Raw genomic sequence first — 57671 nt, 5'->3', positions numbered from 1 at the left:
ACAGGCATTCGCCGTATCGAGGAATACTTCCCCGTAAAAGACGAGAACGCGGAACACGACCCGATGCTGCAACGTATGTACCACGGACTCAACCAACAGATATTTGACGTGAACATCAAGCCTCAACCCATCATTTACATCGAAGACTTAGAGGCTTACAACGAACAGGAAGGGCTGGCTCTTTCACGCGAGGAGATGGACTACCTGTTGAAAGTAGAGAAAGACTTGGGACGCAAGCTGACCGACTCGGAAGTGTTCGGCTTCGCTCAAATCAATTCGGAACATTGCCGCCATAAAATCTTCGGAGGGACTTTCATCATCGACGGGAAGGAAATGGAATCGTCCTTGTTCCAGATGATTAAGAAGACTACACAGGAAAACCCGAACAAGATTATCTCGGCTTATAAAGACAATGTGGCTTTTGCCGAAGGTCCCGTAGTAGAGCAATTCGCTCCTGCTGACCATTCTACATCCGATTACTTCATTATTAAAGACATAAAGACCGTTATCTCCCTGAAGGCGGAAACCCATAACTTCCCTACCACGGTAGAGCCGTTCAACGGTGCGTCTACAGGTACAGGAGGTGAAATCCGCGACCGTATGGGCGGAGGTAAAGGTTCGTGGCCGATAGCAGGTACAGCTGTCTATATGACTTCTTATCCACGTACCGATGAAGGACGTGAATGGGAAGACATCCTGCCCGTGCGCAAATGGTTGTATCAGACTCCCGAACAGATTCTTATCAAAGCATCAAACGGTGCTTCTGACTTCGGAAACAAGTTCGGCCAACCATTGATTTGCGGTTCGGTATTGACGTTCGAACACCAAGAGAACAACGAGAAATATGCCTACGATAAGGTAATTATGCTTGCCGGAGGTGTGGGCTACGGAACAAAACGCGACTGCTTGAAAGGTACTCCCGAAGCCGGTGATGAAATCGTAGTAGTAGGAGGCGATAATTACCGCATCGGACTAGGAGGCGGCTCTGTATCTTCGGTAGAGACCGGACGTTATTCATCGGGTATCGAGCTGAACGCCGTACAACGTGCCAATGCAGAAATGCAGAAACGTGCTTATAATGTGGTACGTGCCTTGTGCGAAGAAGATACCAACCCCATTGTTTCCATCCACGACCACGGTTCGGCAGGTCACGTAAACTGCTTATCGGAATTGGTGGAAGAATGTGGCGGTCTGATTCACATGGACAAACTTCCTATCGGAGACGAAACGCTTTCCGCAAAGGAAATCATTGCCAATGAATCGCAAGAGCGTATGGGATTGCTGATTGAAGAAGAATCTATCGAACACGTAAAGAAGATTGCCGAACGCGAACGCGCTCCGATGTACGTAGTAGGAGAAACTACAGGAGACCATCGTTTCGCATTCGAACAAGCCGACGGTGTACGTCCGTTCGATCTTGCCGTAGACCAGATGTTCGGTTCTTCTCCTAAGACTTATATGGTAGACAAGACCGTAGAGCGTCATTATGAAAACGTGACCTATGATGTCGCTAAATTAAACGAATATGTGCGCCGTGTGCTCCAACTGGAAGCCGTAGCCTGCAAAGACTGGCTGACCAATAAGGTAGACCGTTCGGTTACAGGTAAAATCGCACGCCAACAATGTCAAGGCGAACTCCAGTTGCCTTTGAGCGATTGCGGTGTGGTAGCACTTGATTATCGCGGTGAAAAAGGTATCGCCACAGCTCTCGGACATGCTCCGCAAGCTGGTCTTGCCAATCCGGCATACGGCTCTGTACTGTCTGTAGCCGAAGCCTTGACCAACATTGTATGGGCACCTTTGGCTGACGGCATGGACAGCCTCTCGCTTTCTGCCAACTGGATGTGGCCCTGCCGTTCGCAAGAAGGCGAAGACGCACGTCTTTATACAGCGGTGAAAGCCTTGTCGGACTTCTGTTGCGCTTTGCAAATCAACGTTCCTACAGGCAAGGATTCGCTTTCGATGACCCAGAAATATCCGAACGGCGAAAAGATTATCAGCCCGGGAACCGTTATCGTATCTGCAGGAGGCGAAGTATCGGATATCAAGAAAGTAGTTTCTCCGGTCATGGTGAACGACCCGAAGACAACTTTCTATCACATCGATTTCAGCTTCGACCAGCTTCGCTTGGGAGGCTCGGCTTTTGCCCAATCTTTGAATAAGATAGGCGATGATGTACCTACCGTACAGAATCCCGAATACTTCCGCGACGCATTCCTCGCCGTTCAGGAACTGGTAAATAAAGGATTGGTTTTGGCAGGACACGACATCTCAGCCGGAGGTCTCATTACCACTTTGCTTGAAATGTGCTTCGCCAATACAGAAGGCGGTATGGAAATCAGCCTCAACAAGTTCAAGCATGAAGACATCGTGAAGATTCTTTTCGCCGAAAATCCGGGTGTGGTTATCCAAGTAGCCGACAAGCACAAGCACGAAGTGAAGAAGATATTGGAAGAAGCAGGTGTAGGTTTCGTGAAATTAGGAACGCCCACCGAAGAACGCCACATCCTCGTTACGTTAGACGATGCTACCTATCAGTTCGGTATTGATTATCTGCGTGACGTATGGTATTCTACTTCTTACCTGCTCGACCGCAAACAGAGCATGAACGGATGCGCCAAGAAACGTTTCGAAAATTACAAGAAGCAACCACTTGAAATCGTATTCGACAAGTCATTTACCGGAAAACTTTCCCAATTTGATCTTGACCCTAACCGCCGTACACCAAGCGGCATCAAGGCTGCTATCATCCGTGAGAAAGGAACCAATGGAGAACGTGAAATGGCATACATGCTTTACTTGGCAGGTTTCGATGTGAAAGACGTGACAATGACCGACTTGGTAAGCGGACGCGAGACCTTGGAGGACATCAACATGATTGTGTTCTGCGGAGGATTCTCTAATTCAGACGTATTAGGCTCTGCTAAAGGATGGGCAGGCACCTTCCTGTTCAATCCGAAAGCCAAAACGGCACTCGATAACTTCTACGCACGTAAAGACACGCTTTCATTGGGCGTATGCAACGGATGCCAGCTGATGATGGAATTGGGCTTGATTACTCCCGAAGACAAGAAACAAGGCAAGATGCTCCACAACGATTCACATAAGTTCGAATCGGCATTCTTGGGCGTGACCGTTCCGATGAACCGGAGCGTAATGTTCGGTTCACTGAGCGGTTCGAAGTTGGGTATCTGGGTGGCTCACGGCGAAGGCAAGTTCTCTCTGCCTTATCCCGAAGACCATTACAACGTAGTGTTGAAGTATTCGTATGATGAATATCCGGGCAACCCGAACGGGTCGGATTACAGCGTAGCAGGTATTGCCAGCCAAGACGGACGCCATTTAGCAATGATGCCCCATTTGGAACGTGCTTGCTTCCCGTGGGAAAACGCTTACTATCCGGCTAACCGCATTTATGAAGACCAAATCACTCCGTGGATGGAAGCCTTCGTCAATGCACGCAAATGGGTAGAAGCGCATAAATAATTCATCAAAAAACAAACACAGAGACACGAAGACACAGAGTTTTTATGAAAATTAATTTCTTTGTGTCTTTGTGCCTCTGTGTTCAATCTAAAATTAAATATTCACCGTTATGCTACACAAGTTCTTTATCCTAATGGGGCTGATATTAGCATCCTTACTCCCTGCAAAAGCCCAGATATTCGAATACATCGACATGGATAACGGACTTAGCAGCAGACGGGTACTTTCTATCGGACAAGGAAAACAATACTACATCTGGGTACTTACCCATAAGGGCGTGGACCGCTATGACGGGAAACGGTTCACTCATTATAACCTCTGTCACAAAGGGAAAGCCCTCAATTTCTATCCCAACCTAAACATCCTCCATACAGACCACAATGGGAAAGTATATGAAATAGGGAAAGACGGTTTCCTTTTTCATTACGATGAGCGAAAAGACTCGTTCCAACTTGCGTTCGACCTAAAGCAGCGTTATCCCGAATTAAAAAAACGTCCTATATCTGCCGTTTATATGGACGATGCCGACCGCGTGTGGTTTTGTGTAGACCAACATATCATTTTATATGATATAAAAGGAAAACAGGTTTACAAGTCAACGAATCCTCTTCAAGGGAAAATCACTTGTATCACACAAGCCAATGACACGGAGTTCTATCTTGCCACCGAAAGGCAAGTCTGCCGAATCCAACTCAAAGAAGGCAAGATTACAAATGCCCGTCCGATTGTCCTGCCTTCCCTTCAATTGATAGACTATATCTATTATCACCGCCCTACAAAAAAGTTGGTTATCAACAGCCTGCTTGATAAACTCTTTATCTACAACCCACAAGAAGGTAAACTCATCTCGATGGGCGAATCAATGAAAGACATTGGCATCAACAAGATTATCCCTGACCGTCAACGTCCCGATACACTTTACATCGCCACCGACGGAAAAGGCATTTATCGGTTAGAGGTAAGCCGTGGATATCTCGCGCCTTTCTTACGTGAAGACCCGCATACCCCCAACAAGATGAACGGAAACATCATCAAAGACATTTACCAAGACCTGTCTGGAAGACTTTGGAGCGTGGTCTACCCCACCGGCATTACCATTTACTCGGAACATTATCCCAGCTATAAGTGGGTTAAGCATTCGCCCAATAATCCTCACTCACTTGCCAACAATTGTGTGAACGCCATCTTAGAAGACGCGGAAGGCGACATTTGGTATGCCACCAGCAACGGAATAAGCTGCTATCAAAAAGACAAAGACCAATGGATAAACTTCCTCACCGATGAATCCGGAACGAATAACGAAAGCGAAAACCGCATTTTCGCCTCGCTTTGTGAAGTAAAACCCGGACTCATCCTTGCCGGAGGCTACATGTCAGGCGTTTACATGATAAACAAGCATACACGGAAAACCACGTTTTATCAACAACATAGCATCACTCCCGATGAAGGTCCAGACAAATACATCCGATGCATCTACCGCGATACGGACGGATTAGTATGGACCGGTGGTTTTTATCGCCTAAAGTCGCATAATCCACAAACAAACCTTACCAATGAATACAACATTGGATATCCTGTTACAACAATCCAACAAAGAGACGCACATTCTTTATGGATTGGAACCATTAATGGTATTTATATCTTCGACAAGACAACTCAAGAATTCCGTCCTTTAGAAAATGAACAAATGGGATGTATCAACGTAATTTACACAGATTCGGTACAGAATACCTACATTGGCACATACGGAAACGGATTATTTGTTTTGCCTAACGGCAAGACTGAATTCATCCATTACCATACTGAAAATAGCGGCATAGGAAGCGACAATATCTATTGCATTATTTCAGACCGAAACAGAAACCTTTACATAGGTACCGAAAATGGCTTGTCTTTCTTTGATTGCGCAGAAAAGTCTTTTACCAATTGGACTAAAGAACAAGGCCTTCTTGCTGCTAGCTTCAATCCGAATGCCGCCCTCCATACCCGCGACGGCGTCCTGATATTTGGAAGCAACGAAGGTGCTATTGTCCTTCCTGATGATATCAAATTGCCTAGCGAATTCTATAATCATATCGTATTTACCGACCTAAAAATCATGTATCGTACGGTTCACCCCGATGGGCAAGACTCACCACTTTCCCAACCTATTGACCAAACTGAGCAAATCAAACTAAGATACGACCAAAACACGTTCTCGCTTAATGTTTCATCCATTAATTTTGATAATCCATCTAATATTGCCTACACATGGAAATTAGAAGGATTTTACGACCAATGGTCTTCCCTTACAACCGATGGACTTATCCAATATACCAATCTATCGCCGGGCAATTATACCCTCCGCGTACGAGCGGTACTGACCAATAGTCACCAACCTATAGAAGAACGAAGTATCCGCATCTTGATAGGACGTCCGGTATGGCTCACTTTTTGGGCATTTTTAGGTTATGCATTTATCATTATCGGCATCACGTGGCTCATCGTGCGCATTAAAATCATCCGCCATGAAAAACAAGTATCACAAGAAAAAATCAACTTCTTTGTTCATACTGCACACGATATTCGTACCCCACTTACCCTCATTAAGGCTCCTTTAGGTGAGATACTAAAAGACGAACAGTTAAGTGACAAAGGGGTGAGAAATCTAAACCTCGCTCTGCAAAACACAGAAAATCTGTCTGAACTAGCAAATAATCTTATCAATTTCCAAAAAGAAAGTTATTATAGTTCACAAGCCACGGTATCACGGTACGAATTGAACCAATACCTACAAACCTACCTGACACAATTTAAGGCGTATGCAGAACAAAAAAACATTGCTTTGCATTACAAAAGTGCACCTGAAAAATTCGAAGTATGGATAGACCGTAATAAAATGGATTCTATCCTGCGTAACCTTATCAGTAATGCCTTAAAATATACACCAAGCGGAGGAGAAGTACGAATAGAAGCCGGACGCGCCAAAAACCGTTGGACACTGAACATTGAAGATACGGGCATAGGTATCTCTAAGGAAGACCAAAAGAAACTGTTCCGTTTCCTTTTCCGCGGACGAAACGCCACAAACCAACTCATCACAGGTTCTGGTATCGGAATGTTGCTTACCTATCGCCTAATACGTAATCACGAAGGACGGATAAGCTATACTAGTACAGAAGGCATAGGAACTACCTTTACTTTGAGTTTCCCCATACAGAGCGAACGCTATCTGTACCAAGCTGAAAACATCCCTGAAAACGTCTTGTCTGAAGAAGAAAAACAAGAAGAAGTGTTCACGAATGTTCCCCGACTTGCGAACACACAGCAAACCCCTCCCAATGCCCCCCATATCCTAATAGTGGAGGACAACACGAGCCTACGCAGTTTTTTAGCAGAAAGTCTGGCGGATACTTATTACACAGAAGAAGCTGGCAACGGGCAAGAAGCACTTGACAAAATACATATCACACCGCCCGACTTGGTCATTTCAGATGTGATGATGCCTGTAATGAATGGCGAAGAGATGTGCGGAATCTTGAAAAGTGATATCGAAACCAGCCATATACCCGTCATCCTGCTCACTGCCCTCGGTACCCGTGAAGATATTTTACGAGGCTTGCAAACTAAGGCAGATATGCACATCGTAAAACCATTCGACCTCACCGTATTGAAAGCCAACATCAGCAACCTATTAGAAAACCGCGAATTTATCCGCAAGAGACTGAAACAAGCTTCAATGGAACCGGATCCGTCTGCTGAAGAAATTCACCTTCCATCAGGATTGGACGAAAAATTCATACAACATGTCACTGCATTCATTAAAGAAAACCTAAGTGGCGATCTGACTGTAGACACCCTCTGCGCAGAGATGAACATGAGCCGCACTGGATTTTATAACAAAATGAAGGCACTCACCGGTATCCCACCCAATGAATTCATTCGCAACATCCGTATGCAGGAAGCTGCTGCCTTACTGAAAAGCCGGCAATATACCGTAGCGGAAGTTTCCGACCGCATGGGATTCGCCGACCCAAAATACTTTGCAGATACATTCAAAAAATTTTATGGCGTACCGCCCAGCGTATATAAGAAAAACGAATAAACTCAAACGATATGAACTTTTACATCAAATCATTTCTCATCTTCACTCGCATTGGGATGTTCACCATCGGCGGAGGATATGCCATGGTTCCTCTGATTGAAGATGAACTGGTCGACAAACGGAAATGGATTACTCGCGAAGACTTCCTCGACTTAATGGCACTAGCGCAAACTGTTCCTGGCATCTTTGCAGTCAATATTGCCATCTTCATAGGCTACAAGCTACGCCGTTTTTGGGGAGCTTTCTGGATGGCATTAGGCACTATCTTACCTTCGTTTCTCGTCATCCTTGCTATCGCCCTTTTCTTCCAGCAGTTCAAGCACTATCCAGCGGTGGAAAGCATATTCAAGGGCATCCGTCCTGCCGTAGTCGCATTGATAGCTGCTCCAACATTTAAAATGGCAAAGTCTGCCCGTATCAATCGTTATAATGCATGGATACCAATAGTCTCCGCACTTCTTATTTGGCTCTTAGGTTTCTCGCCTATCTATGTCATTATCCTGAGCGGATTGGGTGGATACATTTATGGGAAATTGAGAATTAAAAATTGAAAATTAAAAGTTTACGTATACTGTTACTAAGTATCAAATATTCATTATTAACTATCCATTATTAACTAAAACAAAAAATGCTTTTCTTACAACTTTTCTACGCATTCTTCAAAATCGGCCTCTTTGGATTTGGAGGAGGCTATGCCATGATTTCCATGATACAAGGTGAAGTAGTGACACGCCACGAATGGCTTACTTCAACCGAATTTACCGATATTATCGCTATCAGTCAAATGACTCCGGGTCCTATTGGAATCAATTCAGCCACCTACGTAGGCTATTCTGCGGTAGTGGGTGCAGGCTATTCGCACGCCTTAGGCATCTTAGGTTCTATCATCACCACCGGAGCAGTAGTGCTACCTTCATTCATTCTTATGGTACTTATCAGCCGCTTCTTCCTCAAATACCAAAAACACCCAGCTGTAGCTGCAGTGTTCAGTGGATTACGTCCCGGTGTAGTAGGCTTGCTAGCAGCAGCAGCTTTGGTACTGATAAACAGTGAAAATTTTGGAACTGATAGCTTACAAATTATCATCAGTACCGTATTGTTCCTCATTACTTTCATAGCCTCCTATTGCTTCAAAACTAATCCTATATTACTTATCGTACTAAGCGGTATCGCTGGCTATGTTATTTATGGAATGAACTGCGTTGGCGAATTATAACATAAATAATAACCGGTACTCCCAACACAGGAGTAACGGCATTAAGAGGAATAACCCCACGTTCACCAGGAAGTAAACATAGCAAATTGCAAAGCAAAGCTACAACACATCCTGTCAGTAAAGTCACCGGAAGCAAAAAACGATGGTTTGCTGTGCCTAACAACATACGCGCCACATGGGGAACTGCAAGTCCAATAAAAGCAATAGGTCCACAAAATGCAGTAGTTACTGCAGTAAGGAAACCAACTATTACTAATAACCACGACCTCACATGACGCACACGAATACCTAAATTCTCAGCATAACGAGGTCCCAACAAAAGAGTGTTAAGAGGTTTTACCATAAACAAGGCAGCTAGCAACCCCAAAAACATAATTACCGAAAAAGCTGGAAGTTGAACAGATGATACACCTCCAAAACTACCCAATCCCCAAATAACAAACGAATGAACCCCCTCATCTGTAGCAAAAAAATTGAGTAAAGATATAACGGAAGAAGTCAAATATCCTATCATAATACCCGCAATAAGTAACATTACACTATTACGAATCAGAACAGAAAGAAAAAGTACAGCGAGCATTACTATCATCGCTCCGACAAATGCCCCTACCACCATCGAAAGGAAACCAGAAAGCACAAATTGCCCCGTCACAATACTTCCTCCACCTGCCAACACGACTAATGCCACGCCTAAACTAGCACCAGAACTAATACCTAAAATAGAAGAATCCGCAAGCGGATTACTAAAAACTGTCTGCAAAATCAATCCAGATACAGCCAATGCTGCCCCACAAAGCAAAGCCGTAATACATTGAGGAACACGAGATTCCCATACGATAAAGTTCCAGCCTGAATCAGAAGAATCACTCCCCAAAAGAATAGCGGTCACTTCATCCGCAGGAATTGATACAGCTCCCCAGTAAAGATTTGCTGCTACAAGTGCCAACACTGCCATTACTAGCATTGTTATACAAATATGGTTCTTATTTGCTTTCATATATTTATTCAGACAATGGCGTGAAATAACGCATCTCATAATTAGGGAACAAATTAGGATGAAATACCGCAATTAAGTCCTTTAGCAACCGTTCGGGATGAAAAGGAGTTTCCTCATAATAAAGAACTTTCGCAGTGTTACATCCATATATCCTCCGCTTTCGAAATGCATCAAATCCAGCGTAAGGACGATAATCCCGCTCTAATTCAGCATAAGTCTTGTCATGCATCTGATTATATTTAATCAACCAATAATCAGCATGACGGGCACGGTCAAATACGGTTTCGAAGGACAAGGGAACGGAGCCATTTTCAGCAATAGTCCCGAAAGCATAACACGCACCGGCATCAGCATACATCTGCCCCGTAACACTCTTTCCGCCAGGCACATACCACGCTGAACCTTGCTTCAATTCCGCTAATACGACAGGCTTTTCTTCTGTTTCATCCGCTACATGCCGCAATGCTTGATACGCATATTCCACCTTTGTAAACAAAGAATCCGACTCGTATTCCTTTCCAATCAACATTCCATAAAAACGCATCCATTCAGCACGTCCCAATGCCGAAGTTTCCATATAGTCAGCACATTCTATTAACGGAACACCTAATTTTTCAATCCTTCCGTACGAGCCATTTTCAAAAGGTGAAAGCAAGATACCATCAGGACGCAAAGCAATCACACGCTCGATATTAGGACTCATACTACTTCCGACATCAGTTACTTTTCCCTCAGCCACACGCCGATGTATTTTCTCCAAACGGATATACGGCAAATCGCATACTCCACGCACCGCTTCTACCATTCCTAGTTCATCGAACAATCCACAATGTACTGCCGAATAAACCAGCATCCGTTCTAACGGAATACGCACTACCGTACCTTGAGGCAATACACGAGGTAGAGGCTTTCGTTTATCTACTAACAAGTAAGTATGCAAGACACGTGTTAAATCCCATGGATTGCGTACTGTGACTTGTGTAAATGCTTTGTACTTTACAATCGTTAAATATTGCGCATACGCCAACCGCAGAGTGTCTCCTTTTTCAGCAATTCCAGTCTGCATCTTCTGTTTTCCACTACAAGCAGAAAGCAAAAACGCACATGTAACTATCTCCCAAAATAAAATCACAAGCCATCGTATTTTGATTGTCTTACCCATAATTATGACATTGAGCACAAAAAGATACAAAACCACAGAGACTCATAAATTTATCTATATAAAACTCCGTATCTTTGTATTCTAGATTTAATTCATTCTAATTTCCGTACTACTCGACGGCAACGCTCCAGTTTTTTTTCACTTACGGGAGACTGCTTGGTACCTCCCACTTCAATCGTATCAACAACTTTAAATCCACTCCATTTCAATATTTCTTTCAACGCACGGATAACTCCGCGTGTTTGATGAAATAAGATATTAAAAGGATAAACCGTAGTACACGTACTCACCAACACCGTCCGCTTGCCTCGATGTAAAGCCCGAGGAATGCCTCTTGGGCTTTCACTCATCATTCCATACACCATACGATCGAATAATACCTTCAATTCACCCGGCATATTGCCCCAATAACAAGGTGCACCGATAATCAGTACATCACATGCCTGAATCAGACGAATCATCCGTTGGGCATCATCTTCGGGCAACACACAAACTTGTTTAGAACGACACACCATACATCCTGTACAAGGATGTACACACAAATCGGAAACACGAATTGATGAAACCTGCATCCCTACCCTTACAGCTTCCTCCTCCATTACATTCAGCATACGGGAGATATTTCCTTTCGGGCGCGGACTAGCATTAATTATCAATACATTCATACTTTCATCGAACGCAATGCTTTGCAAAGCTGGTCTGGGCACGAAGTGATTTTATTTCCACACCGAATGCCTTCTAATCGAGCGATAACTTCTTCTACTGGCATTCCTTTCACTAAAGCACTGATGCCTTGCAAATTCCCGTTACATCCTCCCGTATAGCGCACATTTTTTACAATGCCGTCCTCCACTTCCACCTCAATACGAGTACTACAAGTACCTTGTGTTGTATAATTGATTTCCATAATTTTCTATCTAAAATGTAATTCTGCTATGCAAAAGTAATGCTATTTTTTGAAATACAATAATCTTAACCAATTTACTTATCACAGTAAGAACGAATAAAGTCCGAGGTACTGAACGCTTTTCAGCCCCGGACTTTCAGGAAAAAAGAATGTATCAGAGTTGTATCAGAGATACCAAATTAAAATTATTCTGCGCCATACGCACCGAAGTAAGGTTGAGGAGCAGGAGTCGTATAAGTCTCACCGTTAACCGTCAGACCGGTTGTTCCGAAGAGTGGAGCCATTGTTGACTCGTTTGCATCGTATGCGCCAGCCAACGCCGGAGAACCAGCAGTCAAGTGGAAATCCCAAGCATCATTATAAACATAGTTAGTCAACGAAGTGGCATTGATATCATAGTTAGCAAACATCGGGTCTTTGCTATCCTCTTCGGTTGCAATAACGCTATTTACGTCAACCACACCTACATGGTAATCTTCGTGTTCGTAATTGTATCCTTGCCAAGAATAATGAATGCCTTGCTCGTAAACGTATGCGGGGTCTACTTCCTGACTTCCTGAAGCATAATAGTTATAATCGATAACCGAATTCTTATCGTCATAGCCACCCTCTACATTAGCTAAGTTATCCAATCCCGGAGTCATTGCACGGAATTTGCAGTTCACAAGCAAGTTGTTGTAAACATGTACGGCTACGTTTTCTTCCGCATAAATACCGCCGCCTTTATCGCTGTCGCGACGCCATCCGGCATTGATGATGGTATTGTTGTAAGCCTGAATCTTAGCTTGAGCGCGAACGTCACTTTGGTCAGAGCTTGACAGCTTCAAGGCGTTGGTGTTCGGAGCATACATTACATTACCTACTACATCTACTTGGCAACCCGATTTCACATTAACCGCTTCCTCGCCTGTCTCACCGTTTGCGATAAACAAGTTGTTCATGATAATGGCATTACCGCCCATCATATAAATGGCATCCGACACACCGTTGCGAAGGATAGAATTTGTAATGACATACTTGCCGTTTACGTTATTGGTAGTAATCTGCGGATAAGCATCGTCACCTGCTTCATAATATCCTGCGTTAGCAGCGGGAGCACCTTCCAATACATCACCACCCGTATATTCGATAATTGCATGGTCAATCAGCATTTCTTCGCAAGTACTTCCGGCTACAATACCACCCCACAAACCTGCGAATGTATTGGCTTCCGTCCGGTCAGCTTCAGGAATAGAGAAAAGAACAGGCTTTTCTTCGGTTCCTTCACAATACAGATTTCCATTTACTGTAAATTCTACCGGAAGTAAATTTGCACCTACACCTTCTGTACTTGCAATGATTTGTACACCTTCTTTAATAATCAAAGTCTTTCCTTCAGGAACTGTATAGTGTTCGGTCAGATTAATTACAGTATCAGCAGGCCAAATCACCGTATTGGTATTGTTCCATTGGTCTTCCAAACTTACCGGACCTTGAGGCTCATCTGGATCTTCACCACCCGGTTCTTCTACCGGTGGATTTTCCGGTTCGTTCTCGTCATCACTACAAGCAGCAAAGAATGATACGCTCATCAAGGCTGCGCCTACGAATAAATACTTCTTAAAGTTCATAATTGTAAAAATTAAATGTGTTTGTTAGTCAATATGTTTTGTTTTGCTTTCTACAGTTTATATCTCACGCCCAACATAATGGTCTGACCGTGCCATTCCTTACGCTCTATCAGATTTCCATTCTTACGTTCAAAATTTGTCACACCGTCTGTATGCGGACCTTTGTGCGTATAGCGGAGCAACGGAATGTCCAACAGATTAGAGGCTTTGGCAAAAAGATTCACACCGCATTTAAAACTTTTTTCTATTGACGCGTCCAATTGGAAATAACCGTCTTCCCAAATATCGTCATCAAAATAATTAGAAACCTCGCTCAAGCGTTTGCCCGTATAACTTCCGGCAATTTGCCCTTCCCAACCGTATTTCGTACTCTTAAAGAGCAGTGAGAGATTCACTACATGCCCAGCCTGACCATACAACGGACGTGATTGACGGACGGTCTTCACTTCCGAACCTTCCATGATTCGCTTATCTGTCGTAATTTTCGAATGCGTATAGGTATAATTCGCTTTAATGCCGAACCAATTAAAGTATTTCATCACATCCACTTCTACACCCATATTGTCCGCATCTCCGAAGTTCATCGGTACATAATATGTGTTTTGTCCCATGTTCAACAACCCTGTTTCAATCGGATTCTTCAAATGTTTGTAGAACAAACCGACCATAAACTGTTCGGAAGACTTCGGGAAAAACTCGTAACGCAAATCCACATTATCCGCCACCGTATGTTTCAAATCCGGATTACCTTTCTCGTCAAAATCTTCATTGAAAATGGTGTAAGGCACAATCTCAAAGAAACTTGGACGGTTAATGGCACGGGCATACGAGAAGCGTAAATTGGCATTCTCGTGTACATTGTATTTTGCATGGAAGCTGGGCAATACATCCGTATATTTCTGATTGCCTTCAGGATCTGCATTTTCAGTCGGGAACTTCAGCACATAACCTTGGTCGGTATGTTCCACACGCACACCCGCAATCAATTCCCATTTGCTCCATGTATATTTTACCATTCCATATCCTGCCCCTATCTTCTCGGTCGCATCATAGTTCAAAGCCCCGCTAATATTACGGCTGCTCACATCGGGGAAAACGATTTCATCGAAATTATTCCAGTCTTCCCCCTTTATCTGCGGGTCACCGTTTGTTGTCTTAAACTTGTATTCATTAAAGTAACTGTCACGTTTCTTGTCACGATACATACCTCCGACGGAAAAATCGAACGATGAACCATTCGAAAGGTTCAATTTGTACATCAAGTCAATATATCCGGCAAAGTCACGGTCGGAATTATGTTCCCAACGGCGTATCAACGCATCGTTCACCGCTACACGCTTACCGCCATCCAGCAAACCTACTTCCGCATTATCAGGCGTCTCATTATAAGCTTTTGATGCTACAGCCGACCAATTCAAACGCAAAGCGTGGTCATCAAGGAAACCGTGTTCGCCTTTCAACGTAGAATTAATAATGTATTGCCGGTTCCACTTCATGCGTACATGTTCTTCGTCATCGTCTTTTTGGTCACGCACCTCCGCTTCACGCATATCCATATACCCATTATACCAAGTCAGCTTATTATTTTCATTGATATGATAGTCCAGTTTCACGTGTGCACCAATACGAGTCTGTTGAGAAGAATAGTTACGGTATTCGATATTGCCGCTTTCGCGCCCCGGCTGATAATAGATTTGGCTTTCCTTGCCACGATAGGTATTCAAGAATGTTCCTGCCACCATTACCCCTAAACGGTCATCAAAGAAACGGTCACCGTATGAAAGGCTCGCATTCAAATCGGGCATCGGCTTGCTCCATTTCATGTGAAGATTATCATAATTAAAATCATCAGGAGTCACACGGAAGTATTCAGGCTTCCCCATCCGCTCGTAAGGAGAGTCTTTTACAATAGCCTTATGGTCGAACGACTGGAAATCGCGGTCGAAATACATAGCGTTATAACCTGTAGAGACACTTGCCGTGAACTGGCGTTCTGTAGGCGCATCCTTCATCACAAGATTCACCGCACCGCCGATACCGTCGCCTTCCATGTTTGCGGTAAGCGATTTGGTCACCTCCAAACGGTCAAGCATTTCAGAAGGAAATATGTCAAGAGGAACAAAACGGTTTTTGTTATCCGGGCTTGGAATTTTCACCCCATTAATCAAGGTATAATTGTAACGCTTGTCCATACCACGAAGAATGGCATACTGACCTTCTCCGCTACTGTTGCGTTCTATCGTTACACCCGACATACGCTGGATAACATTCGCCACCGTGATATCCGGAGAAAGCTCGATGGCTTTTGCGCTCATCACGTTCACCACATTCATTGCTTTACGCTCAATGGCACGCGCTCCCGCCTCACTTCGTCCGGGATTTGTAGCCACTACCGTGACCTCGCCCAGCAATACGTCATCGCTTGTCAATGGGATTTCTATATCGGCATCTTTCGAAGTCACCTTCATCTCGTAATTCTTATAACCGATATAAGTGCAGACAATCGTGAACGTAGGACGGTTTACCGAAAGGCTGAAACTACCGTCAAGCCCCGTCACTGCACCTTTCGAAGGTTCTTCTTTCACTACTACCGAGGCTCCGATAATCTCTTCACCTGTCTTTGCATCTTTGATTTTACCTTTCAGGTTCATCGCACTTGCGCCAGCTCCTATTGTCAGCAAAGCCAAGCCCAAAATCACTCTCTTTTTCATACAATCTCTTTTCCTGTTTGCTTTTGATGCAGCAAAAATATGGAGCGGCTTTTTCAAGAAGATTGCAGAGACATTTCATTTTCGTTACAACAAATAAGCAAGCCCTTATAACCTTATTTCCGGTTATCAAAGAGCTTGCTTATTACATTCACATTACAAAATGGCCCTACACCATTCATTAATCTTCTTGCATCACCTCCACTTCAGGCAAATCGATGCTTTCTACTACCTGCATCCAATATGCCCGTACATCTTTCCAATGATAGAAAGGCGCGCAATCGGTCTTAACAGGGAGTGTCACCTCACGTTCGTTCAAGAGGAGCTTTACTAGAATATCCTCATCACCTGGCTTGCGGAAAAAAATAAGCTGCACATTGCCACACATTGGAATAAGGCGATAAGTGCGGTATGTCTCAGCTATCTTTTGCCAATCGGCGGTAGAAGCCGACAAGTGATTGCATCCCATCAAAGTTGCCAATGGAGCCAAGTTGGTATCGTGACCGTAACGCAGGGTAACGCAATTTCGTTTTGAAGCAATGACCGTATCAGCGGTCTCCACAAAATTGCAAAGCAGATTACGCTCTACTTTATACATACATGCATCGCTCAAAGGAGATGCGCCTTTTTCGTAATACCACTCGAAATTATTGCGTTGCCACAAATCGTAACGTTCATCCTCGTTAAACAAGAAAGCCAAATCGGGCTGATTGTAGCTGCTTTGGCTGATACCGTCTAATTCAAAAAGATCCATCATCAATCCTGTAGGGTCTTCCACTACTTCGGGATGAGTGAAGAGTTGCTTCATCAAGCGTGCGGGATGCACATAGACACTATCGGCGGCATGATACACCGAATCCATATTCGCCAAATGAATGGCTTCGTAAGGTTCATTTTTATACTTTATATAATAAAGGTCGTGATTGCTGGCGTCATTCGTAATATTCAGTTTGGGATTCAATCCTTTCAATTCCACACATCCGGCGGTCATTGAGAGGAAAGCACGGGTCTTGTAAGTAGAACGGGCATCCACGTGCACTCCATCGGCAAATACTTGAGGATAATGGGCAAACATACGGCGTACCAATTCACGATGTTGCTCGGCTCCTTTGGGCGTAAGTTCACCATAACGCCCATCGGCTTCCTTTGCCAAACTTTCCACCACCTTCAATGCCCGTTTCCCGTCATCGGTAAGAATACCTTGTCGCTCGGCATGACGCAAGATAGCCAAAGGCTTGTCGTACTTCTTCTGCTTGGTAAGATAACGCGAACCGTGACGGGCAAACATCGAGATATAAAAAGGTTCATAACCTTCGGGAGCCGGAGTGAGTTGTACATCGGGAGCCTGATAGGCATAATACTTTCCAGCGGCTAAAGCCGGGATTTGGCAGATCTCCTCTTTCGCACTCTGTGCTGATACTGAAAGTGCAGCACAGAACAACGGGATAACTAAAAACAATCTTTTCATCTTACTTTTCTTTTATTATTTGAACACAGAGACACGGAGGCACAGAGTTTTTTTATTTTCTAAGATAAAGATAAAGATTAGACATATTATATACCCTCTGTGTCTTTGTGTCTCTGTGTTCTATATTTTACGAAGCGTAAAGGTAAACCTTCTTTCTTACGTCCGTACACATGAGTCGGTTAAAAAGAATGTTCCGCCCCGAAATGAAACGGGAATGCAACACGCTTGTCACACTTATTGCGCCGGCATACTTACTATCTCCTGCATAATGCGCACGGCGGTCTGTACGTCCGTCACGTTCTTGATAACCATGCTCCGCTTGCCGTTCTGCTCACGCAAGTTGCATTCGCGCGGATTCTGTGCCATATAGTTGATGACTTTTCCGAACGCCTCGCTTTGATAATACGGACTCTCTAAGTTGCTTACAAAATAAAGCGTCATACGCCCTGCTTTGAGGAAGACTTTCTCGATGCCCATCCGTTTCGCCATACGGCGCAAGGGCACGATGCGTATCAGTTCTTCGCCTTCGGGCGGTATTTTTCCGAAACGGTCGAGCAAGCGGGCACGGAAGGCTTCTACGTCCTTGTCCAATTCTAACTTATCCAACTCGCGATAGAGCAACATGCGCTCGCTGCTGCTTGGGATATATTCGTTGGGGAAAAGCAATTCGAGGTCGCTCTCTACGGAACATTCGTCTACGAATCCTTCTCCGCTCAATTTCTCTTCACCCGCTTTGATTTCATCGGCATAAAGGTCGGCAAATTCATCGTTCTTCAATTCGGTCACCGCTTCGGATAGAATCTTTTGGTAAGTCTCGTATCCCAAATCGGCGATAAATCCGCTCTGTTCGGCTCCCAACATATTCCCCGCTCCACGGATGTCGAGGTCTTGCATGGCGATATGGATGCCGCTTCCCAAATCACTGAAGTTTTCTATCGCTTGCAAGCGGCGTTTGGCTTCGGGACTCAAAGTCGATAAGGGAGGCGCTAACAGATAGCAGAATGCTTTCTTATTGCTTCGCCCTACCCGTCCGCGCATCTGATGCAAGTCACTCAATCCGAAGTTCTGCGCCTGGTTGATGATGATGGTATTGGCATTGGGAATATCAATGCCGCTTTCTATAATCGTAGTGGCAAGCAATACATCGTAATCGTAATTCACAAAGTCGAAGATGATTTTCTCCAAATCTTCGGGCTTCATTTGCCCGTGCCCTACGCATACTCGGCAATCAGGAATATTGCGTTCAATCATCGTCTTCAGTTCAGCCAAGTTCTGAATGCGGTTGTTCACGAAGAATACTTGCCCGTTGCGGCTCATTTCGAAATTAATGGCATCGGCTATGATTTCTTCGTTGAACGTATGCACTTCGGTCTGTATGGGATAACGGTTGGGCGGCGGAGTTTGGATAACCGAAAGGTCACGTGCCCCCATTAAGGAGAATTGCAGGGTACGCGGAATAGGCGTAGCGGTCATCGTAAGCGTATCGACATTCACCTTTAACTGGCGGAGCTTCTCTTTCACGCTTACCCCAAACTTCTGCTCCTCATCAATGATGAGCAAGCCCAAATCCTTAAACTTCACACTCTTCCCGATAATCTTATGCGTACCGATAAGAATATCCACCTTTCCTTCTGCAAGTTCTTTCAGAATGCGGCTCGTGTCTTTCGCCGAGCGGGCACGGCTCAGGTATTCCACCTTGCAAGGCATCCCTTCCAAACGCTTGCTAAAGGTTTGGAAATGCTGGAAAGCCAATACCGTAGTGGGTACCAATACCGCCACTTGCTTGTTATCGGTCACCGCCTTAAACGCGGCACGCACCGCCACTTCGGTCTTCCCGAAACCTACATCACCGCATACCAGACGGTCCATCGGACGGTCGCTCTCCATATCTGCCTTCACTTCTTGAGTGGCTTTCAACTGGTCGGGCGTATCTTCATAAAGGAAGCTGGCTTCCAATTCGTGTTGCAAGAAACTATCGGGGCTGTATTTAAACCCTTTTTCTTGTTTGCGGCGCGAATAAAGTTTGATGAGGTCGCGGGCAATGTCTTTTATCTTGGTCTTGGTGCGTTCCTTCATCTTTTCCCAAGCACCCGTACCCAATTTGCTGATGCGGGGTTGCTCGCCTTCCTTGCCTTTGTATTTCGATATCTTATGTAAAGAATGAATGGAAACGAACACCACATCATCGTTCTGATAAACTAACTTGATAACCTCTTGCGTGGTATTTCCGTTCGGGATGCGTACCAATCCGGCAAACTTTCCGATACCGTGGTCAATATGCACCACATAATCGCCTGGCTCGAACTGGCTCAGTTCTTTTAGCGAAAGTGCCACTTTTCCGCTCCGTGCCTTATCACTCCGGAGATTGTATTTATGGAAACGGTCGAATATCTGATGGTCGGTAAAGATGCAGCACTTCAAGGCATGGTCGATGAATCCTTCATGCAAAGTACGGTCTACCGCCTCGAAGGTAATCTTATCTCCCCTCTCCTTAAATATATCACGCAAGCGGTCGGTCTGCTTCATGCTATCCGAGCAGATATATAACCGATATCCTCTTTGCAGGTAATCGGTCAAAGTACTCGATACCAAATCAAAATTCTTATGGAAGATAGGCTGGATAGAAGTTTGGAATGTCAGAACCGCTTGCGGAGTACCTACCGCTTTATTCCCGAAATCAATCCGCCGGAAAGCCAATGCCTTTTGCAAGAACTCCGGACCATCGACCAATTTCCTTTTCAGGTTATCCAAGTCTACCGGCTCGCCTTCATACGCTTGAATGGCTTGCGGAGCGAATGTATCATCGTGTACCGCTTGAATGCGTTCGCGTACCCACATCAGGTCTTTCGCCCATAAAACGGCCGTATCGGGAATAAAATCGAGGAAACAGATGTCCGCCCCTGATGCTTTGGAAAGTTCGGGTACGATACTGACCGAATCTTTCTTCTCTTTCGAAAGTTGCGATTCAACCTCAAAGGTACGGATACTATCTATCTCTTCCCCGAAGAAGTCGATACGGTAAGGATATTCCGAAGCGAAGGAATACACATCGAGGATGCTTCCCCGTGTGGCGAATTGCCCCGGCTCGTACACATAGTCTACATGTTCGAATCCGAAAGCGACCAATTGCTCCGCTATCTTGTCAGTTTCTATCTCTTGTCCCACCTTCAGCACTAACATCTGGGTGTCCAGTTCTTGTTTGGAAACCACCTTTTCCGCTAAAGCATCGGGATAGGTCACCACCGATACAGGTGCCGACTTGCCCAAACGAGTCAATACTTCCGTGCGCAAGATTTCATTCGCCGCATCACGTTGCCCGTACTTTATCGCCCTACGGTAAGACGAGGGGAAAAACAAGATATCCGCATCTCCGTTCGCCTGCACCATGTCGTGATAAAAGTAACCCGCCTCTTCTTGGTCGTTCAAGATAAACAGGTTCACTCCCGGATGTATCTTGATGTATGCGGAAGCAAAAAACGAAGGGCAAGACGCATGTGTCCCTTCAAAAAATATAGTATGAATGTCTTTTTTCTGTAATAATTCAGCCAGCCCTTTCATATTAGGATGCTTGGCATAGATTTGTTGAAGTCCAGCTATTTCCATTGTTATTTCGATAGATGCCCGCAAAATTACAAAATTATTACTACATTTGCACCTATCAAACCCGATAAACTTATGTACGAGCAAATAATTGAACTTTTAGACCAACGGAGGCTGAAGGAAGCCCTTATCCAGCTGCAAGCCCTCGCTTCGGAGATTGAAGACTGGCAATTATCGGCAGATATTGAGAATCTGGCTACTACCTATACTTATATGTTGCAATATGCGTCACAGGGAATGAAAGACCCTGAACGCCCTAAGATGTACCATTTATTAAGGAGAAAGACCTACAAACTAACAGATAAAGCCGAATTCTTAAGGGCATGCAAGCGGAATAGCGGACACTTTGCCGACAAATGCCGGCGCATGCGACAGAATCCTCCGCATACTTTCCAAGAATTATGCATCGGGCTGGAAACCTTGAGCGAAGACCTTGCCATAGCTGGATTACCCATCGGGGAAGAGTCCGGACAAGCCGATGCACAAAAAGACTTGTTCCTGCGCCACGAGCAAATGACCGATGAATTATTCGATAAAATTTGGACCTCGACCCAGTGGACTGAAGAAGAATTCCAGCAAGCCAACGCTTTCCTGACTTCCCTTCTGGTATCCGCCAACGACCTTGCCGTAATGGTCAGTGCCGTTACGCTAAGTTCACTCCGCTTGTTTGATAACCGCAAATTCCAGTTTTTGCTGAACACATACCAGACAAGTACAGACATACTGGTTAATCAACGCGCCCTGATAGGCATCGCATTAATCGCTTATTATCAAGAGAAACGGCTTTCACTCTATCCCGACCTCTTGGCTGCGCTCTCCTTATTGGGCGAATCGAAGAGCACTTCGGAAAACATGCTCATCATCCAGACCTTGCTCCTGCTTTCGCGCGAGACGGAAAAAATCGAAAAGAAGATGCGTGAGGAAATTATTCCACAAATGATGCGCACACCGGGCATTAACAAACCCGACCTGAAAATCATTGATATTGAAGAGCTGGAAGACAAGAATCCCGAATGGAGCAAAAACATGGCACAGATAGAGAAAAGCATCCGCGAACTGGGCGAACTCCAAATGGAAGGGGCAGACACCTACATGAGCACCTTTGCCCAACTGAAAGGCTATCCGTTTTTCCGGCAAGCGGCACATTGGTTCTATCCGTTCGACAAGCAGATGCCCGAAATTTCTTCTCTTTTCCAACATGAGAAAGACGGGCAAAAAAGCCTAATGAGCCTGATGATGGACTCGCCTATCTTCTGCAACTCAGACAAATACTCATTCTGCCTGACCCTCTTCAACTTGCCTGCCCAACAACGGGAAATGCTTACCGCACAAGCTGCCAACCAAAGCGAAATTGCTAAAGAACAGATGCAGGCATTGGCTGAAACCGCCAAGGGAACGCAAAAGCCCAAAATCGTAAGCAGCCAATACATCCACGACTTATACCGTTTCTTCAAACTTTGGGCATACCGGAATGAAACGCATGACATATTCAAAGACAAACTGGACTTGTGGAATTGTCCGGCACTTGCGCCTTTACTCCATACGCCGGAAGCATCCAAGCACATAGCCGACCATTTGTTTACGAAAGACTATATGGAAGAGGCATCCGTGCTTTACCAAAAGCTGAGCCAAGAAGAAACGCCTGATGCCGAAGTCATGCAAAAGCTGGGCTTCACTTATCAGAAAATGAAAAACTACGAGGAAGCTATCAAGGCATATACCCAAGCAGACCTGCTCAAGCCCGACCACGTATGGACCTTGAAACACTTGGCGCAATGCTACAAACGTACCCGGCAATATCCGCAGGCATTGGAATGTTATGAGAAAGTGACAGAAATGAAACCCGATGACCTGAATGTCCTGCTCCAAATGGGGCAATGCCTCGCCACGATGCGCCAATATGACAAGGCACTTGCTTACTTCTTTAAGGTAGAATACCTGGACAAAACCCCGGCAAATGCCCAACGCGCCATAGGCTGGTGCTACTTCATGACAGGAAAATACGAAGATGCACTCCGCTTCTACCAAAAACTGCAACAGGGCGAAGATGCGCAACTATCCGACTGGCTGAATGCCGGACATGTATATTTGGCATCCAACCAAATACCGGAAGCCTTGGAATGCTACTGGAAAGCCGAAACGTATTGCAAGACACACGAAGACTTTATCAAAACATTTTGGGCGGACAAAGAAGCTTTGCAAGAACAAAACGTTCCCGAAGACAATCTTTATCTGATTCCAGATATGCTTTAAAAACACATACGGCTTCATCGGGCGATGAAGCCGTATGTGTTAGCCTACGAAGCCTGCTTCGTAGGCCGATGAAGCAGGCTTCGTTAGCTGATGCAATTTAACGGGGTCTGAAACCTACAGCATGCAACTCTTTCTCCAGCCGGGCACAGACCTCTTCCATCGGCACTTCATGCCCTACTTCCCGCGCTATGGATGTCACTCCTTTATTAATAAAGCCGCACGGATGGATATAACCGAAATAGCGTAAATCGGTGTTCGCATTCAGAGCCAGCCCGTGCATCGTTACGAAATGGCTGCTCCGTACCCCGATGGCACAAATCTTCCGCTCGTCGGGAGTACCCGATGCAAGCCATACACCGGTTGCCCCCTTCACCCTTCCAGATTCGATGCCATACGAACGGCATACCCGGATTACGGCTTCTTCCAACAGGTTGATATACTCTTTCAACCCTAAATGGAAATCCTCCAGGCAAAGGATAGGATAACACACCAATTGCCCCGGTCCGTGATACGTAATGTCTCCTCCCCGGTCGATATGAAACAACTCTGCCCCTATCTGCTTTAATTGGGCTTCACTTAAAAGCATATTCGCCTCCTTCCCATGCTTTCCCAACGTATAGACATGCGGATGTTCGCAAAACACCAAGCGGTTCACGTAGGGAAGACGATTGGCACGTGTGGAAATTATCTCATCGAACAAAGCCGTCTGCCTCTCCCATGCCTCACGGTAAGAGACCTGCCCCCAATATTCGGTCTGTAAATTTACTTCCATAATTTTTCTTTTTTATTTTAGGAGTTAAAAGGAGTTATTTCAAGGAGTCAGAAGGAGTTAGAAGCCAATACTTCTGTGCTATTGGCATTTAACTCCTGCCGAAGGCATAACTCCTTCTAACTCCCTTTAAGTTCCTCACTACAGAAGACAAATGTAAGCTAAATATGGCTTTTTCGAAAGGAAAGAGGGGAAAAAAACAAATCTTCACAAATACTCGCCTCTTGTAGAAGAAAGATGTCACCTTTTCTATCGGATTTATCACAGATTTGTATTACATTTGTAATGTGAAATTTCCAAACACTAAAAAACGAATGATATGGAGAGAAGAAGATTAACATTTTTATCGGTGATGCTCTGTGCCACCGGATGTGTTTTAATGCCCGGGTGCCAACCACAAAAGAAAGCCGAAACGGCTCCGCAAATCTGTACCGTAAGCACCGACACCATCGTCCGCCTGCAAGAAGGCGAAAAAGTGCCGACTTGCAAAATCAATTTGGATTTCTCCTATCTCCAACCTGCCTCGGAGAGCGATTCGCTTTCCACGCAAATCAACGCTACGATTATCCGAACGGTTTTCGGATCTTCTTACGAAACGCTCCAACCGGACAAAGTCTTGCCAGCTTTAGCCGAAAGCTATATTGAGAACTACAAGACCGACGTGAAAGGCCTGTTCGAAGCCGACCTGCACAACGGAATGAAACCGGATGATGTGCCCGCATGGTACAACTACGAGTACCAATTGAATACGGAAATGAAAGAAGGCAAGAAAGGCGTATGGAACTATACCGTGACCGATTTCCAATACACCGGAGGCGCGCATCCCAATACCACAATCACCTGCCTGAACATCAATCAGGAAACAGGGAAAATCTTGAAAGAAGACGATGTGTTCAACGAGAAAGACACGGCAAGCATCTGCAAGCTCATCATGAACGAACTCATCAAGGAAGTGAACCAACGGATGGATACCGATACCATTACTTCCCTCGACGGATTGCAATCCATGGGCATCCTGCTGGATACCTACCTGTATATCCCGTCTAATTTCTTGCTGGAGAAAGAAGGAGTCACCTTCTATTACAACCGGTATGAAATAGCTCCCTATTCCGCCGGAGACTTCCGCCTGACCGTAAATTATGACGATATTCAATCTTACTTAAAACATTAAATATGGAAATGAAAATCATCCTGAAATATTTCCCCGACCTGAGCGAGACGCAAAAAGAGCAATTTGCCGCCCTCGGAGATTTATACACCGACTGGAACAGCAAAATCAATGTCATCTCGCGAAAGGACATCGGGAATTTATACGAGCACCACGTCTTGCACTCATTGGGCATTGCGAAAACCGTCAATTTCCGTCCCGATACCGAGATTATGGACTTAGGTACCGGAGGCGGCTTTCCGGGTGTCCCGCTTGCCATCCTTTTCCCCGAAGTGTCTTTTCATCTGATAGACAGCATCGGGAAGAAAGTGAAAGTGGCTACAGAAGTGGCGAATGCCATCGGGCTGAAGAATGTAACGACACGCCATTGCAGAGCCGAAGAAGAGAAACGCATGTTCGATTTCGTTGTAAGCCGTGCCGTAATGCCCTTGCCCGACTTGCTGAAAATCGTGCGGAAGAACATCAAGAAAGAGCAGCACAATGCCTTGCCCAACGGCTTGATTTGCTTGAAAGGAGGCGAATTGCAACACGAAATCCAATCCGTGAAGCATCAAGCCATGGTGACCGACCTGAAAGAGTTCTTCCAAGAAGAGTATTTCGAGACCAAAAAGGTAATTTATGTTTGTATAAATAAGTAATTGTCCATGACCATCAAACGATTCGAATTCAATATGTTTCCCGTTAATTGCTACGTCCTTTCCGACGAAACGGGAGAAGCCGCCGTTATCGACGCGGGATGCTATTATCCCAACGAACAACAACGGCTCAAGCAATACATCATCGAGAACCAGCTCACGGTAAAGCACCTGCTCAATACCCACCTGCATCTGGACCATGTTTTCGGAAACCCGTTCATGCTCCGCGAGTTCAACCTTCGGGCAGAAGCCAGCCGGGAAGACGAGTTCTTATTAGACAGATTGCCCGCCCAATGCCATGCGTTCGGATTCCCGCCAAACGAGGCTCCGGTTCCCTTAGGCGGATATATTGCCGATGGAGACATCATCCGCTTCGGCAATACCGGGCTGAAAGCCATCCACGTGCCCGGACATTCGCCCGGAGGCATCGTGTACTACGACGAGGCACACCAATGCGCATTTAGCGGAGACGTCTTGTTCCGGGGAAGCGTAGGACGTGCAGACCTCGAAGGAGGCGACTTCGGCGAGCTAATGGACGGCATCGTGACCAAGCTTTTCACCCTTCCCGATGATACCGTGGTCTATCCCGGACACGGAGATTCCACCACCATCGGACGCGAGAAAATAGACAATCCTTATTTCAGATAAATGTTTCACCACAGATTACATAGATTTCATCAGTTAATAATTAAAAGTGAATAACGAATAACGAGGAATGATTCGAATTGCCGTTATTAACTTTTAATTGTTCATTATTAATTGATAAAATCTGTGTAATCTGTGGTGAAAAAAACAAAACCCTTAACCTCATAAACTAAAACTAACCATGAAAACAGATGTTTTTGCCAACCGCCATATTGGCATTACAGATTCCGACCTGCCCCGCATGTTAGGGAAAATAGGCGTCAAAACGATAGACGAACTGATAGATAAAGTCATTCCGAAAGGAATCCGCCTCAAGCAACCTTTGGACTTGCCTCCAGCTATGACCGAACGCGAATTTGCCGGACACATCGCCCGGATAGCATCCCATAACAAGATTTACAAATCCTACATCGGCACCGGCTGGTACGATAGCATCACCCCTGCCGTTATCCAGCGGAATGTGTTCGAAAATCCGGTGTGGTACACGTCCTACACCCCCTATCAGACCGAGATATCCCAAGGACGGCTGGAAGCGTTGATTAATTTCCAAACCGCCGTGAGCGACCTCACCGCCATGCCCCTTGCCAATTGCTCCCTGCTCGACGAAGCCACCGCCGGAGCCGAAGCCGCTACGATGATGCACGCCTTGCGCAGCCGTGCCCAGCAAAAAGCGGGAGCCAACACCCTCTTCGTCGATAGCGAAATATTCCCGCAAACGCTTGCCGTCATCCGCACCCGCGCCTTTCCGCAAGGCATCCGTGTGAAGACCGGAAGCTACAAGGAATTAGCGTTCACGCCCGACCTCTTCGGATGCATCGTGCAATACCCCAACAATAGCGGGAACATCGAAGATTACCGCGGCTTTACCGCCCGTGCCCACGAAGCCGGATGCAAGGTGGCGGTCAGCGCGGACATCCTGAGCCTCGCCCTGTTAACGCCTCCCGGCGAATGGGGAGCCGACATCGTGTTCGGAAGCACCCAACGCTTAGGCATCCCGATGTTCTACGGCGGACCCTCGGCGGCTTATTTCGCCACACGCGACGAATACAAGCGCAACATGCCCGGACGCATCATCGGACTCTCGAAAGACAAATACGGGCACCTGTGCTACCGCATGGCGCTCCAGACACGCGAGCAACACATCAAGCGCGAGAAAGCCACCTCGAACATCTGCACCGCACAAGCCTTGCTTGCCACCATGGCGGGATTCTATGCCGTATGGCACGGAGCGGAAGGCATCTGCGAGATAGCCCGGCGCATCCATAGCATAGCCTCGTGGCTGGACAAGCAAGCCGCCAAATTGGGGTATGCAGAACAGAACGAAGCCTTTTTCGATACGCTCCGCCTGCGGCTTCCATCCCATGTCTCGCAAGAGAAATTGCAGACCATCGCGTTGAGCAAAGAAGTCAACCTGCGCTATTTCGAGAACGGAGACATCGGCATCAGCATCGATGAAGCCACTACGCCCACCGACGCCAGCCACTTGCTGATGATACTCGGCATAGCCGCGGAAGAATCGGTGCACGAAACGGGCGACATCCCCGAAACCTCTTCGCTGAAGGAAGAAATGTGCCGCCGGTCGCCCTACCTCACCCACGAAGTGTTCCGCCTCTACCATACCGAAACCGAAATGATGCGTTACATCAAGCGGTTAGAGCGCAAAGACATCTCCCTTGCCCACTCCATGATTTCATTAGGCTCGTGCACCATGAAGCTGAACGCAGCCGCCGAAATGCTTCCGCTCAGCAACGCCGCATGGATGAACATACACCCCTTAGTGCCCGAAGACCAAGCGCAAGGCTACCGCGAATTGATTGATAACCTCTCGAAGCAATTGCTCGCTATCACCGGATTCGAAGGCATCAGCCTCCAGCCCAATTCGGGAGCCGCGGGCGAATATACAGGCTTGCGCATCATCCGGAGCTACTTAGAGAGCATCGGGCAGGGACACCGCAACTTGATTCTGATTCCGGCTTCGGCACACGGCACCAATCCCGCATCGGCGGTGCAAGCCGGATACGAGATCCTGACCTGCGCTTGCGACGAGCATGGCAACGTAGACGTAGCCGACCTGCGCACGAAAGCCGAAGCCAACCGCGACCGCCTTGCCGCCCTGATGATTACCTACCCCTCGACCCACGGCATCTTCGAGAACGACATTGCGGAAATCTGCCGAATCATCCACGGGTGCGGCGCGCAAGTCTACATGGACGGAGCCAACATGAATGCGCAAGTGGGGCTGACCAATCCGGGCATCATCGGAGCCGATGTGTGCCACCTGAACCTGCACAAGACCTTCGCCAGCCCTCACGGAGGAGGCGGTCCGGGCGTAGGTCCGGTATGCGTCGCGCGCCATTTGATTCCCTTCTTGCCGGGGCACGCGCTCTTCGGCAACGAGACGAACGAAGTGTCTGCGGCACCCTTCGGAAGCGCCGGCATCCTGCCCATCACCTACGGCTACATCTGCATGATGGGAGCCGAGGGGCTGGAGCGTGCCACGAAAGCCGCCATCCTGAACGCCAATTATTTAGCGGCTTGCCTGAACGACACCTACGGCACGGTCTATCGGGGCGTCAACGGATTCGTAGGCCACGAAATGATTTTAGAGTGCCGCCGGGTACACGAAGAAAGCGGCATCTCCGAGAACGACATTGCCAAGCGTCTGATGGACTACGGTTATCATGCGCCCACGCTCTCCTTCCCCGTCCACGGCACCTTGATGATTGAGCCTACCGAGAGCGAAAGCTTAAGCGAATTAGACAATTTTGTAAGTTGCATGCTCTCTATTTGGCATGAAATAGAAGAAATAAAAAACGGTGAAGCTTCAAAGGAAGATAATGTACTGATAAATGCCCCACATCCCGAATATGAAGCGATATCTAACCATTGGCAACATTTCTACACCCGCGAGAAAGCCGTCTATCCGATACCGAGCGTACGCGAGAACAAGTTTTGGATTAATGTAGCGCGTGTGGATAATACATTAGGAGATCGTAAACTTCTCCCAACCCGCTACGGAAAATTTGACTAAAATAAAAAATGAAGAATGAAGAATACAAATATGAAGAAATTGTCAAAGCAATATTATTCTTCATTTTTAATTCTTCATTCTTCACTTAAATAAACTACGCCATCGTACCGCCTACAATATCAAGCAATTCATTAGTAATTGCTTGCTGACGGCTCTTATTATAGAGTAACGTAAGTTCTTGTAACAAATCATTCGCATTGTCGGTTGCAATTTGCATCGCCATCGTACGTGCTGCATGTTCAGCTGCAGCCGAATCAAGCAATACAGTATAGATTTTCAAACGAAGCACCTTAGGAAGCAATTCCTGCATCACACGTTCTGCAGACGGTTCTATAATGTAGTCTGCCTCCATCTGATTTTTTCGTTCGCCTTCTTGTGCAACACTTGCTTTTTGCTCTGTTTCGAGGTCAAGAGGTAAATAAGCTTCTCTTGTCAAGACCTGCGAAGAAGTAGACTTAAAGTGATTATACAACAAAATGACTTCTTGAATCTCATCTGTCAGATAACGGTTAATTAACTCTACCGCTAAATCAGAAGCTTCTTGATAATTCGGCTTCCCACTCATATGCTGATAATCTCCCATAGGAGTAAATCCCATTTTCTTAACAGCATCTGCAACTTTACGACCTATCGGATAAATCAAAATATTTTCTTTTCCTATAGTTTTCGTATATTCAGCAACAGTATCTTGTAAATGCCGGATTACATTGGCATTGAAACCACCGCATAAGCTACTATTCGATGCAAATACGACAATCGCAATCTTCCTCACATCACGTTTCACAATGAAAGGCGACTCTACACTCTGCCCTGAACTCAAGAAGTTAGTAAGCATGTGATGCAGTCTTCGTTCGTAAGGAAGCATATTTTCGATATCCCCCTGTGCCTTATGAAGCTTAGCAGAGGCAACCATCTTCATAGCCGAAGTGATTTTCAGCGTACCGTTGATGGAACTGATTCTTCCTTTTACTTCTTTCAGTGATGCCATGATGATTATTTCTCTTTAAATTGTCCTACTGTATCTGCTGCTACTTTTTCGATGATTGCCGTAACCTCATCGCTAATCTTACCGGCTGCCAATACATCCAACACATCTTTTTGATAGTTAGCACGCATGGTAGTTAAGAATGCATCTTGAAAAGCACGTACCTTCTCAATAGGCACTTCGCGCATCAACGAATGCGTTCCGCAATACAAAATAGCAACCTGTTCCCCTACCGGCATCGGTGTATACTGAGGCTGAATAAGCAACTGATTGTTCTTACGTCCACGGTCGATTGCCATAGCAGTAACAGGATCCATATCGCTACTGAACTTAGAGAATGCTTCCAATTCACGATATTGCGCCTGGTCGATTTTCAACGTACCTGCAACTTTCTTCATACTCTTAACCTGTGCACTACCACCTACACGTGATACAGAAATACCCACATTAATAGCAGGACGGAAACCTTGGTTAAACAAATCTGTTTCCAAGAATATCTGACCATCGGTAATAGAAATCACGTTGGTAGGAATATAAGCCGATACATCACCCGCTTGCGTTTCGATAATAGGCAATGCAGTAAGCGAACCACCAGCTTTAACCTTGCCTTTCAAACTTGCAGGCAAATCGTTCATCGTTTCTGCCACTTCTTGCTGGCTGATAATCTTTGCAGCACGTTCCAATAGACGAGAATGCAAATAGAAAATATCACCCGGATAAGCTTCACGTCCTGACGGACGGCGCAAAATCAATGATACTTCACGATAAGCTACAGCCTGTTTTGACAAATCATCATAAACAACCAAAGCATGACGACCCGTATCACGGAAATATTCACCGATAGCAGCTCCTGCAAACGGTGCAAAATACTGCAAAGCTGCAGGGTCAGAAGCAGTAGCGGCTACCACAATGGTATAATCCATTGCGCCTTTCTCACGCAATACATTTACTAGACTAGCAACTGTAGAACCTTTCTGTCCCACAGCTACATAAATACAATATACAGGATCACCTGCTTCATAATTATGCCGCTGATTGATGATAGTATCAATAGCAATAGCAGTCTTACCTGTCTGACGGTCACCGATGATCAACTCGCGCTGTCCGCGTCCGATAGGAATCATCGCATCGATGGCTTTCAAACCTGTCTGCAACGGTTCAGTTACCGGCTGACGGAAAATAACTCCCGGTGCTTTACGTTCCAAGGGCATTTCACACGTATCGCCCCCGATTTCGCCACGCCCGTCCAAAGGCACGCCCAATGGGTCAATCACACGTCCCAACATACCTTCACCTACATTGATAGAGGCAATACGATTAGTACGCTTTACCACCATACCTTCCTTTACTTGGTCGGTAGGACCCAACAAGACGGCTCCGACATTATCTTCCTCCAGATTCATTACGACTCCCATGATACCGTTCTCAAACTGAAGCAACTCATTAGCTTCTGCATTACGCAAACCGTAAATACGAGCTACGCCATCGCTCACTTGAAGTACAGTACCCACTTCGTCGAATTTCAGGGAGGTGTCAATCCCTTGCAACTGCTGGAGTAACACTTCTGAAACTTCACTGGGTTTAATATTATTATTTTCTGGCATAAGCTTTGTTTTAAATTATTCTTCTGTTTTTTGCAATAAACTGCTGTTCTACACGTTTCAATTGGTTAGTTACACTTGCATCCATACGCATACCTGCCACTTCTACAATATACCCACCAATCAAACTCTCATCCACTTTCGTCTCCAATTCAACCTTCGCATTATTTGCTTTAGACAATGCCCTCTGCAAATAATCGACCAATTTAGGAGAAGGAACAGCCGTTGTCAATTTGCCGATGAGAATGTTTTTATCCTCACGATACAAGTCGATGTACGACCAGGTCATGAACTGCAAGAATTTCTCTCTTTTTTCTTCCAATACCAAACTAAAGAAACGCATCAGTTCTTGGCTCACCTTTGCTCCTCCTGCCGCTTCACGCAAGAGTTTCAGCTTTGTCGGAATATCCAATACAGGATTTTCCACTGCGTGACGCAAGCCTGCAACACGCTCAAAGTATGAAGCCAGCATTTTTACTTCTTCATAAACTCTGTCTTCCTTTTTCACAGCTTTTACATAGGCAAGCAAAGCTTTTGCATAACGTCTGGAAACAACTCCTGTATTCATAACCTATTTATTTTTTAGAAGATTCAAGCATTTCATCCAGCATACGGTCAATCAAAGCATTCTGCTCTTTCGTATCGACAAGCTTACTTCGCATAATCTTCTCAGCTATTTCAACCGATAAAACAGCCACCTGGCGACGGATGTCACGGATTGCACTTTCCTTTTCCGTTTCAATCTGCTTTTTCACTTCCGTCATCAAGCGTTGTCCTTCAGTTATAGCCCGGTCTTGAGCATCTTTTATGATGCGGTCGCGCGTAACAGCTGCTTCGCTCAAAATGCGGTTCTGCTCTTCACGTGCCTGAGCAAGAATCTTTTCGCCTTCCAGCTTCACGTTCGCCAATTGTTCATTCGCTTCACGCGCTGCCTTCAACGAATTATCAATATATGCTTTCCGGTCCTCTACTGCCTTAATGATCACGGGAAAACCATATTTCGCCAACAAGACGAATACGACTCCAAACGTAATGACCATCCAAAACACTAGCCCCGGATCCGGAGTTAATAATCCCATAATGTATTGTTTTTATTATAAGAACAAAGTCAACAAACAAACCACGATTGCGATCAAAGCCACACCTTCAACCAAGGCAGCGGCAATAATCATGTTCATACGCAGATCGCCTGATGCTTCCGGTTGACGTGCCATAGCTTCCATGGCAGCACCACCGATTTTACCGATACCGATACCTGCACCCAATACTGCGATACCTGCGCCGATAGCAGCGCCTAATTTACTAATGCCAACACCTGCAGCAGCCTGCAATAAAACTGATAATAACATAATTCTAAAATTTTAATGGTTATACTTTTAATTTATTATTTTTATTTTTCTGCATGTTCTTTCACTCTCGACAAACCGATAAATACAGCCGAAAGCATCGTGAACACATACGCTTGAATAAATGCGACCAAAAGTTCGAGCGCATTCATGAAAATACCGAATGCCACAGCCACTACTGTCATCGAGCCATTGATTACAGCACCAGCCTTCACCGTAATGAAAATGATTGCTATCAAACTCAACAAAGCAGCATGACCTGCCATCATATTGGCAAAAAGACGAATCATCAAGGCAAACGGTTTAGTGAATATACCGAAGAATTCTATCAACGGCATCATAGGTATCGGAACTTTCAGCCATGTTGGAACTTCAGGCCAAAAGATTTCCTTCCAGTAAGCCTTTGTACCGAATATATTGGTGAAAAGGAACGTACACAGAGCCAAAACCATCGTAATGGCAATATTACCTGTTACGGTCGCTCCCCCAGGAAAGATAGGTATCAATCCCATCAGGTTATTCACCAGCACAAAGAAGAAAGCGGTCAGCAAATAAGGTGCATACCGTCTGTAATCTTCGCCTACACAGCCTTTAATTACATCATCATAAATAGACATTACCGTAGCTTCGATCATTCCTACTCCCCCTTTCGGAGCGCCCTGCTCCAAAGGATGTTTCTTATACCAACGTGCACAACCCAACATAACAATCAGCAGGATAGCACTGTTGATAAACAATCCGAGTACATTTTTGGTAATGGAAATATCGAACGGTCGCACTTCTTCACCGGCAGCATTCCGCTCCACTATCTTACCGTCATTAGCACCTCCTTCAGCGATATACAAGCCTTCATATTCTTCTCCTCCTTCCAAATGAGAAGAGCAGAACACATGCCAGCCCGTACTGCTTTTTACGATTACCGGAAGATGAATCGTGAGATGAGTATCGCCAAACGAGACTACATGCCACTCGTATGCGTCACCGATATGTCCGAATATCAATTCGTTCACATCTATCTCTCCTTCACCGCCGGTCTCCGCTTTCAGCGTTGCTGTCGGAATTGCCAACAAAAGCAGCAGTGTTATTACTATGTACCGTATTTTTTTCATTTTTTACTTGTTTACTTAATTTCAGTTTCGCTTCAAAGCGAAGGAAGAAACGGGTCTCAAAAACCAGAAACGCAAAATAGAAAAAAACAAATGTAGCAACAAAAGCTACGACTTCCTTTTCTATCACGAATCCGTAAAATATCAGAACCAAAGCACTCAATATAAATTTCAGCACCTTACAAATCAGGTAAGTCATCGCTATCTTATCAGCCCCCAACTGAAGACTGAATTCAAACATATAAATGTAAAAAAGACCAAAAGCATAGAAAAACACCGGAATCAACGGAAACCATTGGAAATACCTTTCTGGGAAAAAGAAATGAAAAACCAACACCGTTCCAATTGTCAAGATTATGCCTAATCCTGTCAGTTCTTGAATGAATTTCTTCTTTACCGCCTTTAATAACATTCTGTCAATAGCATTAACTTAGGCCTTCCTCACTTTAGAGTTCAGCGCAAACTGATATCTGATTGTCTCTGACTTCTACAAATCCGCCCTTGATTGACAAGGAATGCGATTCTTTTCCAGCCGTGTACCTCACTTCTCCAGCCGTAAGCGAAGAAATCAACGGCGCATGGTTCACCAGCACTTGGAATTCTCCAAGTTCGCCAGGCAATACTGCCATGTCCACTTTCCCTTCGAAAACTGTCTGTTCAGGTGAAGCGATAACCAGATGAAGTTCTTTCATTCTTTCTAGTTTTAAAAACTCAAAATACTATCCTTTCGCTGCAGCAAGCAGTTTCTCACCTTTCTTAATCGCATCTTCAATCGTACCGACATTCAAGAAAGCCTGTTCGGGAAGATAATCCACTTCACCGTCCAAAATCATCTTGAATCCCTTGATTGTGTCCTCGATAGAAACCATTACGCCCGGTACACCAGTAAACTGCTCTGCCACGGCAAACGGTTGAGACAAGAATCGTTGTACACGACGGGCACGATTTACAGTCAAACGGTCTTCATCTGACAATTCATCCATACCCAAGATAGAGATAATATCCTGCAACTCTTTATTACGCTGAAGAATTTGCTTAACACGTTGTGCCGTATCATAATGTTCCTTACCCACTACCAGCGGATCCAAAATACGTGAAGTTGAATCCAAAGGGTCAACGGCTGGATAGATACCAAGCTCGGCAATCTTACGGCTCAACACCGTAGTAGCGTCCAAGTGAGTAAAGGTTGTAGCAGGAGCCGGGTCAGTCAAGTCATCCGCAGGCACATACACAGCTTGTACAGACGTAATAGAACCGTTCTTCGTTGAAGTGATACGTTCCTGCATCTGTCCCATTTCCGTTGCCAAAGTCGGTTGATAACCTACAGCAGAAGGCATACGCCCCAGCAATGCCGACACTTCTGAACCAGCCTGCGTGAAACGGAAGATATTGTCAATAAAGAACAAGATATCACGCGGACCGTTCTCACCCGTATCACGGTCACGGAAAGATTCCGCCAGTGTCAAACCTGACAACGCTACAGATTGACGTGCACCAGGAGGCTCGTTCATCTGCCCGAACACCATAGATACTTGAGATTTCTCTACTTCCTTGTAATCCACTTTCGACAAATCCCAATTGCCTTCTTCCATGCTCTTCAGGAATTCATCGCCATAACGGATTACACCAGACTCAATCATTTCCCGCAACAAGTCATTACCTTCACGGGTACGTTCACCCACACCGGCAAAGACAGAGAAACCATTGTGCTTCTTGGCAATGTTGTTAATCAACTCTTTGATGAGCACCGTCTTTCCTACACCGGCACCACCAAACAGACCAATCTTACCTCCTTTCAAATAAGGTTCCAAAAGGTCAATCACTTTAATACCCGTAAAAAGGACTTCTTGCGAAGTAGCCAAATCTTCAAACTTCGGCGGTTCGCGATGAATCGGAAAGCCTTCCGCCTTATCCAATTCTTTCATTCCGTCGATAGCATCACCGACTACATTCATTACACGTCCTTTAATCTGACTTCCAACCGGCATAGATATCGGATGACCGGCAGGAACGACTTCCATTCCGCGTTTCAGTCCATCCGTACTGTCCATGGCTACGCAGCGCACAGTATCTTCACCGATATGCTGCTGCACTTCAATCACCAACGTACGACCGTCATTACGGACGATTGTCAACGCATCGTGGATTTTCGGCAATGATTGTTCTACATCCTGCCCTTCATCCAACTTGAAGTACACATCGACCACCGGACCGATTACCTGCGAAATGTGTCCAACGATTTTTGACATAAGCTTTACTCTTTATTTTTTATAGATTCAACTATTTTCTACCAGAACCACATTTTAATGGTTCAATGTATCATTAATCATCTACGCAAATTTATATAAATATCTTATTATCTTGTCATCCTAACTAACATTTTTTTGTAAAAAAACCACTTTTTCCAGCGAACATGAAACTATATATTAAAAAGGGGAGACAATACCGCCCGTTTTTAAACATTTATTCACACAAAAAACATTCCGTGTGCGAAAACAAAGAGGCTTAACCAAGTATTGAAGCCACAATCCGACGTGCTCCGCCATAATCTCTGAATTCACATAAATAAACCCCCTGCCATGTACCCAAATTCAAGCGTCCAGACGTTACAGGTATGGTAAGAGACACTCCTGTCAGACTGCATTTGGCATGACTCGGCATATCATCGGGACCTTCATCCACATGCGTATAATAAGCCTGATTCTCCTTCACCAGATTATTATAAATACGCTCCATGTCATTACGCACACTAGGGTCATAATTCTCATTAATGCTTAATGCACAACTTGTATGCTTAATGAACAAATGCAACAAACCTGCTTCTGGCAATTCAGGCAAGTGACTCATAACCTCCTGTGTTATTAAATGGAATCCTCTAGTACGAGGTTTCAGTGTAAATTCAACTTGTTTAATCATATCCTTTTATTTTTTGCGGAACCAAACGGCATTCACCTTCCGGCGGATTATATATAAATTCAATACCGATACAAATAAAAAAACCACAATGCCCACCGATAAAGCAGGCACTAGACTGCCCCCTCCCGCTTCGGGAAGCAAGGCGGAAAGAACCGGTACATACCAACTGCGTACACACACCACAAGACCGAAACCTAATGTCAATACCAACAAATTCAGCACAACAGTAAGCACCTGATAGGGACGTGCCACTTGTGCCGGACTATACCCTATTAACAACAGAGTTTCCAACTTGCGCATATTCTTTTGCAACAACAAATAAATGCTCAATATCAAAATATAAAATGAAAGTGCACTGATGAGCAAACCAACCGACAACACAACCCCGACTATCACTTTCAAAAGCCAAGCCGTTTTTCCTGCATCCAGTTCATTGCCTTCCATTTCATATCCTTTCCGCTGAAAATACTGGACAATGCGTTCATCTGCAAGGTTATTCACTTCGACAATCAGGCGGGAAGGAGCTGCATCTCCCCCTTCACCGTAATGCGTATTCGCCCAACGGATAAACGATTCCGGAACCAATATCGTATTGAGCCGATTGGAGAAACCGGCTATACGCCCCTTCAACTGCTTCATTTGTCCATTTCCCATAATGCGGATATCCAAATTGACCATGCCAATCAACCCTTCAGACAGTTGTGGCAAATTTCGGCTTTGTGCAAAGCCGAAATTATATAAATTCAAATAATTACGTGGAATGATAATCGGCACCTCATTTGATGCCGGGTCAAACTTCCATTTTTCTGATTTCACATCTACAAATGCATCCGGAACCGATTCAAAAAACAAATCGGTTGACATCCGTATGCCCTGCAGCCCCATGCCTGCAGAAACTTTAAACTGAGAAGGGATAAAACGCCCCACCCCTTTTACAAAAGGCTGAGCCTCAATGTCCCGAATATCTCCCGAAGAAAATGCCGACTGTTTGCCCACAATTGTCCCCAATGTACTGACTTTCTTACTCACTATGACATAATCCCCTTTCATAAAGCTATCTCCCTGAGTAAATACCGGCAAAACATCGCGGTAAAACTGCACGGCAAGCAACACGATTACCATGCCACACACATTGGCAAAGAAAAAACCAATCAACTGAGACACACTAAGATGCTGCTTCAATAATTTCCAAATCATGTTCTCAATGAATATAAATAATTAATAATGTATAGCGGAAAATTAAAGTTTCAATATCCGGTCGTATCCCAAAGGCAAATGCTTCCCGATAGAAGTCACTACCACGCCTACTCCCCTCTTGTTTACTTCCTCTTTCAGTATATCTGCCATAACGCGGCTATTTCCATCATCCAAATGGCTTATCGGTTCGTCAAGGAAAATAAAATCAAAAGGCTGGCACAATGCACGGATAAACGCCACCCTCTGCTGCTGGCCAAAAGACATACGTTCCACTTTCTGGTCTTTTTTCCCATCAATCCCTAACCTTTGAAACCATTCCTCAATTTGCTTCCGTTGGCAATATCCTGTCAATGCGTTCTTCATCCGGACATTCTCCCAAGCAGTCAGTTCACCGAACAATCGAAGCTCTTGGAACAACATGCTCAACGAAGTTTTCCGTAAATGCACCCATTGTGAAACAGATAAATTGCGGATATTCTGCCCGTCAAAAGAGATTATACCCTGATAATCCTTCCGATACCCGTATATAAAACTACAAAGAGAAGACTTTCCTGTTCCCGAAGCTGCCTCCAACAAGTAAATCTTCCCTTTCTGAAAGGCTACCTGCCGATGCCAGACATCAGAGATAACCGTATCCCTGCCGGCAAAGACTTCCGGCAAGGTCTGTTGTAACTCTATCGTTTCCATTCCTTACTTATTAATTGATTGCACTCAACAAAGCCTGAAGAATATTCCGGTCTTGAGCTTTCATCACCAATTCCAGATGCGATTTATTCATATCCTCCATAGCGAAGGTCATATAATCCAAACCTTGCAAAAAGCCCAACGCCTGATTCCATTCAGCTTGAGAACCATAAACTTGTCCTGCTTCCTCTATAGCTGAAGCCAAATTCATTCCCCAATACACGATGTTACCTTTTACCTGCTTTCCCCACGGGCAATCACGTAATGTTTGTCCCGGAACAAAAGCATCAATCCACTCCGCATGATTTGTCAGATAAAAACGTCCGTCCGATACCCCGAACCACCAGTTGTGATAACCGGGACGCATCCCCAACATGCTTCCGTCCGTCATACGGAATTCATATCCCGTAGCACCACGGTTAATAAGTTGCATCCGGTTGCCTGTCAGTGCCAATAAAGGCTTCAGGTTTTCAAAAGTCTGTAAAAAACGGGCATCCGTCACATCTGCATAAGCAATGAATTTACCCGACATCGGATTACCGGCGATTGCCACATCCCCTTTCATCGAACCGAATATTGATTCAAAATCAATCGGCATCATCGAGTTTTCCAACTGACTGTTTAGCAAAGGATGTCCGCATAAAATTTCATAGATTTTCTTTCCATCGATATTCATCGACATCCAGAATCCGGTATTGGCAGGGAATTTATCCAAATAAGTTCCTTCTATTTTCCCAAATGCCTGAGCCTGCTTCTCCTGCATCTGCTTCATTACTTTGTCCGTACTCAAGTTCGTAAAGTCTATGCTCATTTTCCCTTGAGCAAAAGTCACTTCCGCCAACGTTTTTATATCTTTCAGTTCCAGCCCTCCGGAAGCTCCCATCAGAATCGGACTCACATATTGTCCGGGAAGCATGTCTAGAGAAGTTAAAGCCACAATATCTCCTTTTCCGCCTTTAATATGCTTGAAATCCGATGTAGCACAATATCCGTCCTCTTCACCTTGGCGAAGCAACATCGAGGCAGTATGGCACAAATCTTGAGGGACACCTCCGTTGGGGTCGCCCAATATCAAAAGAGCATCCGACGTATATGCCACCAACAAATTTCCCATAGCAGCCCATTTATACCCGTCTTCTTGAACTAAATCACCACAAATCTGTTGCTTACTTAATGATTCGAACAATGCCTCTAGTTTCCCAGCATCAGACACACGTGCCAATACCCCGGCTGAAACCGAGTGGGATTCTACATACAGGTATATGTTTTTCCGGAAATCAATGCCGCTTTCTGCCGGGTCTGCCATTATTTTATCTACCAATGGTTCAGACCCTTGCATACCACTCTTCAAAGCATCTCCTAAGCGTAGCACGAGTGCTTCTCCTTCTTTGCCCGATAAACCGCTTTTCTCAACAATAGATGCCGCATTGACCGACACGACCAAAGCTGCATCCTTAGGCAAAGCCGCTTCGTATTCATCTCCGCTTTTGCACGAAACCAATGCCCACACGCCTATCATCCAGCATGCCCACCATGTAAAACTTCTCTTCAACATAACTTTATCCTATTACCTGATAAATAACTTACCGATACACAACCTTTTATCAACTCTCCAACACATGCGCCAGATTCATCAAATGCGCCGCTACCAAAGCTGCAGTCTCGGTGCGTAACCTTGATTTTCCTAAACTGACAGACCGGAAGCCCATAGATTCCGCCAATGCTACCTCTTCACGGCTAAAATCCCCTTCCGGACCAACCAATACTACCGCATCGGCTTGAGAGTCCAAGACACTCCTCAACAAAGGCTTCTCGCCTTCATAGCAATGCGCGATAAATTTCTGCCCTTTAAAATTTTGCTTGACAAATTTATCGAAATCAATCATACCATTCACCTGCGGCTTCCGTGCCTTCAAAGATTGTTTGACAGCAGAAACCACAATCTTTTCAATCCGTTCGGGCTTTATTACTTTCCTTTCCGAAAAACGGCAATTCAAGAAGCTCAATTCATCAAACCCGATTTCAGTCGCCTTCTCCACAAACCATTCGGTACGGTCTATGTTTTTTGTCGGTGCCATAGCTAAATGCAAATGCCCTTTCCATAAGGGTTCTTGAAAAACCGTTTCCAAAACTTTTACTTGACAACGCTTCCCTGCAATTCCGTCAATAACAGCCTTATAAAAAAATCCTTTCCCATCGGTAAGCAACACCTCATCGCCTACGGTCAATCGCAACACGCGCAAACAATGGGATGCTTCCTCTTCAGGAAGTTCCATCTTTATTGCAATATCCGGTGTATAAAATGTATGCATATCTGTTTTTTATAAAAATCAATTTTCGTCTTTTTGCTCTTGTTCCCTTTTACGGATTTCATCACGCAATTGCGAAGCACGCTCATAATCTTCGGAAGCAACAGCTTCTTCCATTGCTTTTTTCAAAGTATCCAAGTCAACCGAATTTACCGTAAGCGTGTAGATAGAACCGTCTGTTGAAACATTCCTCAACTGTTCCCGTTCTAAAACGTCTTCATACACATACAACGGAAATTTAGCCCGCAACGACAATGCAACAACATCCGAAGTACGCGCGTCTACCGCCTCTACTTCTCCGTCTGCTCTCCTTATATAAAAATAAGAATAGTAAATTCCGTTCTTCACTTCATAAATAACCGCTTTTTCACATTCCAAACCACCCGCTTCCATTACATGTAACATCAAATCATGTGTAAAAGGACGAGGCGGACGATAGTTCATTTCACCCATCTTAATACTCTGTGCTTCTGCTGCACCAATAATTAATGCCAGTTTTCGTTTCTCAACCCCAACTTCTTCCAATACCAACGCAAACGAATTAGACGGCCTTAACACCGTTGACATATCCAGAATTTTCACTTCAATTTCTTTCATTCCTTTACGTGTTTATATTTAAAGACAATAGCAAACAAAATTGCTACCACCAATGCGTATGCCGCAAAAATAAACCAGGCTTTGCTCCAACCTTCCACTTGCGGAACCGTGCTGCCGAAATCCACAAAACAATTCACCACAGCTTGAGCGCTCAATGTACCAATCGTAGCTCCCAGCCCATTGGTCATGATAATAAATAATCCTTGGGCACTCGAACGTACGGAGACATCTGTTTCCTTATCTACAAACAAGGAGCCGGACACATTGAAAAAATCAAATGCCACTCCGTATACAATCATCGAAAGAATAAACATCCAGACGCCACTGCCCGGATTTCCTAATCCGAACAAAGCAAACCGCAACACCCATGCTACCATAGCTATCAGCATTACTTTCTTAATGCCAAAACGCCCCAAGAAGAACGGAATCAGCAATATACAACAGGTTTCGCTGATTTGCGAAAGGGAAATCAACAAATTGGCATGTTGCACTCCAAACGTATCGGCATATTCAGGCAATGCACTGAAACTAGTTATAAACGGATTGGCAAACCCATTGGTAATCTGCAACGATACCCCCAATAACATCGAAAATATAAAAAATATCGCCATTTTACGTTGGCGGAACAACAAAAACGCCTTCAAGCCTAACGCTTCGGCTAAAGACTTCCGCCCGCTTGCACCACGGCTTACCGGACACGTTGGAAGCGTATTGGCATAAACCGCCAACAGAATGCCCCAGCCCGCGCATACAAAGAATTGCATATAATTAGACTGGAATCCCCATAAGTCGACCAGCCACATCGAACAAATGAAACCGATAGTTCCACAAGTACGGATAGGAGGAAACGCCTTGATTGTATCTAACCCGGCACGCTCAAGAGCCGTATAAGCTACCGAATTGGACAGTGCCAATGTTGGCATATAAAAAGCTACGCTCATTGAATAAAAAGCGAATAGTATCGGGAAAGACACCATGTTACCTGCCGTCATTCCATAATAACCCGCTCCTGCCATAAACAGAGCTGCCAACAGATGACTCAATCCCAACAAACGCTGGGCTGGCACCCAACGGTCGGCGATAATGCCCAATATAGCCGGCATAAACAACGACACAACACCTTGCATGGCATAAAACAATCCGATGTGGTTGCCCAGCCCTATTCCTGCCAAGTAAGTCCCCATCGAAGTCAAATAAGCTCCCCACACAGCAAACTGCAGGAAGTTCATCACAATCAGTCGAAATTTTATATTCATAGTTTTCTTATACCTTATTATATATAGGCTCGCAAGCCTAGAGTGTAAACTCAATAACAAATATACGAAACTTTAATCGAAAATCCAACAAGTCGCCCTTGTTTTTATTTGAGAATACTACAGCACTTTCATTTAAACAAAATGCTAAATAAAACGAAGCAGGCTTCAGAAGGCTACGAATACGGATGTAAAGGCCAACGAATGCAGATGAATCAGGCGATGCAGCCTAATGAAAACAAACGGACATAAAAAAAGGGAATCTTCCCAGATTCCCAATCTTCATTAACCTTAAATCTAATACCATGAAAAACACGATGCAAAGATAAGCATTTTATGTTATGCAACATACATCCTCATCCAAAAACCGCTTATTTTTAACAAATATTTTATTTGTAACGGTTTTTTAAAGAGAAGCTCTTGCTTTTCTCAAATTTTATTGCAACATTTGCAGTATGAACATTATGTAGGCATTCATTGTTTTAAAAGCGATTTTAATTGTTTCTTTATGGGCAACAACAAAACAAATAACAATACAACTCGACGCTACAGCATAATACAAGTGCTTGTCATTACCTGTGACTTATGTCTATGCAACGGATTATTCTATCTGCTGTACTATTGGACTGGATTTTGCAAACAGCATCCAACTCAAGAAGCAACATTGCCTCAAACTTTAATTACCCTGTCGCTCTGTTATTTAATATGCACTATCCACCGAGGAGTTGTCCTGCATAACGACAAAGTACATCCTTACCAAATTGTCTGGCGGGCATTTCTTAATGTATTCTATTTTTCTTTCATCAGTGGTTTCTTGCTGACAGCCGGTCATTTTATCGAAATTTCCTTTTCATTTTTTATCACATACCTTCTCTCGTTATTCGTTTCGGAAAGCATCTGCAGGCTTCTGATCCGCATTTGCATCAAGAAATACCGGACAAACAAAAACCATATCCACTATGTAGTGTTGATAGGAAGTACAACTAATAATATTGAGTTATACCACGAACTGACTAACAACCTGACCTACGGATATGCAGTTACAGGCTATTTCGATGACCAACCTAACCCGGAAATGGATGCGCTAAATTGTCCCTATTTGGGCAAACCGGAAAAAGTCCAAGACTACCTTGCTTCTCACACGTATATACATTCTCTGTTTTGCTGTCTTCCTTCAAGACGGGCAAGTACGATTGTACCGATTATCAACTATTGCGAAAACAACTTGGTACATTTTTACAGTGTGCCCAACTTGCGCAATTATCTCCATAACCGGGTGTTTTTCAATATGCTGGGCAATGTCCCTTACCTGAGCCTTCGCCCTGACCCGCTGAGCCAGCCGGAAAACAAATTCTTAAAACGAGCATTCGACATTGTATTTTCATTAACGTTCTTATGCACGTTTTTCCCTATCATCCTCATTATCGTAACCATTATTACCAAAATAACCATGCCTGGTCCCGTCTTCTTCCGTCAAAAACGCAACGGATTGAACGACCGTGAATTTTATTGCATCAAATTCCGTTCGATGAAAGTAAACAAAGACGCCGATACCTTGCAAGCAACTAAAGATGACCCACGTAAAACCAAATGGGGCAATATTATGCGCAAGACTAATATAGATGAATTGCCCCAATTCATCAACGTACTATTGGGAGACATGAGCATAGTCGGTCCTCGTCCTCACATGCTAAAACATACAGAAGAATATTCAAAACTAATCAATAAATACATGGTACGCCATTTTGTAAAGCCTGGCATTACAGGCTGGAGCCAAGTCACAGGCTACCGAGGCGAAACCAAAGAGTTAAAAGACATGGAAGGACGTGTCTTAGGAGACATCTGGTATATTGAACACTGGAGTTTCGGACTGGATTTATACATCATTTACCGTACCGTCCGCAACATATTCCACGGTGAGAAAAATGCATATTAACGGCACAGTTCGCATTGTTGGGGATTTAACAAATTAGGCATATAATTTCGCTACCCTGTAAAGGAAGAACTTGATGTCTCCCACTCCTCTGAACGTAGCCCTAAACGTTTTGAGTTTGGCATTGAAGGACTCTGCATTGGCGTTCGTGTGCCTTTCGATGAAGAAGTTCAGGATCCTTTCATAATGCGCCTTAAAGGAATTGATGACTGTGTTGAATTGGGGGTATTCCCATTCCTCCACCCTGTTAAACCAAAGTGCCATCTTTACCCTGGCCACATCCTTATCATAGCTCGTCGAGTATATTTGTCCCAACTGTAGGGAGAGATAATAGAACTGCTTGAGGTCATCGTATTGGCTAAAAAGGATTTCCGCCCTTTTCCTTTGCGTTTCGGTCCAATGTGTCGGGGACTTGAAAAGCAGATACCTGCTTCGCAACAACAACTGGCGGCGCGTATCGCCGTTTTCAAAGACTTCCGGCACGAATTTCTCCCCTTTTGCCTTGGCCTCTTTCCGCAGCTTGTTTTCCTCCTCTATGGCCTGCCAACGGTACTGTACCCTTACATCCTGTAGCGCGTCGTACATGAGCTTCTGTACATGGAAGCGGTCTATGACCTGCGTGGCGTTAGGGAAACAGCGCAAGGCGATGCTGTGCATGTTATCTGCCATGTCCAACGTGACGGTCCTGACTTTCAGCCGTTCTTCCAAAGGTATCATTTCGAGGCACGCTTCAACATCTTCCGACTTTGTGCCCCTGACCATGGCTATGACGGTGCCTTTACGACCATGCCCGTCTTTGTTACAGACATTCGTGTAAAGCTCGCCACCAGTCAGGCTGGTCTCATCAAGGGATATATGCTCTCCGGTGTTTTCAGGGAAAAGGATGTAGTCCTCAGCGTGTCCGTATTGCTCCCATTTGAGGAAGCCGCTCAGATGGTTCTTATAATAATCCGTTAACACGGAAGGCTTCAGGCGGCAGAAATCGGCCACGCTCTTGATGCTCACCTCATGGTTTTCCAAGTATTCCTTTTAAAAAAGCACCGAACTCGGCGGTGATTCGGGTGCCTGAAGCTACCAGCTGCCAGTCACGGCTATAGGTCTTGCCCGTACGCTTGTCTTCCCAGCGTCGGCGACGGAGCTTCAGATAGACCGTATGGTCACGGGCGGGGAAATCCGTCACTACTATTTCAGGATAGAAGCCTTTGGAAACTAACGGGAGGGAAGAATATTCTTCCGGTATCGCCGGAAGTTCATCTAAACATATGATATAATAAGAACCCATGTCGGAGAAGTCGACAATCTCAAAATAGTCCAATATGCCTTTAGGCAGGAATAAGGACAAAACAGATTTATAATTAACTGAATTGCGTTTCATAACACAAAGATATGACTTTTACGCTTTTGTTAAATCCCCAAGTTTAAAATCTGTGCCATATTAACCACCCTTTGCAGACACTTATAAAAACGCGAAGTCCTGATTTCTAACGAAATCAGGACTTAAGTCGGGGTAGCGGGATTCGAACCCACGACCCCCTGCTCCCAAAGCAGGTGCGCTAACCGGACTGCGCTACACCCCGAAAGGTTCTTTTTCAAAACCGCTGCAAAGGTAGTGGTTTCTATTTAAACCTGCAAATTTTTGAAGAACTTTTTTCTATATTTTTTTCTATCTCCTTAGCATTAATGTTTTAAAGGGAGCCGGATAAGGCGTTTCAAACTCCATCCATTCATGTGTTACCGGATGATAAAAACACAACTTGAATGCATGAAGCGCCAAACGTCCCAACGGATTTACCTCACATCCATAACGCTCATCTCCTACCACCGGATGCCCTAACGACTGCATGTGGACACGAATTTGGTTCTTCCGACCTGTCTCCAGATTCAATTCCAATAACGAAAAGCCATTGGCGCGCTTAATTGTATGATAATGAGTCACCGAATACTTGCCTCCATCATCTACCGGAGAAGAACTTACATACAATTTACGGTCGGTCAACCAAGAACGTACCGTACCTTCATCTTGCTCCATATCTCCTGCTACAATTGCTACATACCGGCGGTCACGTACCAGGTCATGCCAATTATCGCGTAGCGTATGTTGCGTTTTCTCGTCTTTGGCATACATCATAATGCCGGATGTTTCCCTATCCAAGCGATGAACCACATAAATCCGGTTTCCTCTGTGAATCCGCTTTACATACTCATTTAATATATGTTGCGCCGTTCGTTCTTTTTGACGTTCTGTAGCAACCGAAAGCAATCCTTCTTTCTTTTCTACAACTATGATATAGGCATCCTCATACAAAATCTTCAGCATCGGATGCCGGAACTCATGCTTATGCTTTTCCTTGCTGATTTGCACGCACATACCCGGCTGTAAAGGATAATTGTAAAGCGTTTGAATCGTGTTATCGACCAGCACTACCCGATTGGTCAATAAGGCTTTCACCCGCGTGCGGCTGATACCTGCCATCTTTTTCATCAAGAAGTCCATCAATTCACCCGGTTCGGTCACCCGATAAGTTGTATATTTCGAAGCAGCACGCGCCATAGCAGGCTTGCTTGTCTTAAAGTCTTTTCTTGCCACGTCTTTATCTATTTTAATAAGTTTTCTTTTCTAATAATACCACATTTTCTACATGATGCGTATGCGGGAACATATCTACCGGCTGGACTGCCTTTACTTTATATTTCACGTCAAGCAATTGCAAATCACGGGCTTGTGTCGCAGGATTGCAACTTACATAAACAATGCGTTCCGGCTCTGCTTCCAATATCACTTGAACAACATCCCCATGCATACCTGCCCGAGGCGGATCGGTAATAATCACATCCGGACGCCCGTGCTCACGAATGAAATCTTTGGTCAGGATATCTTTCATATCGCCTGCATAGAATAAGGTATTCTCAATGCCGTTCAGTTCCGAATTGACTTTGGCGTCTTCTATCGCTTCGGGCACATATTCGATACCTATCACTTGCTTGGCTTGGCGGGAAACAAAATTGGCGATAGTTCCCGTTCCTGTATATAAATCATACACAAGTTCATTTCCGGTCAATCCGGCAAAATCACGAGCTACCTTATATAAATTATAGGCTTGTTCCGAATTGGTCTGATAAAATGATTTGGGTCCGACCTTAAACCGAAGCCCTTCCATTTCTTCGAAAATATGGTCTTTCCCTTTAAATACCTGCACATCCAAATCACCGATTGTATCGTTGCATTTGTTGTTAATCACATATAATAAGGAAGTAATTTGCGGAAACTTATCTGCTACAAACTGAAGCAATTCCTTCATCTTCGCCAATTCCGCATCATCCACAATCTTGCATTGCAACAAGACCATCAGTTCTCCGGTTGAAGAAGTACGCACCATCATGTTGCGCAACATGCCTTCTTGTGTGCGCAAGTTGAAAAATGCATACTGATGTTCGTAGGCATAATCACGGATAGCATTGCGGATTTGGTTGGAAATATCGTCTTGAAGCCAACATTTCTCTATGGCAAGCACCTTATCGAACGCACCGGGAATATGAAAGCCTACCGCATTCATTTGCTCGTATTTTACGTCCTCCTTCACTTCTTCTTCGGTCAGCCAGCGTTTATTCGAGAACGTAAATTCCAGCTTATTGCGATAATACATCGTCTTCTCCGAACCGATAATGGGACTGATTTCAGGCAATTCGATTTTCCCGATGCGGGTCAGATTATCAAACACTTGTTTTTGCTTATAACGGATTTGCTCTTCGTATGCCAGACATTGCCATTTGCATCCGCCACACACACCATAGTGTTGGCAAAACGGTTCCACCCGCATGGGAGACTTTTCATAAAACTTTACGGCTACAGCCTCTGCATAATGGTTCTTTTTCCGCTTCACTTGCAGGTCGACCACATCGCCCGGCACTACGTAGGGTACAAATACCACCAAATCATTTACCTTGGCAACAGCTTTTCCCTCTGCCGCCACATCCAGTATCGTTACCTTTTCCAATAAAGGAAGTTCTTTTTTCTTTCTTGCCACGTTATTTCCTATAATTCAATTTTAAGTGCAAAGGTAAGGATTTTCCTCCATATTCCGATAAGATTTTGAAAGAACTCCCAAATAATCTGCATTTATCCTCCATTTAACTCCGATATCTGTTTCAGCTAAATGAAACCGGCATTCCATCTGTTTAAATTCAGGCATGCATATATGTGCATAACGGCATCAATCCGTCTATAATTCCAATATAAATAAGGTGTAAGAAAAAGATTACACTCATTTTGGCAAGTCTATATATCAAAATATGTCTAAAAACACCTGCTTTGTATTTGTTATGTTACAAATTTTCCATAGCTTTGCAAATGTTCTACTTATGAGAAACATAACAACCTAATAAATCTTCTAAAAGAATGGAAACAAAAAGAGTTTACACCTTCGGAAACGGACATGCCGAAGGAAAAGCAGACATGAGAAACCTACTGGGTGGTAAAGGTGCCAACCTTGCTGAAATGAACCTTATCGGAGTACCTGTGCCTCCTGGTTTCACTATCACTACAGAAGTTTGTAACGAATATTTCGAGAAAGGCAAAGATGCGGTCGTAGCTTTGTTGAAGGACGATGTAGAAAAGTCTATCGTAGGTGTTGAAACACTTATGAAATCGAAATTCGGCGATGTAGAAAATCCATTGCTTGTATCAGTTCGTTCGGGTGCACGTGCATCCATGCCGGGTATGATGGATACTATCCTGAACTTGGGATTGAACGATGAAGTGGTTGCCGGATTGGCGCGCAAGACAGGCAACGAACGTTTCGCATGGGATTCATACCGCCGCTTCGTGCAAATGTACGGTGATGTTGTATTGGGCATGAAACCTGCTAACAAGGATGACATCGACCCGTTCGAAGCTATCATCGAAGACGTTAAGAAAAAGAAAGGTGTACGTTTAGACAACGAACTGGAAGTGTCAGACCTGAAAGAACTGGTTAAACGCTTCAAGGAAGCCGTTAAAACCCAGACCGGTAAAGAATTCCCCAACGATGCTTACGAACAATTGTGGGGTGCTATCTGCGCCGTATTCGATTCATGGATGAACGAACGTGCTATCCTCTACCGCAAAATGGAAGGCATACCAGCCGAATGGGGTACTGCCGTAAACGTACAGGCAATGGTATTCGGTAACATGGGCGACACTTCTGCTACCGGCGTTTGCTTCTCTCGTGATGCCGCTACAGGCGAAGACCTCTTCAACGGCGAATACCTGATTAATGCTCAAGGCGAAGACGTTGTAGCAGGTATCCGTACTCCGCAACAGATTACTAAAATCGGTTCTCAACGCTGGGCAAAACTGCAAGGCATCTCTGAAGAAGAACGCGCTTCTAAATATCCGTCTATGGAAGAAGCTATGCCGGAAATCTACAAAGAATTGGATGAATTGCAGACTAAGCTGGAAAACCACTACCATGACATGCAAGATATGGAATTTACTGTACAAGAAGGTAAATTGTGGTTCTTGCAGACCCGTAACGGAAAACGCACCGGTGCCGCTATGGTACGCATTGCCATGGAAATGTTGGAACAAGGCTTAATCGACGAAAAGACAGCGGTTTTGCGTTGCGAACCGAATAAGTTGGATGAATTGCTTCACCCCGTATTCGACAAAGAAGAACTCCGTAACGCTAAAGTTTTAACCCGTGGTCTTCCGGCTTCTCCGGGTGCTGCTACAGGTCAAATCGTATTCTTTGCCGAAGATGCAGCAAAATGGCGTGCCGATGGTCATCGCGTAGTTATGGTACGTATCGAGACTTCTCCCGAAGACTTAGCTGGTATGACCGTGGCTGAAGGTATCTTGACCGCACGTGGAGGTATGACTTCTCATGCAGCCGTAGTTGCCCGTGGTATGGGTAAATGCTGTGTATCAGGTGCTGGAGCCATTAATGTAGACTACAAAGCACGTACCGTAGAAATCGACGGCGTTGTATTGAAAGAAGGCGATTACATTTCATTGAACGGTAGTACCGGTGAGGTTTATCAAGGCGAAGTGCCGACCAGAGCAGCTGAAGTATCGGGCAACTTTGCCAAACTAATGGACCTTTGCAACAAATACACCCGTTTGCAAGTACGTACCAACGCTGATACTCCGCACGATGCAGAAGTAGCCCGTAAGTTCGGTGCAGTAGGTATTGGTCTTTGCCGTACAGAGCACATGTTCTTCGAAAACCAAAAGATTGTTGCTATGCGCGAAATGATTTTGGCACCAAATGAAGAAGGACGTAAGAAAGCACTTGCTAAATTATTGCCTTATCAAAAGAACGACTTCAAAGGCATCTTTAAAGCAATGGACGGTTATCCTGTAAATGTCCGTCTGCTCGACCCGCCTTTGCACGAATTCGTTCCGCACGATCAAAAAGGTCAGGAAGAAATGGCAGAAGCTATGGGTGTAACTGTAGAATATATCCGCCAGCGTGTAGATAGCCTTTGCGAACACAATCCGATGTTAGGTCATCGCGGATGCCGTTTGGGAAATACTTATCCCGAAATCACCGAAATGCAGACCGAAGCTATCTTGGGTGCGGCTTGCGAATTGAAGAAGGAAGGTTACGATCCACATCCTGAAATCATGGTTCCGCTGATTGGTATCTTGTACGAATTCGAAGCACAAGAGAACATCATCCGTGCTACTGCTAAGAGAGTGTTCGAACAAGAAGGCGTAGAAATTCCGTTCAAGGTAGGTACGATGATTGAAATTCCGCGTGCAGCCCTAACAGCTAACCGCATTGCATCACATGCTGAATACTTCTCATTCGGTACAAACGACTTGACTCAGATGACATTCGGTTATTCACGTGATGATATCGCTACCTTCTTGCCTGTTTATTTGGAAAAGAAGATTCTGAAAGTAGACCCGTTCCAAGTACTCGACCAAAACGGTGTAGGCCAGCTTATCCAAATGGCTGTAGAAAAAGGCCGTTCAGTACGTCCTGACTTGAAATGTGGTATCTGCGGCGAACATGGAGGTGAACCTTCATCTGTGAAGTTCTGTGATAAAGTAGGGTTAAATTATGTTAGCTGTTCTCCGTTCCGTGTGCCTATCGCACGTTTGGCAGCGGCTCAGGCAGCTATTGAAAATCCGAAATAAGCAATAACGTTCTTATAATAAGAAGCGGATAAAAGTTTCAAATAGCTTTTATCCGCTTTCTCTTTTTATCTTTCCAATAGCAATTAAAGCCACAATTTGGCTTTTTGCATTCTACACATTGCAAATTGAAACAAATCTGACATAAAGAAGAAACTTGAGGGTTATATTAAAGAAATTTTTCTTCAATAGCCTATTATTATTTCTTCTTTCACTTATTTTTTATTTAATTTTGCAGGCAGAATAATGAAACCATTTTTTATAACCTAATATGGCTAATCTAATAAAATTACGTAAAGGCTTAGACATTAATCTGAAAGGGAAAGCCACTACGGAGTTGATTAAAGTGAAAGAGCCGGGATTCTATGCAATATGCCCCGATGACTTTACCGGAGTCACCCCAAAAGTGGTTGTAAAAGAACAGGAATATGTCATGGCTGGAGGACCCTTGTTTATCGACAAGAATCATCCTGAATTAAAATTTGTATCGCCTGTAAGTGGCGTAGTGACGAGTGTGGAACGTGGTGCCCGCCGGAAGGTAATGAGCATCACGGTGGAAGCCGCTGCAGAACAAGACTATGAAGAGTTTGGCAAACAAGATGTTGCCAAGCTGGATGGCAGTGCTGTAAAGGAATTGTTGTTGAATGCAGGTTTGTTTGCATTCATCCGCCAACGCCCGTATGATGTAATTGCCGACCCGACAATTGCGCCACGGGCTATTTTTGTATCTGCATTTGATACGAATCCATTGGCACCCGACTTTGAGTTCGCGTTGAAAGGCGAAGAAGCGAATTTCCAAACCGGACTGGACGCTTTGGCTAAGATTGCTAAAGTCTATCTGAGTATCAGTGCCAATCAAGAGGCAAAGGCATTGGTTCAGGCACAAGGCGTAACCTTGAATGTATTCGACGGCCCGCATCCTGCCGGCAATGTAGGCGTGCAAATCAATCACATCGCTCCGGTAAATAAAGGCGAAACCGTATGGACCCTCGACCCGCAAGCGGTTATCTTCATCGGACGCTTGATGAATACAGGACGGGTGGATTTGACCCGTACGGTGGCTATCACCGGTTCGGAAGTGAAGAAACCTGCTTATTGCAAACTGAAGATAGGCGCGATGCTGACCGATGTCTTAGCTAATAATATAAATAAGGAGAGAGAGGTGCGCTGCATTAGCGGAAACGTATTGACCGGAAAGCAGATTCCTGCCAATGGCTTCTTAGGCGCTTTCCATTCTCAGGTTACGGTGATTCCCGAAGGAAACGATGTGCACGAGATGTTAGGTTGGATTATGCCTCGCACGAATGATTTCAGTGTCAGCCATTCTTACTTCAGCTGGCTAATGGGCAAGAAGAAAGAATATGTATTGGATGCCCGTATAAAAGGAGGCGAACGTCACATGATTATGTCGAATGAGTACGACAAGGTGCTTCCAATGGATATTTTGCCTGAATACCTGATTAAAGCGATTATTGCCGGAGACATTGACCGGATGGAAGAATTGGGTATCTATGAAGTAGCTCCCGAAGACTTTGCGCTTTGCGAATTTGTTTGCTCTTCGAAGATGGAACTTCAGCGTATCGTTCGCGAGGGGTTGGATATGCTTCGCAAGGAGATGTGTTAATTGATAAAACTTAAAATTAAATGAAAGCATTAAGAAATTATCTCGACAAGATAAAGCCGAACTTTGAAGAGGGAGGCAAATACCATGCTTTTCGTTCGGTATTCGAAGGCTTCGAAACATTTTTGTTCGTGCCGAATGCCACTTCGAAAACAGGTACACACATCCACGATGCGATAGATAGCAAACGTATCATGTCGTTCGTGGTCATTGCTTTGATGCCGGCTTTGTTGTTCGGTATGTATAATGTAGGTTATCAGCATTACCATGCGGTAGGCGTGGAAGGCAGCTTCATCGAAATGTTCGCGTATGGTTTCCTTGCCGTATTGCCTAAAATCATTGTTTCGTATGTAGTCGGTCTGGGTATCGAGTTCATCGTAGCCCAATGGAAAAAAGAAGAGATTCAAGAAGGTTTCTTAGTTACGGGTATGTTGATTCCGATGATTGTTCCGGTAGATTGCCCGTTGTGGATGCTTGCCATAGCTACGGCGTTCTCGGTTATCTTCTGTAAGGAAGTGTTCGGCGGAACAGGTATGAACATCTTCAATCCGGCATTGATTACCCGTGCATTCCTTTTCTTCGCTTATCCTACGAAGATGTCGGGTGATATTGTTTGGGTATCAGGCAATAGCATCTTCGGTTTAGGAAAGACAGTAGACGGACTGACCGCTGCCACACCGTTGGGTGTGGCTAAAGTTGCCGAATGTCCCGCTTTCTCTTGGGACATGGTGACGGGTCTGATACCGGGTTCTATCGGTGAAACAAGTGTGATTGCAATAGCCATCGGTGCCGTAATTTTGTTGTGGTCGGGTGTAGCAAGCTGGAAAACCATGCTGTCTGTATTCGTAGGCGGTGCCGTTATGGGTTGGGTATTCAATCAATGGGGACCGGATACGGCTGTAGCCCACATGCCTTGGTACGAACATCTGTGCTTGGGCGGTTTCTGCTTCGGTGCTGTATTCATGGCGACCGATCCGGTCACTTCTTCACGTACGGAGAACGGTAAGTTCGTTTACGGATTCCTGATTGGTGCAATGGCTATCATTATCCGTGTATTGAATCCGGGTTATCCCGAAGGTATGATGTTGGCTATCTTGCTGATGAATATCTTTGCGCCGCTGATTGACTATGTTGTAGTGCAGAACAATATTTCACGCCGTGCCAAACGTGCTATGTCTAACAATTAAACCGAATATACAATGAATACGAATAGCAATTCTTATACGATCATTTATGCTTCGGTATTGGTTATTATCGTAGCATTTTTGCTGGCTTTCGTGAATTCTTCTTTGCGCGACCTGCAAGGAAAGAATGTAGAGCTGGATACGAAGAAACAGATTCTTTCTTCACTGGGCATTCGTGAAGTAGAAGACCCTGAAGCCAAGTTTGCCGAAGTGGTGAAAGAGGATATGTTAGTGGCAGAAGACGGCTCGCTGAAGCCATACGAAGGCAGTTTCGTCACCGGATATGAAAAAGCCTATAAGGAAAAAGGAGAAGCGCATCTCTTTGTTTGCGAAATAGACGGTCAGAAGAAATACGTTATTCCCGTCTATGGTTCCGGACTTTGGGGAGCTATTTGGGGATATGTAGCCTTGAACGAAGACAAGAATACGGTTTATGGCACTTATTTCTCTCATGCATCAGAAACTCCGGGCTTGGGTGCGGAAATCGCTACCGAGAATTTCCAGAATGAATTTAAAGGTAAAAATGTCATGGACGGCAATGCCATCGGGCTGGATGTCGTAAAGAACGGAAAGGTTGAGAAACCGGAATTTCAGGTAGATGGAATCTCCGGAGGTACAATCACTTCGGTAGCGGTAGGTCAGATGCTGAAGAGCTGCATGGGACATTATACCAATTTTTTAACAACTAAATAGGAGGAGACATTATCATGGGAAGTTTATTTTCTGCTAAAAATAAAGAGGTGTTTTCTACTCCGATTAGCATGAACAATCCGGTAACGGTACAAGTATTGGGTATCTGTTCTGCACTCGCCGTAACCTCTAAGTTGGAGCCGGCTATCGTAATGGGGCTTTCAGTAACGATTATTACGGCATTTTCCAACGTTGTTATTTCATTGATTCGTAAAACAATTCCGAACCGCATCCGCATCATCGTCCAGCTGGTGGTAGTTGCCGCTTTGGTGACTATTGTAAGCGAAGTGTTGAAAGCGTTTGCATACGATGTCAGTGTGCAATTATCTGTTTACGTAGGTTTGATTATTACGAACTGTATCTTGATGGGACGCCTCGAAGCCTTTGCCATGGCAAACGGTCCGTGGGAATCTTGTCTCGACGGTTTGGGTAACGGACTGGGCTATGCCAAAATATTGGTCATCGTGGCGTTTATCCGCGAGCTTTTAGGTTCGGGTACATTATTAGGCTTCAATATTTTGAATTACGATGTCATCAAAGAAGCCGGATATGTGAACAACGGCTTGATGCTGATGCCGCCAATGGCATTAATTATCGTAGCCTGCCTGATATGGTACCAGCGTGCGAAACATCCTGAATTACAAGATAAGGAATAATAAGGAAAGGTAGTAATTATGGAACATTTTTTCAGTTTATTGGTCCGCTCCATTTTTGTGGACAATATGATATTCGCATTCTTCTTAGGTATGTGTTCGTATCTGGCAGTATCGAAGAATGTGAAAACAGCTATTGGTTTAGGTATTGCCGTAACATTTGTGTTGGTAGTGACTTTGCCGGTCAACTACTTGCTTCAGACAAAAGTGTTGGCTGCCGATGGCATTTTAGGCATTGACCTCAGCTTTTTGAGCTTCATCCTCTTTATAGCCGTTATCGCGGCAATTACACAGTTGGTAGAAATGATTGTAGAACGTTTCAGCCCTTCGCTGTATGCTTCGTTAGGTATTTTCTTGCCGCTGATTGCCGTAAACTGTGCTATCATGGGTGCGTCTTTGTTCATGCAGCAACGCATCAACCTGACTCCTTCCGACCCGAAATACATCGGCGACGTATGGGATTCTATTTCTTACGCCTTAGGTTCGGGATTAGGCTGGATGCTGGCGATTGTCGGTTTGGCTGCCATCCGTGAGAAAATGGCTTACTCTAATGTTCCTGCCCCGTTAAAAGGCTTGGGCATCACGTTTATCACGGTAGGTCTGATGGCAATGGCATTTATGTGTTTCTCCGGTTTGAACATCTAATAAAGAAAGGAATCAGACAATGGATATGAATTTTATATTAGCAAGCATTGGAGTATTCCTGGTGACTATTCTGGTGTTGGTCATCATATTGT

General features: G+C 44.8%; 45 protein-coding genes and 1 tRNA gene (2 of these 46 running past the window's edge). 17 read left to right on the top strand and 29 right to left on the bottom strand.

Going from position 1 to position 57671, the window contains the following annotated elements; all coding sequences use genetic code 11:
* The 4 genes from purL to B5F91_RS01755 all read left to right on the top strand — a co-directional run.
* A protein-coding gene (gene purL, locus B5F91_RS01770; protein WP_087427384.1) for a phosphoribosylformylglycinamidine synthase crosses the window boundary here: on the top strand, nucleotides 1–3486 show its 3' portion. Its footprint begins 216 nt before the window's first position; the window shows 3486 of its 3702 coding nt (coding positions 217–3702); its start codon lies beyond the left edge, outside the window; it ends in the stop codon at nucleotides 3484–3486.
* 109 nt (nucleotides 3487–3595) lie between these two features.
* Nucleotides 3596–7570, top strand: coding sequence for a hybrid sensor histidine kinase/response regulator transcription factor (locus B5F91_RS01765; protein WP_087427383.1), 3975 nt, complete (start codon nucleotides 3596–3598; stop codon nucleotides 7568–7570).
* An 11-nt stretch (nucleotides 7571–7581) separates the two neighbouring features.
* Complete coding sequence (locus tag B5F91_RS01760) at nucleotides 7582–8121, top strand: chromate transporter (protein WP_087427382.1); 540 nt, start codon at nucleotides 7582–7584, stop codon at nucleotides 8119–8121.
* 77 nt (nucleotides 8122–8198) lie between these two features.
* A complete protein-coding gene (locus tag B5F91_RS01755) occupies nucleotides 8199–8786 on the top strand; it encodes a chromate transporter (RefSeq protein ID WP_087427381.1) in 588 nt (195 codons plus the stop codon).
* Here the strand turns inward: B5F91_RS01755 and B5F91_RS01750 are convergent.
* The 8 genes from B5F91_RS01750 to mfd all read right to left on the bottom strand — a co-directional run bounded on the left by B5F91_RS01750 (nucleotide 8752) and on the right by mfd (nucleotide 21241).
* A complete protein-coding gene (locus tag B5F91_RS01750; protein WP_087427380.1) occupies nucleotides 8752–9783 on the bottom strand; it encodes an iron ABC transporter permease in 1032 nt (343 codons plus the stop codon). The two genes, B5F91_RS01755 and B5F91_RS01750, sit on opposite strands and share 35 nt — an antisense overlap.
* A gap of 4 nt (nucleotides 9784–9787) precedes the next feature.
* A complete protein-coding gene (locus B5F91_RS01745; RefSeq protein WP_239416141.1) occupies nucleotides 9788–10849 on the bottom strand; it encodes an ABC transporter substrate-binding protein in 1062 nt (353 codons plus the stop codon).
* Nucleotides 10850–11037: 188 nt separating this feature from the next.
* Complete coding sequence (locus B5F91_RS01740; protein WP_087427378.1) at nucleotides 11038–11610, bottom strand: flavodoxin family protein; 573 nt, start codon at nucleotides 11608–11610, stop codon at nucleotides 11038–11040.
* Nucleotides 11607–11852, bottom strand: coding sequence for a TIGR03905 family TSCPD domain-containing protein (locus tag B5F91_RS01735; protein WP_087427377.1), 246 nt, complete (start codon nucleotides 11850–11852; stop codon nucleotides 11607–11609). Before B5F91_RS01735 ends, B5F91_RS01740 begins: the two co-directional genes overlap by 4 nt.
* Nucleotides 11853–12037: 185 nt before the next feature.
* Nucleotides 12038–13462: a hypothetical protein gene (locus tag B5F91_RS01730; protein WP_087427376.1), complete on the bottom strand. Its 1425-nt coding sequence runs from the start codon at nucleotides 13460–13462 to the stop codon at nucleotides 12038–12040.
* Nucleotides 13463–13512: 50 nt separating this feature from the next.
* Nucleotides 13513–16173: a TonB-dependent receptor gene (locus tag B5F91_RS01725; RefSeq protein ID WP_087427375.1), complete on the bottom strand. Its 2661-nt coding sequence runs from the start codon at nucleotides 16171–16173 to the stop codon at nucleotides 13513–13515.
* Between the two features lie 178 nt (nucleotides 16174–16351).
* Nucleotides 16352–17638 (bottom strand): histidine-type phosphatase, encoded by a 1287-nt coding sequence (locus B5F91_RS01720; protein WP_087427374.1) that lies wholly within the window; start codon nucleotides 17636–17638, stop codon nucleotides 16352–16354.
* A 234-nt stretch (nucleotides 17639–17872) separates the two neighbouring features.
* A complete protein-coding gene (mfd, locus tag B5F91_RS01715; protein WP_087427373.1) occupies nucleotides 17873–21241 on the bottom strand; it encodes a transcription-repair coupling factor in 3369 nt (1122 codons plus the stop codon).
* Nucleotides 21242–21313: 72 nt separating this feature from the next.
* Here mfd and B5F91_RS01710 point away from each other — a divergent pair, with 72 nt between their 5' ends.
* Nucleotides 21314–23491: a tetratricopeptide repeat protein gene (locus tag B5F91_RS01710; RefSeq protein ID WP_087427372.1), complete on the top strand. Its 2178-nt coding sequence runs from the start codon at nucleotides 21314–21316 to the stop codon at nucleotides 23489–23491.
* A gap of 97 nt (nucleotides 23492–23588) precedes the next feature.
* On the opposite strand, the gene lipB is transcribed toward B5F91_RS01710, so the two are convergent.
* Nucleotides 23589–24263: a lipoyl(octanoyl) transferase LipB gene (lipB, locus tag B5F91_RS01705; protein ID WP_087427371.1), complete on the bottom strand. Its 675-nt coding sequence runs from the start codon at nucleotides 24261–24263 to the stop codon at nucleotides 23589–23591.
* A 316-nt stretch (nucleotides 24264–24579) separates the two neighbouring features.
* On the opposite strand from lipB, the gene B5F91_RS01700 reads away from it, so the two are divergent.
* The 4 genes from B5F91_RS01700 (at nucleotide 24580) to gcvP (ending at nucleotide 29739) form a co-directional block, all read left to right on the top strand.
* A complete protein-coding gene (locus B5F91_RS01700; RefSeq protein ID WP_087427370.1) occupies nucleotides 24580–25431 on the top strand; it encodes a DUF3298 and DUF4163 domain-containing protein in 852 nt (283 codons plus the stop codon).
* 8 nt (nucleotides 25432–25439) lie between these two features.
* Nucleotides 25440–26066 (top strand): 16S rRNA (guanine(527)-N(7))-methyltransferase RsmG, encoded by a 627-nt coding sequence (rsmG, locus tag B5F91_RS01695; protein ID WP_087427441.1) that lies wholly within the window; start codon nucleotides 25440–25442, stop codon nucleotides 26064–26066.
* 6 nt (nucleotides 26067–26072) lie between these two features.
* Nucleotides 26073–26711: an MBL fold metallo-hydrolase gene (locus tag B5F91_RS01690; RefSeq protein WP_087427369.1), complete on the top strand. Its 639-nt coding sequence runs from the start codon at nucleotides 26073–26075 to the stop codon at nucleotides 26709–26711.
* Nucleotides 26712–26889: 178 nt separating this feature from the next.
* Nucleotides 26890–29739 carry an aminomethyl-transferring glycine dehydrogenase gene (gcvP, locus tag B5F91_RS01685; RefSeq protein WP_087427368.1) on the top strand — a complete coding sequence of 950 codons (2850 nt, stop codon included), beginning with the start codon at nucleotides 26890–26892 and terminating at the stop codon, nucleotides 29737–29739.
* Nucleotides 29740–29833: 94 nt separating this feature from the next.
* On the opposite strand, the gene B5F91_RS01680 is transcribed toward gcvP, so the two are convergent.
* The 15 genes from B5F91_RS01680 to B5F91_RS01605 form a co-directional block, all read right to left on the bottom strand.
* Nucleotides 29834–30727: a F0F1 ATP synthase subunit gamma gene (locus B5F91_RS01680; protein WP_087427367.1), complete on the bottom strand. Its 894-nt coding sequence runs from the start codon at nucleotides 30725–30727 to the stop codon at nucleotides 29834–29836.
* Between the two features lie 5 nt (nucleotides 30728–30732).
* Nucleotides 30733–32328: a F0F1 ATP synthase subunit alpha gene (atpA, locus tag B5F91_RS01675; RefSeq protein ID WP_087427366.1), complete on the bottom strand. Its 1596-nt coding sequence runs from the start codon at nucleotides 32326–32328 to the stop codon at nucleotides 30733–30735.
* 10 nt (nucleotides 32329–32338) lie between these two features.
* Nucleotides 32339–32893 (bottom strand): F0F1 ATP synthase subunit delta, encoded by a 555-nt coding sequence (locus B5F91_RS01670; RefSeq protein WP_087427365.1) that lies wholly within the window; start codon nucleotides 32891–32893, stop codon nucleotides 32339–32341.
* Nucleotides 32894–32900: 7 nt separating this feature from the next.
* Entirely contained in the window at nucleotides 32901–33404 is a 504-nt protein-coding gene (gene atpF, locus B5F91_RS01665; RefSeq protein ID WP_087427364.1) for a F0F1 ATP synthase subunit B, read from the bottom strand.
* Between the two features lie 15 nt (nucleotides 33405–33419).
* Entirely contained in the window at nucleotides 33420–33674 is a 255-nt protein-coding gene (gene atpE / locus B5F91_RS01660; RefSeq protein WP_013616285.1) for an ATP synthase F0 subunit C, read from the bottom strand.
* A gap of 41 nt (nucleotides 33675–33715) precedes the next feature.
* On the bottom strand, nucleotides 33716–34780 hold the full coding sequence (atpB, locus tag B5F91_RS01655; protein ID WP_204244652.1) for a F0F1 ATP synthase subunit A: 1065 nt from the start codon (nucleotides 34778–34780) through the stop codon (nucleotides 33716–33718).
* Nucleotides 34781–35223: 443 nt separating this feature from the next.
* A complete protein-coding gene (locus B5F91_RS01645) occupies nucleotides 35224–35469 on the bottom strand; it encodes a hypothetical protein (RefSeq protein WP_087427362.1) in 246 nt (81 codons plus the stop codon).
* A gap of 27 nt (nucleotides 35470–35496) precedes the next feature.
* Nucleotides 35497–37026, bottom strand: coding sequence for a F0F1 ATP synthase subunit beta (gene atpD, locus B5F91_RS01640; RefSeq protein WP_013616281.1), 1530 nt, complete (start codon nucleotides 37024–37026; stop codon nucleotides 35497–35499).
* Nucleotides 37027–37282: 256 nt separating this feature from the next.
* On the bottom strand, nucleotides 37283–37693 hold the full coding sequence (locus B5F91_RS01635) for a secondary thiamine-phosphate synthase enzyme YjbQ (RefSeq protein WP_087427361.1): 411 nt from the start codon (nucleotides 37691–37693) through the stop codon (nucleotides 37283–37285).
* Between the two features lie 6 nt (nucleotides 37694–37699).
* Nucleotides 37700–38890, bottom strand: a complete 1191-nt coding sequence (locus B5F91_RS01630) for a hypothetical protein (RefSeq protein WP_087427360.1) — start codon at nucleotides 38888–38890, stop codon at nucleotides 37700–37702.
* Nucleotides 38891–38932: 42 nt separating this feature from the next.
* Nucleotides 38933–39577 (bottom strand): ATP-binding cassette domain-containing protein, encoded by a 645-nt coding sequence (locus B5F91_RS01625; RefSeq protein ID WP_087427359.1) that lies wholly within the window; start codon nucleotides 39575–39577, stop codon nucleotides 38933–38935.
* A 10-nt stretch (nucleotides 39578–39587) separates the two neighbouring features.
* On the bottom strand, nucleotides 39588–41129 hold the full coding sequence (locus B5F91_RS01620; RefSeq protein WP_087427358.1) for a DUF4836 family protein: 1542 nt from the start codon (nucleotides 41127–41129) through the stop codon (nucleotides 39588–39590).
* Nucleotides 41130–41178: 49 nt separating this feature from the next.
* A complete protein-coding gene (locus B5F91_RS01615; protein ID WP_087427357.1) occupies nucleotides 41179–41886 on the bottom strand; it encodes a 16S rRNA (uracil(1498)-N(3))-methyltransferase in 708 nt (235 codons plus the stop codon).
* Nucleotides 41887–41904: 18 nt separating this feature from the next.
* Entirely contained in the window at nucleotides 41905–42480 is a 576-nt protein-coding gene (locus B5F91_RS01610; RefSeq protein WP_087427356.1) for a bifunctional nuclease family protein, read from the bottom strand.
* Nucleotides 42477–43736: an MFS transporter gene (locus B5F91_RS01605; protein WP_087427355.1), complete on the bottom strand. Its 1260-nt coding sequence runs from the start codon at nucleotides 43734–43736 to the stop codon at nucleotides 42477–42479. Before B5F91_RS01605 ends, B5F91_RS01610 begins: the two co-directional genes overlap by 4 nt.
* A gap of 505 nt (nucleotides 43737–44241) precedes the next feature.
* Between B5F91_RS01605 and B5F91_RS01600 the strand changes: the two genes are divergently transcribed.
* Nucleotides 44242–45669: an undecaprenyl-phosphate glucose phosphotransferase gene (locus B5F91_RS01600; RefSeq protein WP_087427439.1), complete on the top strand. Its 1428-nt coding sequence runs from the start codon at nucleotides 44242–44244 to the stop codon at nucleotides 45667–45669.
* Nucleotides 45670–45702: 33 nt separating this feature from the next.
* Here B5F91_RS01600 and B5F91_RS01595 read toward each other — a convergent pair whose 3' ends face one another.
* From B5F91_RS01595 to rlmD, 5 genes are all read right to left on the bottom strand, one after another.
* Entirely contained in the window at nucleotides 45703–46686 is a 984-nt protein-coding gene (locus B5F91_RS01595; protein WP_239416133.1) for a transposase, read from the bottom strand.
* Nucleotides 46673–47041, bottom strand: coding sequence for a transposase (locus B5F91_RS01590; RefSeq protein ID WP_087427354.1), 369 nt, complete (start codon nucleotides 47039–47041; stop codon nucleotides 46673–46675). Before B5F91_RS01590 ends, B5F91_RS01595 begins: the two co-directional genes overlap by 14 nt.
* A gap of 127 nt (nucleotides 47042–47168) precedes the next feature.
* Nucleotides 47169–47243 (bottom strand) — tRNA-Pro (locus tag B5F91_RS01585).
* An 86-nt stretch (nucleotides 47244–47329) separates the two neighbouring features.
* A complete protein-coding gene (locus B5F91_RS01580) occupies nucleotides 47330–48217 on the bottom strand; it encodes an RluA family pseudouridine synthase (protein WP_204244653.1) in 888 nt (295 codons plus the stop codon).
* A 49-nt stretch (nucleotides 48218–48266) separates the two neighbouring features.
* Nucleotides 48267–49691, bottom strand: coding sequence for a 23S rRNA (uracil(1939)-C(5))-methyltransferase RlmD (gene rlmD / locus B5F91_RS01575; RefSeq protein ID WP_087427352.1), 1425 nt, complete (start codon nucleotides 49689–49691; stop codon nucleotides 48267–48269).
* A gap of 371 nt (nucleotides 49692–50062) precedes the next feature.
* Here rlmD and ppdK point away from each other — a divergent pair, with 371 nt between their 5' ends.
* The 7 genes from ppdK to nqrF form a co-directional block, all read left to right on the top strand.
* A complete protein-coding gene (gene ppdK / locus B5F91_RS01570; RefSeq protein WP_087427351.1) occupies nucleotides 50063–52789 on the top strand; it encodes a pyruvate, phosphate dikinase in 2727 nt (908 codons plus the stop codon).
* A 268-nt stretch (nucleotides 52790–53057) separates the two neighbouring features.
* Nucleotides 53058–54410 carry a Na(+)-translocating NADH-quinone reductase subunit A gene (locus tag B5F91_RS01565; RefSeq protein ID WP_087427350.1) on the top strand — a complete coding sequence of 451 codons (1353 nt, stop codon included), beginning with the start codon at nucleotides 53058–53060 and terminating at the stop codon, nucleotides 54408–54410.
* Nucleotides 54411–54430: 20 nt separating this feature from the next.
* On the top strand, nucleotides 54431–55594 hold the full coding sequence (locus B5F91_RS01560; protein WP_087427349.1) for an NADH:ubiquinone reductase (Na(+)-transporting) subunit B: 1164 nt from the start codon (nucleotides 54431–54433) through the stop codon (nucleotides 55592–55594).
* Between the two features lie 12 nt (nucleotides 55595–55606).
* Nucleotides 55607–56284, top strand: a complete 678-nt coding sequence (gene nqrC, locus B5F91_RS01555) for an NADH:ubiquinone reductase (Na(+)-transporting) subunit C (protein ID WP_087427348.1) — start codon at nucleotides 55607–55609, stop codon at nucleotides 56282–56284.
* A 14-nt stretch (nucleotides 56285–56298) separates the two neighbouring features.
* Nucleotides 56299–56937, top strand: coding sequence for an NADH:ubiquinone reductase (Na(+)-transporting) subunit D (locus B5F91_RS01550; RefSeq protein WP_087427347.1), 639 nt, complete (start codon nucleotides 56299–56301; stop codon nucleotides 56935–56937).
* An 18-nt stretch (nucleotides 56938–56955) separates the two neighbouring features.
* On the top strand, nucleotides 56956–57579 hold the full coding sequence (gene nqrE / locus B5F91_RS01545; RefSeq protein WP_087427346.1) for an NADH:ubiquinone reductase (Na(+)-transporting) subunit E: 624 nt from the start codon (nucleotides 56956–56958) through the stop codon (nucleotides 57577–57579).
* Nucleotides 57580–57598: 19 nt separating this feature from the next.
* Nucleotides 57599–57671, top strand: partial view of an NADH:ubiquinone reductase (Na(+)-transporting) subunit F gene (nqrF, locus tag B5F91_RS01540; RefSeq protein WP_087427345.1) — the start only. 1196 nt of this gene lie beyond the right edge of the window; only the first 73 of its 1269 coding nucleotides appear in the window; its start codon is at nucleotides 57599–57601; the stop codon falls past the right edge of the window.

Origin of the sequence: Bacteroides sp. An322, from assembly GCF_002161765.1 — a bacterium.
Classification (GTDB): Bacteria; Bacteroidota; Bacteroidia; order Bacteroidales; family Bacteroidaceae; genus Phocaeicola; species Phocaeicola merdavium.
This window is presented reverse-complemented; position numbering and strand designations above follow the sequence as displayed.

Bases quoted from the DNA above. Each gene is read 5' to 3' on its own strand.
- B5F91_RS01765 (WP_087427383.1), top strand. From the start codon at position 3,596: ATGCTACACAAGTTCTTTATCCTAATGGGGCTGATATTAGCATCCTTA.
- B5F91_RS01760 (WP_087427382.1), top strand. From the start codon at position 7,582: ATGAACTTTTACATCAAATCATTTCTCATCTTCACTCGCATTGGGATG.
- B5F91_RS01755 (WP_087427381.1), top strand. From the start codon at position 8,199: ATGCTTTTCTTACAACTTTTCTACGCATTCTTCAAAATCGGCCTCTTT.
- B5F91_RS01750 (WP_087427380.1), bottom strand. From the start codon at position 9,783: ATGAAAGCAAATAAGAACCATATTTGTATAACAATGCTAGTAATGGCA.
- B5F91_RS01745 (WP_239416141.1), bottom strand. From the start codon at position 10,849: ATGCAGACTGGAATTGCTGAAAAAGGAGACACTCTGCGGTTGGCGTAT.
- B5F91_RS01740 (WP_087427378.1), bottom strand. From the start codon at position 11,610: ATGAATGTATTGATAATTAATGCTAGTCCGCGCCCGAAAGGAAATATC.
- B5F91_RS01735 (WP_087427377.1), bottom strand. From the start codon at position 11,852: ATGGAAATCAATTATACAACACAAGGTACTTGTAGTACTCGTATTGAG.
- B5F91_RS01730 (WP_087427376.1), bottom strand. From the start codon at position 13,462: ATGAACTTTAAGAAGTATTTATTCGTAGGCGCAGCCTTGATGAGCGTA.
- B5F91_RS01725 (WP_087427375.1), bottom strand. From the start codon at position 16,173: ATGAAAAAGAGAGTGATTTTGGGCTTGGCTTTGCTGACAATAGGAGCT.
- B5F91_RS01720 (WP_087427374.1), bottom strand. From the start codon at position 17,638: ATGAAAAGATTGTTTTTAGTTATCCCGTTGTTCTGTGCTGCACTTTCA.
- mfd (WP_087427373.1), bottom strand. From the start codon at position 21,241: ATGGAAATAGCTGGACTTCAACAAATCTATGCCAAGCATCCTAATATG.
- B5F91_RS01710 (WP_087427372.1), top strand. From the start codon at position 21,314: ATGTACGAGCAAATAATTGAACTTTTAGACCAACGGAGGCTGAAGGAA.
- lipB (WP_087427371.1), bottom strand. From the start codon at position 24,263: ATGGAAGTAAATTTACAGACCGAATATTGGGGGCAGGTCTCTTACCGT.
- B5F91_RS01700 (WP_087427370.1), top strand. From the start codon at position 24,580: ATGGAGAGAAGAAGATTAACATTTTTATCGGTGATGCTCTGTGCCACC.
- rsmG (WP_087427441.1), top strand. From the start codon at position 25,440: ATGAAAATCATCCTGAAATATTTCCCCGACCTGAGCGAGACGCAAAAA.
- B5F91_RS01690 (WP_087427369.1), top strand. From the start codon at position 26,073: ATGACCATCAAACGATTCGAATTCAATATGTTTCCCGTTAATTGCTAC.
- gcvP (WP_087427368.1), top strand. From the start codon at position 26,890: ATGAAAACAGATGTTTTTGCCAACCGCCATATTGGCATTACAGATTCC.
- B5F91_RS01680 (WP_087427367.1), bottom strand. From the start codon at position 30,727: ATGGCATCACTGAAAGAAGTAAAAGGAAGAATCAGTTCCATCAACGGT.
- atpA (WP_087427366.1), bottom strand. From the start codon at position 32,328: ATGCCAGAAAATAATAATATTAAACCCAGTGAAGTTTCAGAAGTGTTA.
- B5F91_RS01670 (WP_087427365.1), bottom strand. From the start codon at position 32,893: ATGAATACAGGAGTTGTTTCCAGACGTTATGCAAAAGCTTTGCTTGCC.
- atpF (WP_087427364.1), bottom strand. From the start codon at position 33,404: ATGGGATTATTAACTCCGGATCCGGGGCTAGTGTTTTGGATGGTCATT.
- atpE (WP_013616285.1), bottom strand. From the start codon at position 33,674: ATGTTATTATCAGTTTTATTGCAGGCTGCTGCAGGTGTTGGCATTAGT.
- atpB (WP_204244652.1), bottom strand. From the start codon at position 34,780: ATGAAAAAAATACGGTACATAGTAATAACACTGCTGCTTTTGTTGGCA.
- B5F91_RS01645 (WP_087427362.1), bottom strand. From the start codon at position 35,469: ATGAAAGAACTTCATCTGGTTATCGCTTCACCTGAACAGACAGTTTTC.
- atpD (WP_013616281.1), bottom strand. From the start codon at position 37,026: ATGTCAAAAATCGTTGGACACATTTCGCAGGTAATCGGTCCGGTGGTC.
- B5F91_RS01635 (WP_087427361.1), bottom strand. From the start codon at position 37,693: ATGATTAAACAAGTTGAATTTACACTGAAACCTCGTACTAGAGGATTC.
- B5F91_RS01630 (WP_087427360.1), bottom strand. From the start codon at position 38,890: ATGATTTGGAAATTATTGAAGCAGCATCTTAGTGTGTCTCAGTTGATT.
- B5F91_RS01625 (WP_087427359.1), bottom strand. From the start codon at position 39,577: ATGGAAACGATAGAGTTACAACAGACCTTGCCGGAAGTCTTTGCCGGC.
- B5F91_RS01620 (WP_087427358.1), bottom strand. From the start codon at position 41,129: ATGTTGAAGAGAAGTTTTACATGGTGGGCATGCTGGATGATAGGCGTG.
- B5F91_RS01615 (WP_087427357.1), bottom strand. From the start codon at position 41,886: ATGCATACATTTTATACACCGGATATTGCAATAAAGATGGAACTTCCT.
- B5F91_RS01610 (WP_087427356.1), bottom strand. From the start codon at position 42,480: ATGAAAGAAATTGAAGTGAAAATTCTGGATATGTCAACGGTGTTAAGG.
- B5F91_RS01605 (WP_087427355.1), bottom strand. From the start codon at position 43,736: ATGAATATAAAATTTCGACTGATTGTGATGAACTTCCTGCAGTTTGCT.
- B5F91_RS01600 (WP_087427439.1), top strand. From the start codon at position 44,242: ATGGGCAACAACAAAACAAATAACAATACAACTCGACGCTACAGCATA.
- B5F91_RS01590 (WP_087427354.1), bottom strand. From the start codon at position 47,041: ATGAAACGCAATTCAGTTAATTATAAATCTGTTTTGTCCTTATTCCTG.
- B5F91_RS01580 (WP_204244653.1), bottom strand. From the start codon at position 48,217: ATGGCGCGTGCTGCTTCGAAATATACAACTTATCGGGTGACCGAACCG.
- ppdK (WP_087427351.1), top strand. From the start codon at position 50,063: ATGGAAACAAAAAGAGTTTACACCTTCGGAAACGGACATGCCGAAGGA.
- B5F91_RS01565 (WP_087427350.1), top strand. From the start codon at position 53,058: ATGGCTAATCTAATAAAATTACGTAAAGGCTTAGACATTAATCTGAAA.
- B5F91_RS01560 (WP_087427349.1), top strand. From the start codon at position 54,431: ATGAAAGCATTAAGAAATTATCTCGACAAGATAAAGCCGAACTTTGAA.
- nqrC (WP_087427348.1), top strand. From the start codon at position 55,607: ATGAATACGAATAGCAATTCTTATACGATCATTTATGCTTCGGTATTG.
- B5F91_RS01550 (WP_087427347.1), top strand. From the start codon at position 56,299: ATGGGAAGTTTATTTTCTGCTAAAAATAAAGAGGTGTTTTCTACTCCG.
- nqrE (WP_087427346.1), top strand. From the start codon at position 56,956: ATGGAACATTTTTTCAGTTTATTGGTCCGCTCCATTTTTGTGGACAAT.